The 57,671-nt window shown below is 45.5% G+C and carries 53 protein-coding genes and 1 tRNA gene (1 of these 54 running past the window's edge); 17 read left to right on the plus strand and 37 right to left on the minus strand.

What is annotated here, in order from left to right; translation table 11 throughout:
- Positions 1-51: 51 nt before the first annotated feature.
- Genes ACJB0T_RS09985 through ACJB0T_RS10005 form a run of 5 tightly spaced genes read right to left on the minus strand, consistent with a single transcriptional unit; the run spans position 52 to position 7,742 of the window.
- On the minus strand, positions 52-987 hold the full coding sequence (locus tag ACJB0T_RS09985; protein WP_479290643.1) for a DNA/RNA helicase domain-containing protein: 936 nt from the start codon (positions 985-987) through the stop codon (positions 52-54).
- A 25-nt stretch (positions 988-1,012) separates the two neighbouring features.
- Entirely contained in the window at positions 1,013-1,414 is a 402-nt protein-coding gene (locus tag ACJB0T_RS09990; protein WP_479290644.1) for a (deoxy)nucleoside triphosphate pyrophosphohydrolase, read from the minus strand.
- Entirely contained in the window at positions 1,411-2,247 is an 837-nt protein-coding gene (locus tag ACJB0T_RS09995) for an HNH endonuclease (protein ID WP_479290645.1), read from the minus strand. Before ACJB0T_RS09995 ends, ACJB0T_RS09990 begins: the two co-directional genes overlap by 4 nt.
- A 33-nt stretch (positions 2,248-2,280) precedes the next feature.
- On the minus strand, positions 2,281-4,251 hold the full coding sequence (locus ACJB0T_RS10000) for a hypothetical protein (RefSeq protein WP_479290646.1): 1,971 nt from the start codon (positions 4,249-4,251) through the stop codon (positions 2,281-2,283).
- Positions 4,252-4,256: 5 nt separating this feature from the next.
- Positions 4,257-7,742 (minus strand): hypothetical protein, encoded by a 3,486-nt coding sequence (locus ACJB0T_RS10005; protein ID WP_479290647.1) that lies wholly within the window; start codon positions 7,740-7,742, stop codon positions 4,257-4,259.
- 159 nt (positions 7,743-7,901) lie between these two features.
- Here ACJB0T_RS10005 and ACJB0T_RS10010 point away from each other — a divergent pair, with 159 nt between their 5' ends.
- The gene (locus ACJB0T_RS10010; RefSeq protein ID WP_479290648.1) at positions 7,902-8,765 is read left to right on the plus strand and encodes a BrxR family helix-turn-helix transcriptional regulator; all 864 of its coding nucleotides are present in this window, start codon (positions 7,902-7,904) and stop codon (positions 8,763-8,765) included.
- A gap of 82 nt (positions 8,766-8,847) precedes the next feature.
- Here the strand turns inward: ACJB0T_RS10010 and ACJB0T_RS10015 are convergent, their stop codons facing one another.
- The 3 genes from ACJB0T_RS10015 to ACJB0T_RS10025 form a co-directional block, all read right to left on the minus strand.
- Entirely contained in the window at positions 8,848-10,482 is a 1,635-nt protein-coding gene (locus ACJB0T_RS10015) for a hypothetical protein (RefSeq protein WP_479290649.1), read from the minus strand.
- A gap of 34 nt (positions 10,483-10,516) precedes the next feature.
- Positions 10,517-10,639, minus strand: a complete 123-nt coding sequence (locus tag ACJB0T_RS10020; RefSeq protein WP_425652993.1) for a hypothetical protein — start codon at positions 10,637-10,639, stop codon at positions 10,517-10,519.
- A gap of 133 nt (positions 10,640-10,772) precedes the next feature.
- The gene (locus ACJB0T_RS10025) at positions 10,773-10,949 is read right to left on the minus strand and encodes an AlpA family transcriptional regulator (protein WP_479290650.1); all 177 of its coding nucleotides are present in this window, start codon (positions 10,947-10,949) and stop codon (positions 10,773-10,775) included.
- A 184-nt stretch (positions 10,950-11,133) separates the two neighbouring features.
- Between ACJB0T_RS10025 and radC the strand changes: the two genes are divergently transcribed.
- From radC to ACJB0T_RS10050, 5 genes are all read left to right on the plus strand, one after another.
- Positions 11,134-11,601 (plus strand): RadC family protein, encoded by a 468-nt coding sequence (gene radC / locus ACJB0T_RS10030; protein WP_479290651.1) that lies wholly within the window; start codon positions 11,134-11,136, stop codon positions 11,599-11,601.
- Complete coding sequence (locus ACJB0T_RS10035) at positions 11,598-12,053, plus strand: DUF2787 family protein (RefSeq protein ID WP_479290652.1); 456 nt, start codon at positions 11,598-11,600, stop codon at positions 12,051-12,053. The genes radC and ACJB0T_RS10035 overlap by 4 nt, the downstream gene beginning before the upstream one ends.
- Before the next feature lie 48 nt (positions 12,054-12,101).
- A complete protein-coding gene (locus ACJB0T_RS10040) occupies positions 12,102-12,539 on the plus strand; it encodes a DUF2787 domain-containing protein (protein WP_479290653.1) in 438 nt (145 codons plus the stop codon).
- A gap of 205 nt (positions 12,540-12,744) precedes the next feature.
- On the plus strand, positions 12,745-13,305 hold the full coding sequence (locus ACJB0T_RS10045; protein WP_479290654.1) for a tyrosine-type recombinase/integrase: 561 nt from the start codon (positions 12,745-12,747) through the stop codon (positions 13,303-13,305).
- An 18-nt stretch (positions 13,306-13,323) separates the two neighbouring features.
- Positions 13,324-14,040, plus strand: a complete 717-nt coding sequence (locus ACJB0T_RS10050; protein WP_479290655.1) for a lecithin retinol acyltransferase family protein — start codon at positions 13,324-13,326, stop codon at positions 14,038-14,040.
- 36 nt (positions 14,041-14,076) lie between these two features.
- On the opposite strand, the gene ACJB0T_RS10055 is transcribed toward ACJB0T_RS10050, so the two are convergent.
- Positions 14,077-14,733 carry an inovirus Gp2 family protein gene (locus ACJB0T_RS10055; protein WP_479290656.1) on the minus strand — a complete coding sequence of 219 codons (657 nt, stop codon included), beginning with the start codon at positions 14,731-14,733 and terminating at the stop codon, positions 14,077-14,079.
- A gap of 398 nt (positions 14,734-15,131) precedes the next feature.
- On the opposite strand from ACJB0T_RS10055, the gene ACJB0T_RS10060 reads away from it, so the two are divergent.
- Positions 15,132-16,157: a hypothetical protein gene (locus tag ACJB0T_RS10060; RefSeq protein WP_479290657.1), complete on the plus strand. Its 1,026-nt coding sequence runs from the start codon at positions 15,132-15,134 to the stop codon at positions 16,155-16,157.
- A gap of 60 nt (positions 16,158-16,217) precedes the next feature.
- Here ACJB0T_RS10060 and ACJB0T_RS10065 read toward each other — a convergent pair whose 3' ends face one another.
- From ACJB0T_RS10065 to ACJB0T_RS10085, 5 genes are all read right to left on the minus strand, one after another.
- Complete coding sequence (locus ACJB0T_RS10065) at positions 16,218-16,409, minus strand: helix-turn-helix transcriptional regulator (protein ID WP_479290658.1); 192 nt, start codon at positions 16,407-16,409, stop codon at positions 16,218-16,220.
- A 115-nt stretch (positions 16,410-16,524) separates the two neighbouring features.
- Positions 16,525-17,757, minus strand: a complete 1,233-nt coding sequence (locus tag ACJB0T_RS10070) for a tyrosine-type recombinase/integrase (protein WP_479290659.1) — start codon at positions 17,755-17,757, stop codon at positions 16,525-16,527.
- A gap of 312 nt (positions 17,758-18,069) precedes the next feature.
- Positions 18,070-18,157: transfer RNA gene (locus ACJB0T_RS10075), tRNA-Ser, on the minus strand.
- Between the two features lie 145 nt (positions 18,158-18,302).
- A complete protein-coding gene (locus tag ACJB0T_RS10080; protein WP_479290660.1) occupies positions 18,303-18,752 on the minus strand; it encodes an L-alanine exporter AlaE in 450 nt (149 codons plus the stop codon).
- 396 nt (positions 18,753-19,148) lie between these two features.
- Positions 19,149-21,377: a hybrid sensor histidine kinase/response regulator gene (locus ACJB0T_RS10085; RefSeq protein WP_479290661.1), complete on the minus strand. Its 2,229-nt coding sequence runs from the start codon at positions 21,375-21,377 to the stop codon at positions 19,149-19,151.
- A gap of 144 nt (positions 21,378-21,521) precedes the next feature.
- On the opposite strand from ACJB0T_RS10085, the gene ACJB0T_RS10090 reads away from it, so the two are divergent.
- Positions 21,522-22,091 carry a UPF0149 family protein gene (locus tag ACJB0T_RS10090; protein WP_479290662.1) on the plus strand — a complete coding sequence of 190 codons (570 nt, stop codon included), beginning with the start codon at positions 21,522-21,524 and terminating at the stop codon, positions 22,089-22,091.
- A 92-nt stretch (positions 22,092-22,183) separates the two neighbouring features.
- Here ACJB0T_RS10090 and ACJB0T_RS10095 read toward each other — a convergent pair whose 3' ends face one another.
- The 19 genes from ACJB0T_RS10095 to aspS form a co-directional block, all read right to left on the minus strand.
- The gene (locus tag ACJB0T_RS10095) at positions 22,184-23,572 is read right to left on the minus strand and encodes a BamA/TamA family outer membrane protein (RefSeq protein ID WP_479290663.1); all 1,389 of its coding nucleotides are present in this window, start codon (positions 23,570-23,572) and stop codon (positions 22,184-22,186) included.
- A 128-nt stretch (positions 23,573-23,700) separates the two neighbouring features.
- On the minus strand, positions 23,701-24,690 hold the full coding sequence (locus tag ACJB0T_RS10100) for a potassium channel family protein (protein ID WP_479292280.1): 990 nt from the start codon (positions 24,688-24,690) through the stop codon (positions 23,701-23,703).
- A gap of 133 nt (positions 24,691-24,823) precedes the next feature.
- A complete protein-coding gene (nadA, locus tag ACJB0T_RS10105) occupies positions 24,824-25,885 on the minus strand; it encodes a quinolinate synthase NadA (RefSeq protein WP_479290664.1) in 1,062 nt (353 codons plus the stop codon).
- 171 nt (positions 25,886-26,056) lie between these two features.
- Complete coding sequence (gene ybgF, locus ACJB0T_RS10110) at positions 26,057-26,842, minus strand: tol-pal system protein YbgF (RefSeq protein WP_479290665.1); 786 nt, start codon at positions 26,840-26,842, stop codon at positions 26,057-26,059.
- 86 nt (positions 26,843-26,928) lie between these two features.
- Complete coding sequence (gene pal / locus ACJB0T_RS10115; protein ID WP_112460501.1) at positions 26,929-27,456, minus strand: peptidoglycan-associated lipoprotein Pal; 528 nt, start codon at positions 27,454-27,456, stop codon at positions 26,929-26,931.
- Positions 27,457-27,487: 31 nt separating this feature from the next.
- Complete coding sequence (gene tolB / locus ACJB0T_RS10120; protein WP_479292282.1) at positions 27,488-28,816, minus strand: Tol-Pal system beta propeller repeat protein TolB; 1,329 nt, start codon at positions 28,814-28,816, stop codon at positions 27,488-27,490.
- Positions 28,817-28,850: 34 nt separating this feature from the next.
- Positions 28,851-29,876, minus strand: coding sequence for a cell envelope integrity protein TolA (gene tolA / locus ACJB0T_RS10125; RefSeq protein ID WP_479290666.1), 1,026 nt, complete (start codon positions 29,874-29,876; stop codon positions 28,851-28,853).
- A gap of 13 nt (positions 29,877-29,889) precedes the next feature.
- Positions 29,890-30,333 carry a protein TolR gene (gene tolR / locus ACJB0T_RS10130; protein WP_479290667.1) on the minus strand — a complete coding sequence of 148 codons (444 nt, stop codon included), beginning with the start codon at positions 30,331-30,333 and terminating at the stop codon, positions 29,890-29,892.
- Positions 30,333-31,019 (minus strand): protein TolQ, encoded by a 687-nt coding sequence (tolQ, locus tag ACJB0T_RS10135; protein ID WP_479290668.1) that lies wholly within the window; start codon positions 31,017-31,019, stop codon positions 30,333-30,335. The genes tolR and tolQ overlap by 1 nt, the downstream gene beginning before the upstream one ends.
- Positions 31,009-31,428 (minus strand): tol-pal system-associated acyl-CoA thioesterase, encoded by a 420-nt coding sequence (ybgC, locus tag ACJB0T_RS10140; protein ID WP_479290669.1) that lies wholly within the window; start codon positions 31,426-31,428, stop codon positions 31,009-31,011. The genes tolQ and ybgC overlap by 11 nt, the downstream gene beginning before the upstream one ends.
- Before the next feature lie 184 nt (positions 31,429-31,612).
- Positions 31,613-31,915, minus strand: a complete 303-nt coding sequence (gene ybgE / locus ACJB0T_RS10145) for a cyd operon protein YbgE (RefSeq protein ID WP_112460496.1) — start codon at positions 31,913-31,915, stop codon at positions 31,613-31,615.
- Complete coding sequence (cydX, locus tag ACJB0T_RS10150) at positions 31,908-32,015, minus strand: cytochrome bd-I oxidase subunit CydX (RefSeq protein ID WP_000270284.1); 108 nt, start codon at positions 32,013-32,015, stop codon at positions 31,908-31,910. Before cydX ends, ybgE begins: the two co-directional genes overlap by 8 nt.
- Before the next feature lie 12 nt (positions 32,016-32,027).
- Complete coding sequence (gene cydB / locus ACJB0T_RS10155) at positions 32,028-33,164, minus strand: cytochrome d ubiquinol oxidase subunit II (RefSeq protein WP_479290670.1); 1,137 nt, start codon at positions 33,162-33,164, stop codon at positions 32,028-32,030.
- A 15-nt stretch (positions 33,165-33,179) separates the two neighbouring features.
- Complete coding sequence (cydA, locus tag ACJB0T_RS10160) at positions 33,180-34,766, minus strand: cytochrome ubiquinol oxidase subunit I (RefSeq protein ID WP_479290671.1); 1,587 nt, start codon at positions 34,764-34,766, stop codon at positions 33,180-33,182.
- 524 nt (positions 34,767-35,290) lie between these two features.
- On the minus strand, positions 35,291-36,298 hold the full coding sequence (gene ruvB, locus ACJB0T_RS10165) for a Holliday junction branch migration DNA helicase RuvB (protein ID WP_479290672.1): 1,008 nt from the start codon (positions 36,296-36,298) through the stop codon (positions 35,291-35,293).
- A gap of 49 nt (positions 36,299-36,347) precedes the next feature.
- Entirely contained in the window at positions 36,348-36,965 is a 618-nt protein-coding gene (gene ruvA, locus ACJB0T_RS10170) for a Holliday junction branch migration protein RuvA (protein WP_479290673.1), read from the minus strand.
- 80 nt (positions 36,966-37,045) lie between these two features.
- Positions 37,046-38,473: a methyl-accepting chemotaxis protein gene (locus ACJB0T_RS10175; protein WP_479290674.1), complete on the minus strand. Its 1,428-nt coding sequence runs from the start codon at positions 38,471-38,473 to the stop codon at positions 37,046-37,048.
- Positions 38,474-38,615: 142 nt separating this feature from the next.
- Complete coding sequence (gene ruvC / locus ACJB0T_RS10180) at positions 38,616-39,137, minus strand: crossover junction endodeoxyribonuclease RuvC (RefSeq protein ID WP_112460492.1); 522 nt, start codon at positions 39,135-39,137, stop codon at positions 38,616-38,618.
- A gap of 164 nt (positions 39,138-39,301) precedes the next feature.
- Positions 39,302-41,080, minus strand: coding sequence for an aspartate--tRNA ligase (gene aspS, locus ACJB0T_RS10185; protein WP_479290675.1), 1,779 nt, complete (start codon positions 41,078-41,080; stop codon positions 39,302-39,304).
- Between the two features lie 281 nt (positions 41,081-41,361).
- Between aspS and ACJB0T_RS10190 the strand changes: the two genes are divergently transcribed.
- The 8 genes from ACJB0T_RS10190 to ACJB0T_RS10225 all read left to right on the plus strand — a co-directional run bounded on the left by ACJB0T_RS10190 (position 41,362) and on the right by ACJB0T_RS10225 (position 52,395).
- Complete coding sequence (locus tag ACJB0T_RS10190; RefSeq protein WP_479290676.1) at positions 41,362-42,240, plus strand: DUF72 domain-containing protein; 879 nt, start codon at positions 41,362-41,364, stop codon at positions 42,238-42,240.
- A gap of 118 nt (positions 42,241-42,358) precedes the next feature.
- The gene (gene cmoA / locus ACJB0T_RS10195) at positions 42,359-43,087 is read left to right on the plus strand and encodes a carboxy-S-adenosyl-L-methionine synthase CmoA (protein ID WP_479290677.1); all 729 of its coding nucleotides are present in this window, start codon (positions 42,359-42,361) and stop codon (positions 43,085-43,087) included.
- A gap of 71 nt (positions 43,088-43,158) precedes the next feature.
- Entirely contained in the window at positions 43,159-44,136 is a 978-nt protein-coding gene (gene cmoB / locus ACJB0T_RS10200; protein ID WP_479290678.1) for a tRNA 5-methoxyuridine(34)/uridine 5-oxyacetic acid(34) synthase CmoB, read from the plus strand.
- 156 nt (positions 44,137-44,292) lie between these two features.
- Positions 44,293-45,027: an ATP-dependent zinc protease family protein gene (locus tag ACJB0T_RS10205; RefSeq protein ID WP_479290679.1), complete on the plus strand. Its 735-nt coding sequence runs from the start codon at positions 44,293-44,295 to the stop codon at positions 45,025-45,027.
- A 55-nt stretch (positions 45,028-45,082) separates the two neighbouring features.
- Complete coding sequence (locus tag ACJB0T_RS10210) at positions 45,083-46,588, plus strand: inactive transglutaminase family protein (RefSeq protein WP_479290680.1); 1,506 nt, start codon at positions 45,083-45,085, stop codon at positions 46,586-46,588.
- Positions 46,589-46,591: 3 nt separating this feature from the next.
- The gene (locus ACJB0T_RS10215; protein ID WP_479290681.1) at positions 46,592-47,566 is read left to right on the plus strand and encodes an alpha-L-glutamate ligase-like protein; all 975 of its coding nucleotides are present in this window, start codon (positions 46,592-46,594) and stop codon (positions 47,564-47,566) included.
- A gap of 539 nt (positions 47,567-48,105) precedes the next feature.
- Entirely contained in the window at positions 48,106-49,257 is a 1,152-nt protein-coding gene (locus ACJB0T_RS10220; RefSeq protein ID WP_479290682.1) for an efflux RND transporter periplasmic adaptor subunit, read from the plus strand.
- Positions 49,258-49,260: 3 nt separating this feature from the next.
- Complete coding sequence (locus ACJB0T_RS10225; protein ID WP_479290683.1) at positions 49,261-52,395, plus strand: efflux RND transporter permease subunit; 3,135 nt, start codon at positions 49,261-49,263, stop codon at positions 52,393-52,395.
- 125 nt (positions 52,396-52,520) lie between these two features.
- Here ACJB0T_RS10225 and ACJB0T_RS10230 read toward each other — a convergent pair whose 3' ends face one another.
- Complete coding sequence (locus tag ACJB0T_RS10230; protein ID WP_479290684.1) at positions 52,521-54,638, minus strand: methyl-accepting chemotaxis protein; 2,118 nt, start codon at positions 54,636-54,638, stop codon at positions 52,521-52,523.
- A gap of 201 nt (positions 54,639-54,839) precedes the next feature.
- Here ACJB0T_RS10230 and xthA point away from each other — a divergent pair, with 201 nt between their 5' ends.
- Complete coding sequence (gene xthA / locus ACJB0T_RS10235; RefSeq protein WP_479290685.1) at positions 54,840-55,646, plus strand: exodeoxyribonuclease III; 807 nt, start codon at positions 54,840-54,842, stop codon at positions 55,644-55,646.
- A 100-nt stretch (positions 55,647-55,746) separates the two neighbouring features.
- Here the strand turns inward: xthA and ACJB0T_RS10240 are convergent, their stop codons facing one another.
- From ACJB0T_RS10240 to ACJB0T_RS10250, 3 genes are all read right to left on the minus strand, one after another.
- A complete protein-coding gene (locus ACJB0T_RS10240) occupies positions 55,747-56,430 on the minus strand; it encodes an ABC transporter permease (protein WP_479290686.1) in 684 nt (227 codons plus the stop codon).
- Between the two features lie 3 nt (positions 56,431-56,433).
- The gene (locus ACJB0T_RS10245; RefSeq protein ID WP_479290687.1) at positions 56,434-57,174 is read right to left on the minus strand and encodes an ABC transporter permease; all 741 of its coding nucleotides are present in this window, start codon (positions 57,172-57,174) and stop codon (positions 56,434-56,436) included.
- Positions 57,175-57,294: 120 nt separating this feature from the next.
- Positions 57,295-57,671: the 3' portion of an ABC transporter substrate-binding protein gene (locus ACJB0T_RS10250; RefSeq protein WP_479290688.1), read on the minus strand. Its footprint extends 394 nt past the window's final position; 377 of the gene's 771 nt are visible here — the last part of the coding sequence; its start codon lies off the right edge, out of view — the gene reads right to left on this strand; the stop codon is at positions 57,295-57,297.

Here is a 57,671-nt window from a genome sequence, read left to right on the forward strand (position 1 = left end):
CACTCAGTAAATCAGAGTTAAATGATTAAGTTGAGCTATGTTGCCGTAAGCTCACACCTTATCTACAATCCGATTGCCTAGCTGTTTTCCACTGTACTCTAACGTATGTTGTAGCACTTGAACGAGAGGTCCATTGCCAGAAAGAAAAATAGGTTCACTCTGCTTTGCGCTCTCACTACGTGAAATTTCCGCAACAGAACTAATGCCCAGTAGAGTCTTACCGGCACCAGGGCGTCCATGAACGACAACAACATATCTTTGCTGCTTATCCCTAGCATGCTGATAAAGCTTTAACAGTGCCGCACGTGCCTGGTCAATATTTTCACCGGCCGAGGTTTTTAGCGTAGGTATTTTAGCGTCGAAAAAGACCTGAGCAGTGCCATGCAATATGCTTGGCTGGCGATAAAACTCACCTTTTACCCACTGGAGTACATTATAGTAACTAGGTTTACTTAATGACGTTATAAGCTGTGAAGCTAACTGGGGAGCCAGACCATCATCTGCGATGTCACACACAAGGTTTGGGTGTTGGAACGGCTTAGCACCAGGTTTGGTGAGTACCACAAAGCCGTGACCTACTAAATCAATGGATTCACTGTGAAAACGTTGCATGGTTTGTAAATCAGAGTTAGCGCGGATTATTTCGTATTCTGACGCCTCAGTCTTGTGCTTGAACTCAACGACGAAAAGATCCCCACTCGGGGTCACCAGGTTAACATCAGCAGCGCGTTTACCACCCTCGCCCACCAGCTCCTGTTCAAACGCTATCCAGCAAGTATTAGGCTCGACCTGTGTTTCAGCGATGGCGTACTCAAGCGTTGATCTCATTACATCGTATTCTGTTTCCCAGGCAGAGTGCTGAGCAGGATCAAGCTCTTCAGTCCACTGCAGGCCATCGTGAAAAGCGATGAGCGCTTTTAAAAAGCTCCCTTTATCCGTCGTTAAGAATTGTTGCCAGGTTCCATCCCAGCCTGCTTTTAAATCCATTTAATCTTAACCTCTTAGCCTTTATCTAGAGCGTTGTGATTAGCTTATCGACTGCTGGCACATCAGCTGCGGCCCAATCGACTTCCCAAAGTTGGTCTTTGGATAACCAACGAGAGTCAATATGCTCTGTAAGCTCAAGTTCGCGTGTTGGGACTTCAATGACAAAACAGTGCATAGTGATGTCAAAATCTGGATAGCTATGCTCTATAGTTAGCAAAAACTTGGGGTCATTAACGGTGATTCTTAGCTCTTCATCTAATTCTCTGGTAATTGCCGCTGCAAGCGTTTCACCACTCTCGACCTTACCGCCTGGGAACTCCCATTTTTGGCTAACATAATCCAACTTTGATGGCGCTCTTTGTACGGCTAGGAATTCGCCTTCATTTTTCAGTACAGCCGCAACGACTTCAGTGTGTTTCTTACTCATTGATTTAGCTCTTCTAACAATTTATTGCTACGAGATTTTAAAACCTCAACATCCTTTCCGTCATCTACGATGTGCATTTTCTTGTGGCAATTTGGGCACAATGCGACTGTGTTTTCAGCCGTATCGTCTCCGCCTTTGGAAAGCCAAACGATATGGTGAGTCTCGAGATAAGGCTCGCCTTTCGCATTTTTAAATGGCGCCGGCTGTAGACAAAGTTGGCACTGACCTTTAGCGAGGCGTTTAGCCAATTCTGCTACCCAAATATTTCGCTCATAGCTAGTGGATTGCTGTTGGTAACGTGTAGCGGTTTTTCCACCTTTAGCGGCTAAGGACTGAAGCTCTTCAAGAGTCAACCTCTTGGCCTTACGAACTCGGGCGCTCTCAACGTTATCTCGATCTTCTTTTCTAACCTGGCGCTCACCCGTTACAAGCTTTAGAGGGAATATATATGCCTTCCGTGGATTACCTTGTTCATCATCTTGCGTTTCCGAGTACGGTTCACCGTCGAGAGCGACTTCGCCAACATAGGTGTATTCTTGGTCCTTAAACACCTCAAATAAGTGAACAGCGACGCCATTGGTTCTCGATTCAGCTAGCGTTTTATTCTGCTGAAACGTTAGGCTTTGATCGCCTTTAGAACCCATGCCTGTATAGTGGAGAACATCACCTACCCACCGATCATCATAAATAGACTTGATGTGGTTCGATACAATGATCAATGTATTGGTTTTATGCGAGCGACGCATCCCACCTTGCGGGCTGCAACCGAATACTTCGCATAGCTCTGTGTTGTTTAACTTTGCGCCCTGGACGAGTGACGTATCATAGACCATCAACTTTCCCTCAAATTTGTTACTGAACAATACTCACTTCTGCCATTTCTTACCTTCTCGACATTCAGATAAGTACTTAAATGGGAAGGGTTTGACTGTCGCTAGTTTATTGCGCACAAAGTAGCTCTTCGTTAAATCCAAACAAAGTTGCTTTAGTTCATCAGGACCTTCTAGATACCTAATATGATTGAACTGCCCTCGGCTAAACTTAAAACCACCTTTTTCACTACCAACAAAATAAGCAGAGTGCTCGGCATCGTAGAAGTGCCCCGTTAGTGCTTCAAGGTACTCGTTATGTCCACCTTTCAACGAGTAATTAAGCATCACGCCAGTCTCTTCAAAATAGCCATCAATCAGTGCTTGTTCAGCGGTCGAGCGGTACCCAATCTTGGCTGCTTTAAGATCTTCTTTATAAAACTCTTCCTGCAGCGTATGTGTCTCCAACATGGACTTGAGCTTGTCATGTATTGGATCTTTCAAGTAGGTAGCATTTGAAAGATAATGATCGATAAACTCACGACTTATTCCTCGTTGGTTACCCCTCTTTAGATGTTCAAGTACTTCAAAGAGCTTTTCGGCATCCGGTATAGCGGCTATTTCTTCATGAACAATGGTACAGATTTGATGAGGTAACTGCGACATGTCTATTACATAGTTCAGCGTTTCGAAATAACGCTGCTTTTCAGGTAGTTCGATACCTAGCTCGTCAAAATAGTACTCATCTCGGAGTTCATAGTGGAAGCAGCCGTTCTCACACTTCAAAATATGGTAAACTGGCTCCTGGTCGCGATACTTAGGTTCTTCCTTTTCAACGAACCAGTAAGCTCCTTTTAACTCTTGAATGAGAAATTGGCCCTGTAAACACTCTTGCTTAATCGCCATTTCTTTTACAACGGTATCAATAATTGGGCTCAGCTCATTTCCTTTCGGTTTTGGGCGCACAGAAGAAATCGTTGAGTTATAGACACTCTGGGTAACTCTATCTGATGCATAAAAACCAGCTTTGGGATCTGGTAGCCCTGCCTTTTCATACTCTTCAGCACTATCTAAGACTACAAGTAATGGTTTTCTACCTTCAATATCAGAGGCCTCGATAAATTCAACCTTTACGGGCCAATCCTGGGATTGCAGCTTTTCAAAACCATTGTTTTTCAAAGAAGCATTTAAAACTTGCAGTCCACCAGCACCATCGATAACTTCATAGATTCTCTTGTATACCTTGTCTATATCGCTCTTTTTGTAATGCTGACGCCAACTGGCTTCGATAGACCTTAATTGAATAGATAAGCAGCCTGAAAAATGCTTATTCATCAGGTCTACAAATTGATATATGGCGCCAGTTTTTGTCTTATGAAGCGATACTGGCTCTTGGCCAGAAATATCAATTGCATTAGTGGTGAACTTTTTCTTTCCTGGACTATACACCATAAGGTTGCCCTTAGGGTTGCGGCGCAATAGCCCACTCTCCAAGTCAAATTCATACTTAGGCTGTTTTTCAATATAGCCATCCGGCTTGAATACCGTTTCTATTGGAGAAAAGGTGGTCCCATCCATGGATATAAATAATGAGTTAAAACGTACGCTCTCTTTAAGTTCAAACTTTAAGCATTTATAAACCGTATGTTCGAAGAATTTATCTGGTTCGACAAAAAGAAACGTGTCGCCAAGCCCAGAAAAGAACTGATTTGGCGCGACCTTACCTAAAGCTCGTACAAAAAGTCGCCCCAATAGCAACTGATCACAATTTTCAAATCTCACTTGCTCAAACGCAATGTCTGCCGATTCTGGTTTACTTTTGTCTTTCTTATCACGCAATATCCAATAATAACCAGAGTGCTTTATAAGCGCCTTAGGCATCGAAGCTCGCTCCACGATGCTAAGTTGCTTTGCGTAATCTACCTTTCCCATACTTTTGTCCAATGACACTTTGTAAATGACGTACTTTTGATTCAACGCTTCAAAATCAAAGGTTAGGTCAATAAGGGTGGTTAAACTTCGGCTCATCTTCTTCACTCCGAAAATTGGTTGAGTAGTTCTAGTAATTGGGTCATTGGCGGAACGTTGTTCGAGCCCGACACGCTGTCAATAATTCCTGGGATTTCGATAACATCAGCATCAGGCGCTATTGCATGCTCTACGAACATTTCGTTTTCTTCAGAAAATTTGCGAGTAACCACACCCGACTTATCGTCATAAATCGTATTGATGTATAGCGCCTGGATAACCTTATCTTCAAACTCTTGAGGAGGGTTACTTCTGATTTCTAATAACTTAGCCTGACACTTCTGAAGTGTATTGTCGTATATCAAGCACCCAATATTCAGATCCCAATGCTTTACATCAACCAACAGAATTCTGTTACCAACTGCTAGATAACCATCAAACCATTCAATACAGCCCTCTGGCATACCTTGTATCTCATACTCAAAATGCTTTAGTACAGCAGAGACTGCCTCCTCGCCCACAGCGCCCATGTATAAATCAAACATGGCTGGAGCCAGAACATATTTGCCATCACTGAATGAACCTGCAAAATGGTTCTCATTAAAGTGCGCTGCGACCAAAGGATTTTTTAATAAGATAGACAAACGTGCCGAGACTTCCGAAACCTCACGTAAACCAGCGACATCGGCTGGATCAACGAATATTTCCGTAATACCTTTTTCGTCTGAGTATTGGATTTGGTATTGATATCTGCCTAGGCTCTCTTTAGGTTCAATATAGTAACGAACCTCTTCACCTACTGGAGCTTGATCCATAGCAGGCTTCTTTAGCATCCAGTACCTTAATCTTTCATACTGACCTATCGCATTGGGGTTCTGATGTTCATACACACTGGTTATAAGCCTTTGAATGTGAGCATAGTTGCGAGATGCTTTAGGGTGATATGAAATACGCTGTTTTTCCTCTGCAAACACTCGATGTTTCTTTTTCACTTCCGTGATCAACTCTTGATACTCATAAGACAGATAGGAAAGATCACGGCTATCTTTGGCTAAAGCTTCGATAAAATCTGCTTCTGCGTCGTACATGATTGAGATCTCTTTCTGTTTCCACTCTGTTCGACACATTCTTCCAAGCGCCTGCTCTATGAACCGATACACAGCATATCGATAATCCTCACTCCCTTTATATGTCTTAATCATCGAACCAACCGCTCTTCCGTTTACTTTAGAAGAGATAAACCATTTCAACTGCCCCTTGACCTCGTTGGCAACAATAATTCCTTTTTCATGCAGCATTAAGGCATCATGAATATTTTTCTTAATGGCTAGTTCTCGTTCTGCTGTTGATAGGTTGTCATGTAGATGGCTTCCTATCAGGCTTTTTGGTTGCTCCAAATATATAGAATCTATGTCTGTCTTATTTTGTATTGGCTCACTGCCCTCTGGACCGATATAAACAAGATCATGCCCGTTCGGAACCTCGTAAGATGGAGATAATCCAGCACCTGTTGCCTGATAGTTTGTGATTACTGCTACTTTCTTATCCGTACCTTCCAACAATTCCAATACACCTTGAAACTGTTCATTTCTAAATGACGCAGCATTTATGTTCTCGAAAATCGTGACATCGAACTTTTCCCCGACAAAGGCCATGAACTCAAAAAACTCTCTGCTCCTGTAACTTTTGTTGAGCATGCAGAAGTGATATCGATTACTTGGATGCTCTGAGAATCGTTTGATGGAGTCAACCAGCTTATCCACCCTACTTAGCGCGAAAGATAGATCTGTAGGCTTATCAACCCCCAAGAGTTGGCACAGCTCCATCTCCAATAACTGAGGAAAATATGTTGTTCCTTTAAACTCTTGATACAGCAACCCAACACCACCCCAATCAACTCGCTGAGATATACCTGTTACATCAATGTTGATTCCATTTTCCGTATATCTGCGCTTTGCGTAGTATTCGTCCTGAATCGCTGACTTCTGTGATTCGTTGAGCCGAATTAACCTATCAGATAACACATCCTCTAAATACTTAAGGTCAAAATTATGAATGGCCGTTTCGCTAGTGGCTGTCGCACTGATACCCAAAACTTTGGCGCCAGCAAAAACCCAATGTGCTAACAGCCCTGTTGAAGTTAGCGCCAAGTCGAAAGTCGTTGCTATAGCTGTATTGTCCGTCTCGCTGAACTTAGAAATATTAGCAATTTCATAACCACTATCATGGAAACTATAAGATTTGTATTCATTTTGAACTTTGAAGCTTAAACGTGCAGATATCAAAGACATAATGCTGTTGGTCAATTCAACCAAACCAAGATTGTTCAGTATTTTCTCAACCAAATTTTCGGTTGTGTAAGATCTCGGCTCATTAGAGTCTTCCAGATTCTTTTTAAGCGTGAGGATGGCACTCAACATACCGTTGCAAAAGGTTCGAACTAACTGGGCACCATTATTGACAAATTGAATAGTACTTTCTTTTCCAGTTGGCCCAATTTCGTGACTACCCTTTAGATGATTGATGTTCGATCGTAGATCCTCATGCTTAAAGTTGATGGCATGAATCGACATTCGGTCAGACAATAGAGTAAAAATACGGTTTTGGTTTTCACTCCCTTTTTGAATAGTCGCATTTGTTATAAATGGCCTATAGTGTATTTTCCATTTTTGCTTGTGATCTTTCAGTGCTATACGAAAATGGTCAAAACACTTATCCACCCCGCCAAACTCTGGCGAACCTTGGATCTTGAAGCTGTCAAAACTCGAGTAAAACTTACGAGTCAACGCAATGATGTCGTAATCTGAAACTGCATTTATCAGATGAGTTAAAAATTCACTTTGCTGACGGTCGAATTCATCAAGTATCAATAGTGAGTTGTCAAGAAAATCGCTAATTCTGTATGTACGATGAATTGCATGCCATGGATACAGCAGTTTTGATGTCGTAAGAAAAAGTACCTGCGTTTGTTCTGGATCTATTAATCGAGCAGGAAAAATACGATTTAAAATATGGTCTGTTTTTGTATCCCAGCCATATTTGTCTCTAAGGTAGGCTCTAAGTGATGTAAAAACAGTTCCGTATCTAGTGCGAAGTTCATCATCAAATACTGAAGCACTGCTGCTACTTTTGGCCTGTTCTAGCAGCTCTATCTTATCAAGTAACTTTTTAATCTCCCGACGCTCACGAACATCTAAGATTTCAAAAACCGTGGCCCAATCATCAATGGATAGGTCTTTTATGCAAGTATCCTGAGCTTGGATCAAAATGACATTGCGTTTTAGAGATGCCTTACGGTTTTTACACAATGACTTATTATTATCAATCCGTTTAAGTAGCTCTTCATATGCTTCCTTTACATTAATTCTCAAGTTAGTTGTGTAAATCAGAGTTTTCTTGGAGTCCGCTTTCAGGTGTTCGAGTTGAAGCTCTGTAGCTTGGTAAGTCTTACCCAGACCAGTCTGCGCATCGACTAGAGCCAAAAAGCCCTCATCAGACATACATGCACCAGGACCTGCAATTTCCAAATAAGTTTTAAGCAATGCACTCATACACGAAACCCTATCAATTAGCTCTTATGCTCGTACCAAAAACACTTCACACTCAAATAACCAGCATCAAGTCTATCTAATTTTAATACTACACTAGAATCAATTGATTCGATAGAGTAAATTAATACAGGTAAATATGATAACCATAGGCAAATTGACATGGATACAATACAAAATAAACGACTCAGATTAATTGACTTCTATCTCATGTTTTACGGCAAAGTTAATCGCTCTGACCTAATGAAGCATGGTGAGATATCCATAGCCACTTCAAGTCGAGCGTTTAATCAGTACCGAGAAAAATTTCCTGAGAATATCCAATTTGATGTGGGACGTAGGTGTTACATCCGAACAATCACTTTCCAACCTAAGTTCTATCATGACGCTTTTTCCGCTCTACGCTTGTTTGCATGGGGGAAAGAAGAGACTCAAATAGAAACGGAAACTTACGGTGTCCAAAGTTCAGCTAGAATTATTGAAAATATCTCTGTAGAGACTCTTTCTCACATTACCCGAGCAATTGTGGCAGAGCTTCCTTTAATGGTTGAATACAATTCCTCTAGAGGAAAAAAGACTCGAATATTTTCCCCTCATACAGTCTTCTTCAGTTTGGAAGCTTGGCATGTCAGAGGGTGGGACTCAGAAGCAAATAACGGTCTAGGTGGAGGCCGCTCATTTAGAATCAGTCGATTTGTTTCTGCAACACATGATGGTTGTGCCCATTACATACTTCCAGAGCAAGATTTAGAATGGCAAACGCCCATAATTTTAAGCGTAGCCCCTCATAGTCAACATGAAAATGGTAAGAACCTAATCTGGGAGTTAGAGATGGATGGGAAACCAATGCGAAACATTCCTACAAATGCCGCTCTCGCTGGTTATGTTCTCAATGACCTACGAGTCGATTGCTCTGTTAATGGCATTCTTCCTCCGAACATATTTAGTCTACAGCTGATGAACCGGCATGAAGTTGAGGGTATTGAATCTATACAAACACTTGGACCAGGTTTCACGATGGAATAAAGCTAAGTAAGAGGAGGAGATACTTCCGAATTTTATACCCCGAAAGACTTTCTTCCTCTAGAGTCGGACTACATTTTTATTATCACAACTGCCAGTACCGTGCAGTATTCATTAACGCATATACTGTACGCAAACTATCTTCCGACTCAGGGTCTTCCATTCCTCGCAACCAACGAACCTTGATTCCAAGATAATTTGCCCACGCAACAGCTTTTTTGAACTCTCTGTAATTATCGGCTTTAGCACTGCTTTCAATATATTGATTAACAAGCAAGTATTGCTCCTGCCCTGCCGAATAACGTGCTGAAGAAAAGGCTCGTTTAAAATGAGGATGTGCACTTTGATAATCTTCATTTCTATAGTGGAAAATAGCTTTACACCATTCCACCAACCAGCCGAGCACTCTACCCAGCTCAGCGGTTTCGACTCTATTCCTATACTCATCAATCTCGCTTAATGACGTTGCTTTTCTCTTGAGTTTAAGCCCTTCATCCAGCAACCGAGGAAAATCACTAGACACCAAGTCGTTAGTCGGATTCTCGTGATGCTTCACTAAGCTATAAGTCATGACAGGCCCAATATGAGCTATCAACTTCCTGAACTGCGCGATGCGGCTAGTGCCTTTGCTGTCGATGTTATAGTTGATGCCTTGGGATCCCCATTTAATTTTATCAGCCCTAAGCCACCACAACTCCATTACCGCACTATACCAATAGTCTTGTCGTTCAAGCGCCAGAACGTCCATATTGTTTACACGCTCTTGCACCAACACCCTATAGTGGCATGTCTCTCTATCAAACCTACGGTACTGTTTCTTAAAACCGATAACGAGTTGATACAAATAATCATCGCCATAAGCGCTTTGAACAGACTTAAAGCAATATGTTGTAAATCGCCCCAGCAAGAGTCCTACTCGATAAGCACTAATCTGATTTGGAGTAACATCTCTACTAAATCTTTCATCATTAGTCTCGGCCAAAGCTTCGATTGAATCATTCAGCGCTTTACTGAGAGCATGCGTACTAGGTAGCTGCTGGTCTGAGGTCCACCTTTGTGCATTTTCAAGGTTCCGTTCATAACGCTTATATTTTTCTACCAATTGCTTGTTTGTCTGATATGAAATATCACCCTGCGCCGGATTGTGAAACCTTATCTGTGATAACCCCTGAGAGCTATATATCCACTGCCACACTTTTGTTATTGGAAACTGAACTGCTGCTCCCTTGGCGTCAAAGTTCACATCAGGCAACCACCAAAACTTGTCTTCAGGTAATGATAAACCTGATGCATTAACGTCGAACGCCAACGAGTTTTTAAATAATGAAGTTAATACCCTATCTATTAAGCGATGCTGAACTACCCATTTAATTGTCTCGGGAAAAGACAGATATGTTCCATCGAGGCGGACAAGGTCTCTATATTGGTCCAAAGCATCTTCGATTGACGCCATTATGGCCAATGTTACTCGAGGGTCATCCACTAACTCGAACACTATTTCACCGAAAACACTTAATAAGTCCTCTAATTGGTTATCAATCTTAGAGCTCTCTCTCGCTAACCGCGCAAGACTTTTCTGTATAGTCTTTTTGTGTTTCTCGCCTCCAACAACCGAAGTTTCATCGTTCTTCTGAGGGAGGATACCGGCAGCATTGAAAAGCTCTCGAACAACCTCTCCTATAGTTGGAAAACGGTAGTGTAGTTCTTTCATTTCAATCAAAGGGCCTGGTTCCAGGCCCTCTCCTAACTTCTAATTATCCTTTCTTGGGAGTAGCCACCCCGCGTCCACCACCTGATTTATTACCTGTTGTTGACGGCCAGTTTCCTCCTGGACCAGAGTGGCTTGATGGACCGCGACTACCTTTGCTTTTTGTCATAATGTATCTCCTTTGATTAGAACTGCACATTTGCAGTACATCTCAAAGACTATCCTCTAGGACATAATTCAAATACCTGCTTTTTAGCGACGTGTTCTTCAAGTAACAATATTATCTGGCGGTAGGTAGCCAGTTAACGCCCTATCAAGCATGCCTCCATCCACTCATCGACCTCACCTTCTACCCAAGCCACGGCCCTATCACCTAAACTGATGGATTTTGGAAACTCACCATCATTCATTTTTCGGTAAATCGCTGAACGGCTTAATGCTGTTTTTTCCATTACTTCTTTTAGTTTTAGAAATCTCATGGGTTGTTCTCCTTGCTATTCGTCATAACAGGAGTCCGCCATTAAATTTTTACTCAGAACGTTTCGTTGAAGCTCAAAGGCACCATACCGCCTCTACTCGCACACCACACCCTTCATTCAAAAGTCTTTCAGATATATGTCATCACCGTGAATCGATACCACTGTTCACTTTAGGAGGCATGCCATGCGAACAACGCACTATCCACCCCACCAGCCATCGAGCTTAAATGAGTTACTTGAAACAGCAGCAGAAGCCCTTGCGCAGAAGTACAAACGTGAAGGGACATTTACCAATCCAAACAACGTAAAGGAGTATTTGAAGCTCAAGCTAGGGTCATACGATCGAGAAGTGTTTGCTCTGATGCTGCTTGATAACCAACACCAGTTGATACGATTTGAGGAGCTGTTCTTTGGCACTATCGATGCGGCAAGTGTATATCCAAGAGAGGTGGTTAAAGCCGCGCTTAATGCCAATGCTGGTGCTGTGATATTTGCCCACAACCACCCATCGGGTGACCCAGAGCCATCGAGCGCTGATAGACGCATTACCACAAGGCTCAGCGATGCTTTGTCACTCATTGATGTTCGAGTACTCGATCATATCGTGGTCGGTGAAGATTGTGTCTCTTTTGCAGAAAGAGGCTGGATATGAAAAGCATTATTGCGAAATATGGCTGTGTATCTTTATTACCAGAGCTACAGCAGTATTTAGTCGCGTCAATAAGCCTAGCCGCCCTTCCCGAGCACACCAGGCGCATTTCGCTGAACTTCCGTCATTCTGCTTATCACGCCAAGAAGAAAGGGCCTCACCCTTTAGAGGTCCACTTAACGAGGCTAGACAACAGTCAAGTTTGGAAGATTACCACCATGACGAGCTTCGCCTTTCCTGACGACTCAAGCTCGGAATTAGAAGTCGAGCTCTACTTTAACTTCAATCACCAATGGTTCTATCAACCTGATATTGAGCGGTGTGAACTGAACCGACCAGAAGTGATAGGGCTGTTCCATTCATGGCAACGTGCATTGCTTAAGGTTTTCCGCACTGGAGGCTTTGATTCTTTCGCTATCTCAACAATCAACCAGCCAGCCCAAACCACAGCTTAAATCCATCACACCAACATAAGGCGCCGTTAAGCGGTGCTAGGAGGCCCTATGCCTGTAAAAACATCAACGATTAGTTTTGCCCCTTCATGCCTACCAGTATCAAAGGGATTTCAAAAATGTCTAGCCCAAGCGCTGAACCAGCACCATGAAGGTTTGGGTAATCACATCACCCTTAATTTTCGCGATAAAAGCTACAGCGCTGCTAATGGAGGCTTTCACCCTGTCGAGATAGCACTGCAAAAGCTCGAAGGTGGGCATTACTCAATTATGTACATTACCGACTTTAGTTATTGCGGTGGTCCCTACCCAGAGCTGGAGAGAGATGTCGATTTTGATATCGGCAATGGAATGGCATTTTCTCGCTACGGGGGATGGCAAAGTATACGTGAACCCTTAATAGCTGAACTGTACGAATTGTGGCAAAGCAACTTTGTCGCTTATGTCGACATGGACGCCTACGACGAAATCAAAGTCAGTAGCCACTAAATCCCTACTCAACCATCACGACAACAAACCAACCCAAACCACGTTCAAAAAGCATTCTTCACTGGCACACGTGAGCGCTGATATCGCTGCTTCCCATATTGGTAAAACGGGAAGCTTCAAGCCCTTGCTACATACGGGTTTGGCGGTGTCGGCCTCTCTGTGCTTCCCAAAACACCCTTCTACAGACAAAAAAAGGAAGCAGGCTATGTCTGAGGTCCAAGCAATAAAGGATGACGATACTATCCGTCTGATAGGTCATCTTCTAAGTATACGCTGCAACCCGCAAATGGCTGACGTTTGGCACATTGGATTAAATCTGGCACTGCGGATATCGGATTTACTCTCTATCCGTTTTGAAGACATCCACGATGACCGTCTTATCATCCGTGAAAGCAAAACCGGTAAGTTAGCCAATATCCCACTCAACACCAAAGCACGTGAACACATTGCCAAGGTTCGGGAAAGGCACCCTAACCATATTTATCTATTCCAATCGTATCGATGCCAACAGTTGAAGCATAGACCACCACAGCCGATTTCTCGGCGTGCGGTGTCGATGGCCTTTCATCAAGTTGGGCAAGAGCTCAATATCGCACTTGGTACTCACTCCATGCGCAAAACAAGAGGTTACTTCCTCTACCAATCCACCAAAGATCTTGGGCGAGTAATGAAGATGTTACGCCATAGCTCTGAAAGCGTGACGCTTCGTTATATCGGTATCACTCAAGATGAAGTCGACAAAGACTTCGTATCACTCGAACTGTAACTTAAGAGAGGTTCTATCATGGAACACTTACAACCTGGCGATCACCTAGTGGTCGATATCAGCAACAACACCAGCGAACAATTTACTCGTTACGGCAACGCCAAGCATCACGGTCTTTATATTGGTGATGGAGAGGTTATCCACTTTAACGCTCATCTTGACGAGATCATCTGTGAGTTACTCGATGACTTCAGTGATAGCGGACCTATCAACGTTAAACGCCACGCAAGCTGCCCTAGGCGCGCCATTGATAAAGCTAGAAGCAAACTGGGTTACAGCGGGTACAATGTACTTTCCAACAACTGTGAGCACTTCGTTAACTATTGCTTAGATGATCACTTAACATCAGCGCAAGTGGCAGATAACTATCACGTAAGCGCTCATATCGCGGCTCGTGCAGGGCTTCTTGGACGTGGAGCGGCAGATCTAGCTAAAGGGCCTATTGGCATTGTTACCATCGGCTCTACCCTTGCTAAGGCCGCAGGTGAAACTCTTGGACTGCCAGATAGAGTCAACACCGTTATTGGTACCCCTGGCGACTTGGTCTCTAAACCTCTTGAGTCTTGTATTAATGGCGCTGGTAAAACAATATCTAATACCACCGATAAAATCTGTGATGGGGATATTGTCGGTGCTGCAGGAGAATTAATTTATGGTACCACTGAGACAGTAATAGAAACAGCGTTTGCACCTGTGTATGTTGTTTTTAAGTGTTGGAATGCCATTTGGGATTAACTATGTTAAGGCTAGGTTTTCTCCTAGCCTATTTTATTATCTCAGACTACAACCAAAGTTTCTATTTCCCTCTCCATAGTGCTTGGTTTCTTTTTTTGCCAAATAGCTTACCCGATAGAATAGGTCAGAGTACTGCTTCGTGAATTCATACTTATCCCGATATAGATAATAACCACCATTTTCTGAGAAGTGTACTAGACCGATTGTATTGGTATAATCTAACCCTAATGCGCTAGCCCATGAAGAAATAATCATCCCAGATAAACCAACCCTACTATCCCAGTCACCTAATTTATGAAATCTATCTTTATTAAATAGTAGAACAACATGATAATGGTCATTTATCGAGCTATCCATTTCCCTACACCAAATATATCTCACGCTTGTCGAATACACCCTTTTGTTATTTCTACGATACCTCTGGTCTGTTGCTTGTATTTTTGCCTTAAGTGAATCTACAAATCTAGAGATAAGTCTATCTCTGAATCGACAGTGGTTAACAGGCTCGTCTCGACTCAAGCAGTCTAGCTCTTGGGGGGCTTGTGGTATCTTTAGGTCTACCCTAACTGCATACACTCGCTTGTCATCATCACAGGCACGATTAATCGTGCCCAGCATCCGGTCTAAGTATCTTACATTGTAGTCATTCACATTCCCCTGGATGGGTAGTCCCTTGAAGTGGTTCTTGTTCATTTTCGTCACCTATGGCTTTTCATTCATAGGTAATGAGCTGCATTAATTATTTAGCTGATAAAACCGTGACGTGATCATACTAGGGTATGTTCACTAAGAGCTATGTATATAACTATACCAACACTATCGAAGCGATTCCGTCTCGAGATTCCCTCATCTATTGCAATTGCGAAATTACATACGTAACACCGAGTAATTCGCTCTGGAGTTGTCGGTTCCAACAAAAGACATGACAAACCACCCACCTGCACTAGAAATCCTTGATAAAGCGAGGATTGAGAAAGAAAAGACCTTACTTAAAAATTACGTAATAATTATGTGATAATTACACGTTATTTATCGTTAATTTAGTGTAAATTCATATATTAACGATGCACTTGGGTTGAGGGAACAATCAAATGGACTTACAGCTAGGTAGTTGGAGAGAGGGTTTCTTTTATGCTCGGGAGTTAGATCTGCTTTTGGGGTTTGGCTGTGTTGAGGAACTCAACCGCATTCACAATTTGAGGGACGCTGAAGGTTACTTAGGCGGCATCTTATTCGCTATGTCCTATACCGATGCAGCGGAAGTAGTCAATAAACTAGGTAAAAAAACTAACCAGTTTGATGATAAACATCCACTGGTCACTCATCTTAAAAGCAAGTTCTCAGAAGATCATCAGTTATCAGACGACGACTACCAATGGATGGAAGACAACCCAAAATCTTGTGCATTTTGCTACCAGTTTTTGTATCTGAACTCATGCCGGTATGATGACAAAATCACGGACATTGAAGGTATTGTATTAGACCCAAAACACTCTCGCCAGCCACTCATTAAAACTAATACTTTCCCTAGATTACCCGACTTCCTGGAAAATAGAGATCGAATTAGAATCCCATCAATTATAAAACGTCAACTAACACCAAATACAATTTCTGATCTAATCAAATGTATTAAAACTGCGTTTAAAGAAAGTGAGATTGATCTAGCAGGACAAAAGTACATTTTGACACTAGTAGCAGATGCCTGGAAAGAGGCATTGAAAACAGATGAATGCTCTTCATTTAGCAAATGGTTTGATATAGATACGCCAGAACAAACATCATGGTTTAAAGAATACCACGCAAAGAAATATCCTAACATTCAACTATCATGGGACTCAGTGAATGAACAAGATTACTTTTATATTCTTTATGCGGAATATTGTTATCTTTGTTTAATAGACCTAACATTTGCAAAGCTACTTTTAAAAGAGGCTAGGAATGGTTGGAGCCAAAGAAAATTCCAGTCAAAAAATAAAGGCACGAGATCCAGAAGTATATCCATGTCTGATAGAACGAATAAACGATTAGATTTGCTCGCAAAAAAGAAAGACCAAAAAATTAACGCTCTTATCAAAGAGCTAATAGATCGCGAATATGATGAAATATTTGATCGTTAGGCTTTACACCATAAATGGATTGGAGAGCTTACCTACTCTCCAATATCTCTGAGACACGTACTATCGGCTGACAACCCTATCAATCACCCAAGCTTGAACCTCAGATTCAACCCAGGCCACAGCTCTATCACCAAGCGACACCTGCTTAGGGAACTGCTGTTTTTCTATAGAGCGATAAACACCAGATCTGGATAACCCAGTCATCGCGAGTACTTCTTTTAGGCGGATTAAACGAATCGGTTTGTTTGGCATTGTGACACCTCATCAATAAGTAGATTTCACTCTGATGACATATGTCTGAGAAAATTTAGTATCGATGTCTACTGGCCATCAACTAGAGCCGCTCCAACGCTCATACAACCAACCACTAGTTAACTTGCTGCAGGTAACTGCCACCGGTAACACTGTAACTTCCATAACTCGATTTCTCGATATGCTCACTCCACCAAGACATGAGTTGGCGCCGAGAGTCGAGGTAGTCTGTCCTGTTATAGGCTTTACGAATTTGGTTTTTATTGGTGTGAGCCAGCGCCGCTTCAATTACATCAGCATCAAAACCTTTTTCGTTAAGGGTAGTACTGGCGAGTGCCCTCATGCCGTGAGCCGTCGTTCTATCCTTAAAGCCCATTCTGCCAAGCGCTTTGTTGGCGGTCTCTGAATCAGTAGGTACCTTAGGATTGCGGCTCGATGGAAAAACGAATTCTCGATGGCCACTAATCGGTTTTATTGCCTCAAGGATAGCCAAAGTTTGGGTAGTTAAAGGAACGACATGTTCACGGTTCATCTTCATGCGCTCTTTCGGGATGATCCACAACTGATTATCCATATCAATCTCTTCCCAGCGAGCACCAGAGGCTTCATTAGGACGAACCATGGTATGGAGCTGCCATTCGATTAAAAAACGCGTGACGTGCTGGATATTGGCTGTAGCAACCGTGCGAATAAGCTCATGCATTTCATGTGGTTGTAGTGCTTTCATGTGAACGACTTTGTGTTTCTTAAACACATCACGAATGCCTGACAATGGATTGGCATGGATCACTCCGCTATTTACGGCGTAGTTCATGATCTCATTCATTAACTGGGCAGTACGTTTCACGGTTTCAAGTAGGCCCTGTGACTCAGTTGGCCGTAAAGCAGCGATAGCAATGGGCGCCGTGATCTTACTTACCGGAATAGTACCAAGCTTTGGAAAGGCATAGAGTTCGAGCTTGCGCCAGTTGCCATTCAGCGTCTTCTCCTTTATCTGGCCTTCTTTAGTCACCTTCCATTGCTCGGCGACAAACTTAAATGTCGCATTTTGCTCGGTGATCGCTTTGGCTTTCTGCTCTGCTTTGGCTAACTGGGGATCGATACCATCAGCTAATAGCTTTCTTGCTTCAAGCGCTTTCTCGCGAGCCTCAGCGAGTGACATGTCAGGATAGGTACCAAAAGAGAGATAGGTGATTTTATCCTGACCTGGACGCTTGTAGCGAAACTGCCAAGACCGAGAGTTGCTGGGACGTACACAGAAGTAGAGGTTACCACCATCAGATAGTCGATAGAGCTTATCTTTAGGTTTTGCAGTTTGGACTTGCCTTGCTGTTAGGTTGTTCGCCATTTTGATCCCTCAAGTAATACCTGCTCTAAGCTGAATAGCCGAAAAATCGGGGTATTACTTATGACTGATAACTATCTAAATTAATTGAAGTTATAGCTCATGACGATGGAGAAATTGACAACAAAGTAATACCTGAATTAGTGCTCTAAAGTAATACTAGCATCAGTTCGTGAGCGTGGGTATTACTTTAGGTATTACGAAAAACAAACGCTTTTGTGGAACATTATGGAACGCTACTGGATCGTAACTGATTGATTTTGATAATCTTCAGATAAGAAAAAAGACGTCCTGAGACGTCTTTAAACTTGAATGTGGCGGTGAGTGAGAGATTCGAACTCTCGATACGTTGCCGTATACACACTTTCCAGGCGTGCTCCTTCAGCCACTCGGACAACTCACCGTATTTTGATTTGGTTAGCACTCTTGGCTAACGGGGTGGTAATTTAATGATTCCGCCCCGCTTGGTCAACCCTAAAAGGGAAAAAAGCTGCGCTTTTTTAATTGTTTGCTTACTTTGTGATTGATTCGATCAAATGATCGGCAAATCAGACGCTTTGGTAGTAGCCCGGTACTCGGAACCAGCGGCGGCATAAGTCTAGGAAGTAGCCGTATAGGACGCCCATTCCGCAAGACACAATCGCATTACTCGATACAGCGGTAATGATTTGATCTGTTGATGCACCTACAGTAAACAAAATCGCTGCGTAAACTGGTGATTGGAACGCGACGTACGCGACCAAATCCGAGAACGCTTTCATAGGGCCAGAAGGCGATACTTTCGCGCCTTGGCGTAGTGCCCAGTCACGGAACACACCATATGGCATTGCGATGGCGATGTTAACAGGGATCGACAACAAACGTGATGCCAATGACTGTTCGAAGGTCATGCCAGAGACAAGCACTTCAATCAACATACCAGACACAAAACAGAACACGACCATTGCAAAGGTATCAGCGGCCGCGTTACGAATACAGAAAGGAGCTTTCGGTTTCACTTACAATCTCACAGGACAATAAACTAACATAAAATCGAATGTCGACTCATATGACTGGATATTTAACACCATCCAGATAACGGCGCTATTAGAACACCAATTTATTAGTTTTACCTACCGTATTTTGAACCGGAAGGTAAATTTATCACCATTTTTGTCACTCAAAGTAGTCAAACTCGCTATTTGTTGTAGTTTAATTACAAACATAACCCTAAACCCCCTTTCATCAGGGAGTTAGCGTTCTATTTTCGTAGATTAATGACAGCATGAGGGGTGATATGGGAACGGTTTACCGATCACTATCACTACTTAGCGAGTAGATAAGGTTGAGAGGTCTACTTTTCGTAATCCGGTCGCCAACTGGGCGACCGGTTAGGGAGGCTATTTGTAAGCGCCTTACTTAGAAACGCCTAGAGAAGTCACGTTGCTGCCTTTGCGGCCGCTGAACTGGAATAGTTTATTGGCGAATTGATAAAGCGCGTCATCGAGAATGCGTTCATCAATCGGCTTGCCGACAATAAAGTCTGCACCCGCTCCCATCATGCGCTCATGAGTCTCTTTGAACACATCTGCGGTGCAGCCGAAGATGAGGGTGCCTTTTTCTTTGCCTGGCATGTTGCGAATGCCGGCGATGGCTTCCACACCATCCATCACGGGCATGTGGTTATCCATTAAGATCAAATCGTAGCTTTGGGTCGCAACGGCTTTTAACGCTTCTTCACCATTGACTACAGAATAGGTAATGAAGCCCTTACGCTTCATAAAGGTTTCTATAATGATGGTGTTGGTACGGTTGTCTTCAACAATCAGTGCTTTAAGGCCGCAATAATCAAGCTTGCGCTCTATGTGTACATCCAGCGGTTTTGGTATACAGCTAGCGAGCCTCACCGTAACTTCAAACTCGGAGCCTATACCCTCTTGGCTGGTAAGTTGGATGTCACCACCCATCACGAACGCAATCTCTTTCACAATCGCGAGCCCTAGCCCGGTACCGCCAAAACGGCGAGTGGTGCTCGACTCGGCTTGTTCAAAGGGTTTAAATATGCGTGCTTGGGCTTCTGGAGCAATACCAATACCCGTATCTTTTACACGGATGGTTAGGGTGTTTTTTTCCACTCCAACTTTCTCTGACAGGTACACGTCTATATTGCCCTGTGAAGTAAATTTCACAGCATTATTAAGCAGGTTAAACAAAATTTGGCGCAAGCGCGCTTTGTCGCCTTGGTACCAACGCTCGTCCTCAATATCGGAGTATACGCTGAATTTGAGTCCTTTCTCGTTACACAAGGTATGGTAGACACTGTGCATACTGCCAATAATGGAGTTGAGTGGGAACGGGTGACTATCAAGCTCAATATGGCCTTGCTCAATTTTGGAGTAATCGAGGATCTCATTGAGTAGCGACATCATATGATCGCCGGAATCATACAGGGTTTTAAGGTGCTTTCTTTGTTCTACTGAAAGCTCGGTTTTAAGCAAGATCTGCGCGGTACCGAGTACGCCATTCATTGGGGTGCGGATCTCATGAGACAGTGTGGCAAGAAACGCGGTTTTGGCTTTGGTGGAGGCTTGCGCCTTCATACGCTCTTGGTCTAGGTAAACGGTTTTTTGGTTAAAACTGTCTATTAGGTAACGGATCTCGTCTGGGCTGCGATAATTGATATCGATGCTGCCGCCATGGCGTGATTCATCCACCTCTTTTGCTATGATAGCGATCGGCTTGATCAGATATTGGTTGATAAGGTAGTAACCAAACATCAAGCACAGCAACATAACTGGAACAATACCTAACTCTACACTCTTAACGATATCTGCCACCTCATCGGCGACCTGCCTTCTAGCGTTGACGACTTCTAGGCTCCAATTAAACTCACCAAAACTAAGCTGACTAATATAAATATCGCGCTGTACCCTAAAGTTGTGCTCAGTAATAACTTGCTGATTGGCATCGCGGACAATCACGCCGAGATCGTGCTCTCTCGCTTTACTTTTTACAAAACCAATCAAATTTTCTAGCGACAAATCCACGGTGGCAACACCGGCAAACACACCGTCAATATAATAAGGCGCGGAAGCGGTGATCATCTGAACATGGGTATAGGGATCTACATAAACCTCAGACCAACTAATGGTGTTACTCGGTGTGTCTTTTACCGACGTATACCAAGGTTCAATATGATAACCAGCGGTTTGGGGATTGTTCCACAAGTCGATTTTGTCGACTTCACCAGTACCAGTGCGGTTATAGAACAAGCTAGAGAGCTTAACATTAGGGTCAATGGAATACGGTTCGGGCCAGATACCACCGCTGACCGCAATACCGTCGTTCAGCTTGAAGACTTGGCACAGGGCTCTGTCGAGTGATTGACGATCAGTTATGGTCTCCCCCATAGCCGCAATACTTTTTAATACGCCGAGGGAGCTGTGAAGAGGAGCCGAGATCTCAGCAGCAAGGAATTCACTTCGAATATCAAGATTCTGTTCTAGCTTGGCACGAACAGGCGACTCCACCACCCAGTAGGTGATACTGCCAAAGATGGCAATAAACACGGCCAGGTAGACTGCGAGTGCAATAATGCTTTTCTTTTTTAGCGACTCTTTGATAACCGATTTTTGCAAAACCATAGCGAGAGAAGACTTCCTTTCTTCGTGTGTATGAACTGCATCTTCTTGAGATGTCTCGTTACTTCAGTATAGCTATAGGTAATTGAAGCCTAGCTTGTTACTATACTCAAGATATTCATATTTCAGCCCTAACGGTAAAGCATTTTGGAACTAAAAGACATACTTTCCCTTCCTGAGCTAGAAGGAAAACTACTCAATAAAGCGCAAACTCAAGGCTTCGTCACTTCTATGGCATCGGCTCCACACACCTTGCCACCCGAAGAATGGCTACCGTTTTTGTGGGGCGGTGAAGAAGTGGCACCTTTTACTTCGGGCGAGCAGCTAGAAGACTACGCTCAAGCGGTGATTACGCTTTGGAATCAATACCGCCCAGCGCTGTTAGATGGTGAATGGCAATGGCCAGAAGGTTGCAAGTTGGATGAGGAAGAGATCGTTACTCAAGAAACCAAAGACTTTTGTGAAGGGGTGTTACAAGGTTGGCAACTTGCTCGTGATGACTGGGAAACACTGATGCCAGAGAACAGTGAAGATAACGCACTGCTTGGCGGCGTATTGCTTTCACTGAGCATGCTGTACGATCCAGAAACCTCGATTGCGACGCTGCAAGCACAAGGCATTGAAGGTCTTGAGCAGTTCAATGAAATCTATGCTGCTATGCCAGTTATGCTATGTGGCATCACGCAAAAAGGCGCGGTTTTAGCAGAGAACCAGTAAATAGCAGACAATCAATAGTTGGTTGAACAGCTATAGTTAGCCAACCGTATTGCTAATCAAAACGCCCTCACTATTGTGAGGGCGTATTTGTATTAGAAAGCTTCCGTAAAGTTGAAGTAGAACGCTGAGCCGTGGCGCCCCATACCGAGGTCCAGTCTGATGTTCATTCGAGGTTGGAGTTCATAACGATACCCTACCCCGTATGAGATAATGGCATGCCCAGACAAATCCTCCATAGCGTTGCCTACCGAGCCAACACCCGCCCACGCTGTCATACCATGATTCGATAGCACGCCAGAATCACGTCGAAATGTATGACGATACTCTGCAGTGACTTCAGCCGTTACTTTGTCGCGATATTGTCCTTGGTAGTAACCGCGCATTGAACTCGCACCACCGATTTCCGGCATGTCGTAATACGGCACGTCTCCGAATGCTTGCTGATATTGAGCAAGCAGTGCGATCACTCTGCCTTCGGCGACGCTGTGGAAAGTACGATACTCCATATCAAGCTTTTGATATTCCGCCTGACTACCTAGTGCCTCACTGTATAGCAGCACTTCACTGCGAAACAGCGAACCACTCCATGGGTTCACGGCCACATCACGGCTATCGTATTGTAGACTCACGCCTACACCCCAAGTAAATGGCTTGTCTTTAAAGGTGTTAAAGTTTTCATCCATAAAGGCCGCTTCGGGCTCTGAGGTTGGGCTGTAGTAATTCAGTTTTACAGCAGGCCCTGCAAACCAGTTGCCAGTTAAACGATAGATGAGGTTGCCTTTGTAGTTGTTCTCGATAGCGGAGTACTTTGTTACCTCACCGAATTCAAAGTCGTTCGCTGCGTCATAGCCAATGCCCCAATAGTGCTTGCTCTGAGAACCAAAATTAAAGTTGCCTTTGAACTGAACATCGTTGTTGTTCCAATACAGTTCATGATGTCCACTTAGGCCATAGCCCACCTCAGAATCACCATAGTTACCAATCAAGAACGCCGATAAACTTGAGCGTTGCAGCGCACTTTGCGCGCGATCAGTCTTGAATGAGTACAACCCGCCTAAGGCAACCAATAGTCCTTGCTCAGGGGTATAAGCAGGCCCCCCAAGAAAGCTAAACATAGGTAGGCCATTGATTTCTTGATAGTACTTTTTAGCGTACTTCAAATCGCTCACGGCCTGTTTTTTAGTGACTTGGCTGTTGGCATCTTGTTGCGCTTGATCATCCCCATGGTCTTGGGACTTGAGATCGTCGATGACGTTTTGGTACTCATCGACTCGCGCATTGGCTTTATCGATATCGCTCTCGAACACCATATCCTCTTTAGAGGTTGGCAGAGAGTGAGGAGCATTGGAAGCTTCTAGGCTAGCCGCATTAGCCGCCGAGCTGGACACAAGTGCAGCAACCAAAGAAACCGACAACAAACGAACGCGCATGGATAAGGACACCTTAATCAACAGAATGACATTTAGTGAATGAACGTTCATTCACTAAATTCATAAAACGCGCGCATAATATACAGTATGTATGCTTGTATCAATAAATATTTTGTATGGTATCGATTACGTTACATTGTCGTAAGAAGAAGCCTGCAAACAACGCCTTTATTGGCGGGCTATACCGACTCCCAGCGGAAAGAATCAATGCGCTCATCGGCGATGTAAAAAAGTTTGGCACCAGGCTCAATCACCAAATCGAGGTCAGGATTGAGGACTATCCCTTGCCCAACGTCGACAGCAATCAACGTCGCTTGGTATTCTGCTTTCATCCATTGGAACAATGCATTGACTTTAGTCGCTTTAGCAGAGCTTGGGTAGCGGACGGAGTACTGAGTCATTCCGCGGGTTGAGCTTAGTAGCTCTTGATGAAGTGCACTCGAGCCTGGATCGACTGCGGCCTTGGCAAGCATTTCTGCGCCTACAGCAGGAATACACTCAGAATTCGGACAGTGTTGGTGTAGTAGGTCGCTCAGCGCTTCGTCTTTAAAGTAGACCAATAGATGCGCCTTAGGATTACGGTTCGCACAGTAGAGCGCTGCGGATAAGGTGATATCGTCTTCTGGGTTGTCGATAAGAATGCAGCTAGCAGATTCGATGTTAGTCTTTTCCATCTCACGACCATCGGTATAGCTATTTACTTTAACGAAGGCAATTTCACCCGGCAGCGGGTTTTCTATATCAGAACGGCTACACAACACAATGGGTCTTCTGCCCGTCTCTTCATGTTGTAGCATTCGAATAAGGTGAATCGTACGCTGACCATTCCAGCCTAACATCAAAATATGGTTATCCACTCTTACCTTCCTTTTTCCCAACTGACCTGCGCGCCAAGATTCCAAACCTAACGCTGCCATTCGGCCAAGCAGCGCTGCAAACAACATTAACCCACCAGGGATAACAAATAATATAGCGACCCATCGACCGGCCTCTGTAGTTGGCGAGAGATCGCCGTAGCCGACCGTCGATGCCGTCACGACAATAAAATAGACAAACTGTGAGATAGGCGTTGTGAGCTCTGTTTCGCCACTCAGAGACAACAGCCCCCAAGACACAACAACATAAAGCAGTAGCGCCGTCATCAAAGTTCGAAATTTAAGTTCAAACAAATGGCTGTGTAACCACTTGCGAAGCTGGATCCAGATAACCACGTGATTCCTTGTGAGCTTTTTGTAATAAGCATATACGAAAAAACCAGTCCGAAGACTGGTTTTTAGTTATTAATGTGAATGAATCAGCGAGTTACGCGTTACCTTTCACTTTAATTTGTAGCTGCTCAGCAAAATCAAGCATGCGATTTAACGGGATCAGTGATTTCACGCGAAGTGCCTCATCAACAAAGATTTCGTGCTCTTCGCCACCATCACGTAACGCTTTCTCAATCGCTTTTAGGCCGTTCATTGCCATCCAAGGACAGTGTGCACAGCTGCGACATGTCGCGCCGTTGCCTGCGGTTGGCGCTTCGATGAGCTCTTTCTCTGGCACTAACTGCTGCATCTTGAAGAAGATGCCTTTGTCAGTGGCCACGATAAGCTGCTTATTCGGTAGCTCTTTCGCCGCTTTGATAAGTTGGCTGGTTGAGCCTACTGCGTCAGCGAGGTCAACAACGCTTGCTGGCGATTCTGGGTGCACCAGAATGGCTGCATCTGGGTAAACCGACTTCATGTCTTTCAGTGCTTTTGATGAGAATTCGTCATGAACGATACACTCACCTTGCCACAGTAACATGTCGGCACCGGTTTGATTCGCAATGTACGAACCTAGGTGGCGGTCTGGACCCCAAATAATCGGTTTGTCTTCAGCATCTAGGCTTTCAACAATTTCAAGCGCGATACTTGATGTTACTACCCAATCAGCGCGTGCTTTCACCGCTGCCGATGTATTGGCATAAACCACAACTGTGTGGTCTGGATGCGCGTCACAGAACTCTGAGAACTTGTCTGCAGGGCAGCCAAGATCAAGCGAGCACTCTGCTTCCAGTGTTGGCATTAGGATGCGCTTTTCTGGCGTTAAGATCTTCGCAGATTCGCCCATGAAGCGAACGCCAGCAATGATCAACGTTGATGCGTCGTGACGGTTACCGAATTTCGCCATTTCTAGCGAGTCACCCACAAATCCACCCGTCTCTTCTGCAAGAGCTTGGATCTCTGGATCGGTGTAATAGTGTGCAATCAGAACCGCGTCTTTTTGTTTTAATAGCGACTTGATGCTTGCGATGTACTGCTGCTTCTCGTCATCAGATAACGGAACAGGCTTAGGGGGAAACGGATATACCGTATCAATTGAGTCTAAGATGTGGCTCATAGCGGTTGCTCTATGCTACTTCCAAATAGTCCGAGCATTGTACACGGATATTATTGATAGAACAAAGGCACTAGGGCAGGAATCGACCAAAGTTGAATAGAAAGTGGCCTGAACGGGCTGTGGAGGAGATAGTTTGGGAATTAAGCTGCTCACTTAATCCCCAAAATCACTTTACTGCAAATTAGACTTAGCAACCTTGGCAGAAGAACTGCCTGGGTATTCGCTGATCACTTGCTCGTAGTATTTCTTCGCTTCGTCAGCTTTTTTGCCACGCTTGGCAATGTCACCCAACTTCACTAGAGCGTCCGCTCGTTTGTTGGATTTTGCAAAACCAAGCACAGCCTTAAAACTTTTTTCTGCTTCTGCGTCTTGGCGTTTAGCGAAATACAGCTGGCCTAGCCAGTAGTGGCTGTTTGGCATGAAGGTCGATTCTGGGAAATCAGTTTGGAACTGTTTGAAGGCTGCAATCGCGCCCGTGTAGTCGCGTTTTTTCAAAATCAGGTCGACAGCGTTTTGATAGGCTGTTTGCTCATCCACATTGGTGGTGAACTTGCCGTCGGGTTTCGCCTTATCTGTCGCGACAGGAACTGCGACGGCCGCTGCGCCTTGTTGTGAGCGAAGCTTGTCAATTTCAATAAACAGTTCGCGTTGACGCTGAACCATTTGCTCCATGTCATAAGTATTACGTTCTAGCTGGCCGCGAAGGGTGGCAATTTCTTGCGTCATTTCATCGAGCTGCTGTTGCATCTGCAGTTGCACTCGGTTGCGGTTTTGCAATAGGCGCTCTAGGCGCTGAACGTCGGTTTCGTTAGCAGCGGATGCCGCTGTAATACTGGCAGCAGTTGCCGAAGAAGATGTTGCGCTCAAGTCGGTAACCGGTGCTTTCGCAGCAAGCGCTGAGCTTGCCATTCCGGCTAGTAACGTAAGCGTAACAGCGCGCTTAATGTTACTTGTCATAAAGGTAGGATCCTTAATAGCCGAGCCCTAAAACGACAATGTTGCAGCGCGAACGCTGCAACATGTTCAATCTTGGGCAGATTGGATTAGTAAACGAGTACTGCGCGACGGTTTTTCGCGTACGCGTCTTCAGATTGACCTAGTACTAGTGGCTTCTCTTCACCGTAGCTTACGATAGAGATTTGGTCTGCTTGTACACCAAGAGCTTGGATGTACTTAGCTACCGCTTGTGCACGACGCTCGCCTAGTGCGATGTTGTACTCAGGTGTACCGCGCTCATCTGCGTGACCTTCGATAGTCACTTGTAGTGATGCATCTTTGCTTAGGTATGCTGCGTGTGCTGCAAGCATATCTTCGTAGTCGCCCGCGATAGTAGAGTTATCGAATGCAAAGTAAATCGTTTGGTTTTCACGAAGTGCTTTTTCTTTTAGCTCTTGCTCAGTTAGCTGTGCATTCTCATCAATTGGTGTCGCAACCGTTGTTGTTTCTTGTTGCGTTTGGTTGTTTGTCTCTGCACCTGTTGATGACGCAGCGTCGTCGCTTGAGCTACACGCCGTCATTGCAAGAACTGGCAGTGCGATTAGCAACCCCTTAAAAACTTTGTTTAATTGCATTGTTATTTCCTTAACCTAAAAAATTTAATTGCTATAAAAACGGTGACCATGCAGGTGCTCTTACGCGCCCGTTTGTCGCCGGTAATCTAGCTTTAAATCGCCCATCAATAGATACCATTGAAAGGACGTTAGTTTTGTTATAGATGGAGCTGTATATCACCATGCCACCATTTGGTGCGATGCTTGGTGATTCATCGAGCAGTGTTTTGGTGAGGATCTGTACCGAACCGGTTTCTAGATCTTGCTTTGCAAGATTGAATCCAGAGTTGGAACGATTCACCATCACGAGGTAACGACCATCAGGGGTGATCTGCCCACCGAGGTTTTGGCTACCCTGCCACGTGATACGTTTGGTTTTGCCATCAGACAAATTTACTTCATAAATCTGAGGGTTACCACCCCTATCCGACGTAAAAATAAGGGAATTACCGTCTGGTTTCCAGAACGGTTCTGTATTATTTGATCGGCCGCGAGTAATTTGACGCAGTTTTCTGGTTTCCAGATTTAGCGTATATACATGCAGTTGCCCAGTCTTCGACAAGGTGATTGCGAGAGACTTCCCATCCGGGGAGAATCTTGGCGCACCATTGTGACGAGGGAATGACGTTACCTTCTCACGCTTACCTGTGTAGATATTCATGATGAAGATTTCTGCTTGGCCATTTTGGAAGCTAACGTAAGCCAGCTGCTTACCATCAGGTGACCAAGCTGGAGACATCAGAGGCTGCTTAGAGCGTAGAACCATCTTCTCGTTGTAGCCGTCGTAGTCCGCGATTCGCATTTGATATGGGTACGCGTCTTTATCGTTCACTACAACGTAAGCGATGCGCGTCAAGAATGCGCCGCGCTCACCAGTTAGCTCTTCATACACTAGGTCTGAAATACGGTGTGCGTATTCACGAAGACGAGGTCCCGGTACCGTCGCTTTTTTCTTAAACAGAATGTGGTCGTTCGAAAGCACCAATTGGCCATCATCGCTCAACGCTTTAGACTGACCGCCGGTTAACTGTCCACGTACCACATCGACTAACTGGTAGCTGACTTCGTAGTTGCCTTCGGCATTTTTTACAATCGTTCCGGTAAGCAGTGAATCTACGCCCATCGCAGTCCAAGCTTCAAAATTTATCGTTGATGCATCATATGGGGTTTGTGGCATCTTGCTGGTCGCCACGGGGCTGAACTTACCGCTGCGCTGCAAATCTGATGAAATCACTGCCGATACATCATGTGGCAGTTTACCCTCGCCTTCCCATTTGAAAGGCACAATGGCAATCGGTCTTGCTGAGTCGATACCATCGGTGATAACAAGTTCTAATGCGGCGTTGGCAGTTTGAGTCGCGAAACTCATGACCATGGCCATTCCTAGTAATATTCGCTTAATCACAGGTTTTTCCTTATAACTGTGGCTTATATGTCAAGTTAATGTTCTTTAGCTGAGCATTAACTTCAGGAAATTCGGAGAGGGGAAACGAACGCACCTGTGAAATGGCACTTTTCGTGGCATTGCACAAGCGAGCATCGCCCTCTATTACTTTTACAGCCCCTGCAATCGCACCGCTGCCTGCAGGGATCAGTTGCAGGTTTACACGGCATTCTTTACCGCGAAAGCTGGAGTCGGTGAGAATATGCTGCTGGATAAGCTGCTTGTAGATCTCACCCATTTTGGCAAGTTCAATATCCACCTGACTGGAACGAGCCGCGGAGTTACTCGCGGCTTCACTTTCTAGTCCTGAAAAAATATCGTTCAGTGCTGCCTCTTGCTCTTTTCGCTCGTGCTCAAGTTGCTCAAGACGCTCTTTTTCAATCCGCGCTTTTTCAGCCGCTTCCGCCGCGGCTTTTTCCTGGGCGATACGTTCTTGCTCGGCACGCTCTGCGGCCTCACGCTCACGTTGGGCTTTTTCTTGCGCTTCTTTCACTGCACGCTCTTTTTCAAGGCGCTCTTGCTCGGCTTTAGCAATCGCAGCTTCCTCAGCAATGCGTTTTTTCTCTGCTACGCGAATCGCCTCTTCTTTCGCTTTACGCTCAGCTTCGGCTTTTTCGGCACGCTCTTTTTCGACCTTACGACGTTTTTCTGATTCGCGAGCGGCTTGAGCATCTTTCGCTTGCTGCTCTTTCAGCTTACGAATTCGCTCTTCCTCAGCTTTACGATTACGTTCTAGCTGTTCACTTTCACGACGCAATTTATCGAGACGATCTTGCTCTTTTTTAGCAGCGGTTTCGCGCTGTTTGCGGATTTCTGCCGCTTGCTGGCGTACGCGCGCTGGATCGATCACCACGGCTTGCACCATTCCAGTTGGCTCCGCTTTATCCATGTTAAAGTCGGTGCCCCACAGTAATGCGACGACAAGCAATGCGTGAGCAAACAAAGAGATCGCTATTGGCTTTCCGTAGCTGTTATTAGTGTGCTTATTGCTTTTCATACGGCTGCGACAACTATTCCCTTAGATCCGTGAGTAGGCCAACCTTTGGAATACCCGCTTGGCTAAGCTCATCCAACAATAACACCACCTCAGCGTATGGTGTGGAGGCATCACCACCCACCGCAACTGGAGAGTTAGGGTTTATTGAAAGCTCAGCTTTAACTCGTACGATAATGTCTTGAAGACTCAAACCTCGTTTTACATCTTCATTGTTTACGCTTAGCCCTAAGTTCCCGTCACGGTCTACTTCAACAATGATAAAGCTTGCATCAGTGTCACCTGCAAGCTCTGAGGCAGGCTTAGCTGTTGAGGTCTTTGGCAGCTCAACATCCACTCCCTGAGTAACAAAAGGCGACGTCACCATGAAAATAATAAGTAACACCAGCATAACGTCGATATAAGGTACGACGTTAATCTCACAGGTCAGCTTGCGTTTTTTTGGTTGGTAGCCAGCCATTATTGCTCCCTAGCGGCCATCGCTTGACGGTGCAAAATACTGTGGAACTCTTCTGAGAAGGTCGCGTAGTTATGCTCAAGCTTACTTACTTTGTTGCTCAGACGGTTGTATGCCATTACTGCTGGAATCGCTGCAAATAGACCCATCGCTGTTGCAATCAACGCTTCCGCGATACCTGGCGCGACCATAGCAAGTGTGGCTTGTTTTACTTCACCTAGCGCGATAAACGCATGCATAATGCCCCAAACAGTACCAAATAGTCCGATGTAAGGACTGATAGAACCCACGGTCGCTAAGAATGGCAAGTTTGTTTCTAGATCTTCCACTTCACGGGATACAGCAACACGCATTGAACGACCCGTGCCTTCCATGATGAAAGCTGGCGAGTCGGCGTTCGACTTACGAAGGCGTAAAAACTCGGTAAAACCAGAGTAGAAAATCTCTTCTGTACCTGAAAGCTCATCTTTGCGTTTTTTCACATCTTGGTAGATGTGAGAAAGATCGGCGCCTGACCAAAAACGGTCTTCAAACGTCTCAGACTCCTTGGTGGCTTCTTTTAGCACTTTGCTGCGCTTGATGATCATAGCCCAAGATACGACTGACATGCCCATCAGAATCAGCATAACCAATTGAACAAGTAGGCTTGCCTCGAGTATGAGGTCTACAAATGAAATATCAGCCGTCACTGTGTTTTAACTCCACTAAGATAGACGAAGGAATGGCCTTCGGCTTCATTTTAACATTATCTATACATGCCACTTTAACCAGAGCTTTCGCTATTGTCACACCTTGTTGGTCAACAATTTCTTGAGCAAATGTTAGCGACGCTTTCTTGAATTCTTCAATAAAGGTTTTTACGGTGAGCTGGTCATCCAAGCGTGCACCGCGGATAAAGTCGATATCCATATGACGAACTACAAAACCGGTGTGCTCTTCTAGCAACACGCGCTGATTAACGCCTTTACTTCTAAGTAGCTCGGTACGGGCACGTTCAAAAAAATTGAGGTAGTTCGAGTGGTAAACGACACCTCCCGCGTCCGTGTCTTCGTAATAAACGGTCACAGGAAATTCGAAGTACGATGATAACTGAGACAAACTGATTACTTCCTAAATAAAACTATGCATTAATATAACGCAACTCATTGTGATTGTTATAAGTGCTGACAAGAATTTTTGATTAAAGTGCCAAAATTTACACTTTATTGATGAAGATATTAGCGATTACTCGCTTTTCATTGTTTCAAAAAGTAAAAAACCCGAGCAATAGCTCGGGCTTATTCTAAAAAACGTACATTAACGTTAAGTAACTCAATACAGTTAGCGACAAGTACGGACTAAATACCACCTGCCACAACCAAAATCTTGGTTTGAAGCCGATACCGTAGACCATACTCGAACAGAGAGACAATACAAACGCCAGTCCTAGCCATGGTGCAAAACCACCGATGGCTGCATCGTAGCCCTCTGGACTCCACATAAACAGACCTGCGTTGGCAAAACCAAGCACCAGTGATAAGGCGCGAAGTAGCACCTTATCCATAGGCTTGTGAATCTGCTCTAACTGTTGGTTAAGCTTACTCACTGTCTTTGTCCATCATCTCACTGTGTTCAAGCCAAAGTGCATTGATGATACCGAACGCACAAGCCAAAAGAACACCTAAAATCCAAGCGAAATACCACATGTTAAATGCTCCTTAGTAAAGTGAATTCTTGTTTTCTTCGATGAACTTGTCATCAAGACGACCAAACATTTTGTAGTAAGTCCAAGCTGTGTAGCTCAAGATCACTGGCACCATAACGAAAGCAACAGCCGTCATTAGGTTCAGTGTTAACTCACTTGAAGTTGCATCCCACATAGTCAGACTATGGTTAGGGTTTAGACTGCTTGGCATAACAAACGGGAACATAGCGAAGCCCGCTGTGAAGATGATACCGCCATTCGCAAGCGAAGAAGCAATAAACGACACCGCGCACTTCTCAAGGCGCGAAGCCAATACTGCTAGCAGTGGCATCACTACGCCAAGCGCAGGAGCAATCCAAAGTAATGGATACTTCTCAAAGTTTTCCATCCACGCGCCAGCTTCACGAACGACCTCTTTATTCAGTGGGTTCGATGCTGCGTTACCATCGATCGCGCTAACGATTGTGTAGCCGTCAATGTTTTGAATCCAGAAGCCAGCTGCAACGAATGCCGCAACAACAAGTAGACCCATGAGCTGCGCCGTGTTGCGAGCACGAGTATGGATGTCACCGGTTGTCTTCATTTGTAGCCACGTTGAACCTTGCAGCAAGATCATGAACAAGCTAACAAAGCCGCAAAGCAGAGCAAATGGGTTTAGCAGACCAAAGAATGAACCATGGTAGGTTGGCATCATGAAGTCGCTCAGTTGGAACGGTACGCCTTGAAGCAGGTTACCAAACGCCACACCAAAAATGATTGGTGGCACGAAACCACTGATTGAAATCGCGATATCCCAAGCGTTACGCCATTTGGTATCTTCCAGCTTTGAACGGTAGTCCAAACCGATAGGACGAAGCCATAGTGCAGCTAGCGTGACAATCATTGCAAAGTAGAAACCAGAGAACGACGTTGCATAAACCAAAGGCCATGCAGCAAATAGTGCACCACCAGCAGTGATTAACCACACTTGGTTACCGTCCCAGTGTGGGGCGATAGAGTTGATCATTACACGGCGTTGGTTATCCGTTTTACCTAGGATAGGTACTAACGCACCCACCCCCATATCAAAGCCATCTGTGATAGCGAAACCAGCAAGCAGTACGCCGATTAGGATCCACCAGATGAGTCGTAAGACTTCGTAATCAAACATTCTTTTTCTCCTTGCTTACGCTTCTACTTGACGGCTAACTTTGTTCTCTACCGTTTCGTCATTTTGTTCGAAATGGTAGCGACCTGTCTTCAAGCTACTTGGACCTTTACGTGCGAATTTCACCATCAAGTAAACTTCTGCAATTAGGAACACAGTATATAGGGCGATAATGGCAAACAGTGAAGTCCATAGCTGACCTACTGTGAGCGCTGACGCTGCTACATGGGTTGGAAGAATTTCACCAACCGCCCATGGCTGACGTCCGTATTCAGCAACAAACCAACCTGCCTCGATAGCGATCCAAGGTAGTGGGATACTGAATAGCGTTGCCTTAAGAATCCATTTTTTCTGTTCAATTTTTTGGCGACAGGTCTGGATAAATGCAGCGCCAAATACGAATAGCATGATAAAGCCACAGCCAACCATGATTCGGAACGACCAGAATAGTGGCCAAACTTTAGGGATAGAATCATCCGCAGCTGCTTGGATTTGGTCTTCAGTCGCGTCTACTACGTTTTCTGTGTAACGCTTAAGCAGTAGACCGTAACCAAGATCATTTTTCACTTCATCAAACGCAGTTAGGTTTGCATCGCTGCGGTCACCTGCACGAAGTTTTTCAAGCAGCTCATACGCGTACATACCTGTACGGATACGATCAACGTGTTCTTCACGTAGGTCATGAAGGCCAGTTACTGGTGTATCAAGAGAGCGTGTTGCAATGATACCCATGACGTATGGGATCTTAACCGCGTAATCTGTGTGCATTTCATCTTGGTTTGGTAGACCAAACAAGGTAAACGCTGCTGGTGCTGGCTCGGTGTGCCACTCTGCTTCAATCGCCGCGAGTTTCACTTTCTGAACATCACCTAGCTCATAACCAGATTCATCACCCAGTACGATAACGGAAAGAATCGACGCCATACCGAAAGACGCTGCAATAGCAAACGAACGACGAGCGAACGCGACATCACGCCCTTTTAGTAGGTAGTAAGAACTGATACCAAGGATGAACATTGCACCAGTGGTATAGCCTGATGCTACGGTGTGAACAAACTTAACCTGAGCAACTGGGTTGAGTACAACCTCTGCGAAGCTAACCATTTCCATACGCATGGTTTCGAAGTTGAACTCGGCACCAACTGGGTGTTGCATCCAACCGTTTGCAACCAGGATCCATAGTGCAGAGAAGTTCGAACCAAGTGCAACTAACCACGTCACAGCTAAGTGTTGACGTTTTGAAAGCCTATCCCATCCGAAGAAGAAGAGTCCGACAAAGGTGGATTCGAGGAAGAAGGCTACGAGGGCTTCGATAGCAAGCGGGGCACCGAATATGTCACCAACATAATGCGAATAGTAAGACCAGTTGGTACCAAACTGGAATTCCATAGTAAGACCGGTGGCAACACCTAGAGCGAAGTTAATACCAAATAGCTTACCCCAGAACTTTGTCATGTCCTTATAGATTTGCTTATTGGTCATTACGTAGAGGGACTCCATGATGGCGAGCAGGAATGCCATACCGAGAGTCAATGGAACGAATAAGAAGTGATACATTGCCGTGAGTGCAAATTGCAGTCTCGACAGATCAACAACGTCTATCATGGAAACTCCTTTTGTGTCGATAGAACGACACTTTCTACATTATGCGCGAAGGACACAATGTTTAAACGGCATTAATCTTGTTGAGCAAACCGCCAAACTTGTTGAGCTTATTGTCATCCTTGTTGCAAAAATGTACCTCAATGGTTAGTTAATTGTTAAGCTTGCGCTAATATAGCTGCGGCTAATATTACTGTTAAATTGATTCAGTTTCAAAAGGTTTATTTGAGGGGTTTGCCTTGATTTACATCAATAAACACCAAGTGACGATTGAGCAATCTTTAATCACATTGATATAGATCAAGTTAGCGTACTTTTAGCTACCAATTTGAGAAGGAGAAAATAAGTTAGGAATGAGGGGGATACCCCTTTAGGGGCAATGGATTATAGCTCTATTCATCAGCAATGTGAAAATCTATTGATATCGTGATTGTAAGAGAAAATGCAAAAGTCCAATAATACAAAGCTGCATATTTGCAATATTAGCTTACAAATATACAGCTCAAGAATGCTTCAAAACCAAACCACTACGAACGGTCTATACCAAAGTGCAAGTAAGCTCTATCCGATGCGATACGGCCGCGAGGGGTACGTTGCAAATAACCTTGTTGAATGAGGTAAGGTTCAATCACATCTTCTATCGTGTCTTTCTCTTCACCAATGGCTGCCGCTAGGTTATCAAGACCAACTGGCCCACCGGAAAACTTCTCCATTATGGCAAGAAGTAGCTTTCGATCCATATAATCAAGGCCTTGATGATCGACGTCCAACATGTTCAATGCTTTATCGGCGATATCAGCACAGATATGCCCATCCCCTTTTACTTCAGCGTAATCTCGAACGCGGCGCAAAAGACGGTTGGCAATACGTGGTGTACCGCGAGCTCGGCGGGCAATCTCCAACGCGCCCTCAGGCTCCATTGATAAGCCAAGACAACCAGCGCTGCGCTGAACGATCTTTTGAAGATCGGCAATCTTGTAGTATTCAAGACGCTGAACAATACCAAATCGGTCACGAAGCGGTGATGTCAATGAGCCAGCACGTGTCGTTGCACCAATGAGCGTAAACGGTGGCAAGTCGATTTTAATAGAACGCGCCGCAGGCCCTTCACCAATCATGATATCCAGCTGATAGTCTTCCATCGCTGGATACAGTACCTCTTCCACCATTGGACTTAAACGGTGGATCTCGTCGATAAACAAGACATCGTTTTCTTCAAGATTGGTCAACAGCGCAGCAAGGTCACCTGCTTTTTCAAGTACTGGCCCCGAAGTAGTGCGGATGTTGACTTCCATCTCGTTGGCAACAATATTCGCCAGCGTGGTTTTACCCAAGCCAGGAGGTCCGAATATCAATAAGTGATCGAGCGCTTCGTTACGTAACTGTGCAGCTTTGATGAAAATTTCCATCTGGTCGCTAACATGCTCCTGACCTTCATAGTCAGCTAGCTTCTTAGGACGAATAGCTCTATCGATGACGTCTTCATCACGGAAAACTGGGTTCTCTGGGGCGATTAAGCGATCGGCTTCAATCATCTAACTGTCTCTCTACACTCACTGTCTCTCTAAAAATAGCGCTTGGTCATTACACCATAGCACGCAGTGCTTCGCGGATCAGCGCTTCACTGGTCATGTCTGGTTTCGCTACTTGAGAAACCACTTTTGATGCTTGCGTTGGTTTGTAACCCAGAGCAAGCAGTGCGCTCACTGCTTCTTCTTCAGCACTTTCGCTAGACATCGCACCAACGCTATCCATTGGTGCAGCGTCAGTCGCTGGTGTAAACAGGTCACCTGCGCCCCAACCTTTAAGGCGGTCTTTCATTTCAACGACGAGACGCTCAGCCGTTTTTTTACCGACACCAGGCAGTTTAACAAGCGTGGAGATATCTTCGCGCTCAACGCACGAGACAAATTGACTAGCAGACATACCAGATAGGATACCCAAGCCCAATTTAGGGCCGACACCGTTGGCTTTGATGACTTCGCGGAACAGAGCTCGCTCACGCACGGTATTGAATCCGTAAAGAAGCTGTGCGTCTTCACGAACGACAAAATGGGTGTAGATAATGGCTTCTTGACCAGTTTCTGGCAGCTCGTAGAAACAGCTCATTGGCATTTGAACTTCGTACCCTACGCCACCAACTTCAATTAGTAGTTCAGGGGGTTGTTTTTCGATTAGCGTGCCACGCAGTCGTCCTATCACAGTCTATGTCTCATTGTTTGTTGCAATAGGGCTTAGGATATAGAATAACTGGATGGGTATCCAGTTATTCTATTCACATTTTAGCTCATAGCCGAACGCAATCGTTCAGAGAGCTCAGTGCCTTCAGCGATCTGTTGATTAAGTTCGTCACTGATGGTTTGAATATCCTCAGCAATCGCTTTACTCCCTGTTACCGAACGTGCCACATCGCTACTCGCTTGATCTAACTCCCCTATCGCCTGATTTTGCTGAGTAACTAAGTGACTGAGGTCGGTGATTTCAGTTGAAATGACTTGGACTTGCTCAATCATTTGGCTGAGCTCTTTTACCGTGGTCTGAATTGTCTGTTGCCCTGAGTCAATTTGTTGCTGACTGTTACTGATTAATGCTCGAATCTCCTCAACCGAATTACTGGTCTTCGAAGAAAGCTCCCTCACCTGCTCGGCTACGACCGCAAAACCACGGCCGTGGTCGCCCGCTCGAGCCGCTTCAATAGCCGCATTGAGGGCAAGCAAGTTGGTTTGCTCAGCGACTGAGGTGATGAGCTCAATCACAGACACAACTTTTTGGTTACTGTTATCAATATTGGCAATCGCTTCAGTCGAGGCATTGAGCATTTCCGAACTACTTTCCGCTTGCTGCTTGATGGCGTCGGTTTGGCCAATGACTTGTTCCATGAAGTTCACTGACTCTTGAGTAAACGAGGACAACTGTTCGAGTTGCTGGCTCATTTCTTCGGCTGCGCTTGCCTGTGATGCGCTGTTCATGCCCAACGACTGAACGTTTGAATTTAGCTGTGACGATTGCGTATTCACCTGATGGATCACCTCATCAAGCTCTTTCACACTGGCATTTACGGTCACTAACATGCCATCCATGCGCTTTTCACCTTGCGATGCTTTTTCGGCTTGCAGTTCGCTCTCTTTCATCGCTTTTTCTGCACGATGAATTGCACTCTCTTTTTGCTTAGCGGTAAAGCTCTGGGCAAAACAAATCACGCAAAGTGGCAGCAGCATACCAGACCAAATTTCTACATTTTGCTTAGAGGCCGATAGTGAAATGGTTGGAAATGAAAAACCACTGGTATGAAGGTAGGTCATGAAGCCCGCGACTATCAAAATACCGACACTCCACGCCAGAGCCATCGCTCTAGAAGCCGAGAGGTAGAAAGCGACAATGAGTAATGGAGCCCAAAATGACTGAGTAGAATCGACGATACCACCACTTTGATAAATGATGTTCACCGCGTGAACGACCATGCCAAGGAACCCGATATTGAGTGCTAGGGTGATTTGTTTAGTAAAACGAAGAACGATTAAGCCCACAAACTCAATGGCAATGAGCAATATTGATGTTAAAAACAGAAGTGCATGCCCATTGGATTGCCACTTAACAGCGCTGTATACACCAACAACCAAGGCGATAACGGAAAATACAGCGGTGATTTCAGCTTTGCGAAGGGTGTTGCGAGAGAGACTTTGAGCGTTATTGATTAAATTATGCCACATGCCTTTGTTTTCCTTATTATTGGTCCTTTGACGCACTCATCGGACCAATTCTAGGAAGTTAACAAATAATTAACAAGACGAGCTAGACAAAAAGCTCTAAAACTGTGGACTGGTTATCGTTAAAACTATCGATTTCGACTCGCTAACGGTAGCGACCTTTGCGCGCACCGCTCGCTTTTCCCGCGAGAGCGACAAGCGTTTTATTGGTGTTGGCATGACAAATGGCCACACCCAATGCGTCGGCAGCATCCGCCTGCGGCTTAGAAGGCAGCTTCAACATCGCCATTACCATGTGTTGAACCTGAGCTTTATCAGCGCCACCAGTGCCTACGACCGCTTGTTTGATAAGCCTTGCCGCGTACTCGTAAACCGGTAAGTCATGGTTAACCGCTGCCACTATTGCACTGCCCCTTGCTTGACCTAGCTTAAGTGCTGAGTCGGCATTTTTAGCCATGAATACTTGCTCGATGGCGAACACATCCGGTTGAAACTGGGTGATGATTTCGCTAACCCCCGCGTAGATCTGTTTTAATCTGCCTGGGAGTTCTTTTTCTGAAGTACGGATACAGCCGCTACCTAGATACTGCAAATGTCGACCCTGCTGGCGAATAACGCCATAACCGGTAATTCGTGAGCCTGGGTCGATTCCTAAAATTATTGACATGTATGTATCCGTTTACTTTGACCGACCATGGTTAATCCTTTGAGTTTGGTAAAGTAGGATTTATATAGGGTGGTATAACTATACCGAATTTAGAATCAAAAACTCCCGCGGGTGCGGGAGTTTTGTTGTGTGTTGTGATGTTACGTAGTAACACACGAGAAAGATTAAGCGTCTTTCTTCTCTTTCGCAGCCGTTACTGCAATCGCTAGCTCTTCAAGTGCTGCTGGGTTTGCTGCGCTTGGAGCGTCTGTCAGTAGACACGCCGCTGCGGTTGTTTTCGGGAACGCGATAACGTCACGGATGTTCTCTGTACCACATAGAAGCATCACTAGACGGTCAAGACCGAATGCTAGACCTGCGTGTGGTGGCGTGCCGAACTTCAGTGCGTCTAGTAAGAAGCCGAACTTCTCGCGCTGCTCTTCTGCATCGATACCAAGGGTCTCGAATACCGCTGCTTGCATTTCTGCGTTGTGGATACGAACGCTGCCGCCACCTACTTCATAGCCGTTAAGAACCATGTCGTATGCATTAGAGTTTGCTGCCGCTGGGTTCGCTTTTAGCTCTTCCGCAGTCATGCCTAGAGGAGACGTGAACGGGTGGTGCATTGCGTGCAGGTTACCCTCGTCGTCTTCTTCGAACATTGGGAAGTCAACAACCCAAAGTGGTGCCCACATAGACTCATCAGTAAGTTCAAGATCTTTACCAAGCTTCAAACGTAGTGCGCCCATCGCTTCTGAAACAGTGTTCGCTTTATCTGCACCAAATAGAATGATGTCGCCAGATTCTGCGTTTGTACGCTCTAGAATACCGTTGATCACGTCTTCGTTAAGGAACTTAGCGACTGGAGACTGGATACCTTCCATGCCTGCTGCACGGTCATTAACCTTCATCCATGCTAGACCTTTCGCGCCGTAGATACCTACGTACTCAGCATAGCCGTCGATTTGCTTACGAGTCAGTTTAGCGCCGCCAGGTACACGGATAACCGCAACACGACCTTTCTCGTCGTTCGCAGGACCAGAGAACACTTTGAACTCAACGTCTTTTACGAGATCAGCAACGTCCACTAGCTCTAGTGGGTTACGTAGATCTGGTTTGTCGCTACCGAAACGACGAATCGCTTCAGAGAATGGCATTACTGGGAACTGACCTAGGTCTACGTTCAGTAGCTCTTGCCACATGTCGCGAACCATCTGTTCTGTTACATCACGTACTTGGTCAGCCGACATGAATGATGTTTCGATATCGATCTGAGTGAATTCTGGTTGACGGTCAGCACGTAAGTCTTCATCACGGAAACACTTAACGATTTGGTAGTAACGGTCGAAGCCAGACATCATCAGCAGCTGTTTGAATAGCTGTGGAGATTGTGGAAGTGCGTAGAACGAACCTTTGTGCACGCGGCTTGGTACTAGGTAGTCACGCGCACCTTCTGGTGTCGCTTTCGTTAGTACTGGCGTTTCGATGTCTAGGAAGCCGTTGTCATCTAGGAAACGACGAACAAAGCTAGATGCTTTAGCACGCAGTTTAATACGGTCGCTCATCTCTGGACGACGTAGGTCGATGTAACGGTACTTTAGACGTTGCTCTTCGGTATTCGTTTGGTTGAAGTCTAGAGGTAGCACGTCGCTACGGTTGATGATTTCAAGACCTTTTGCAAGGATCTCTACTTCACCTGTCGCCATGTCTTTGTTTACTTGGCTCTCTGGACGTACACGAACTTCACCAGTTAGCTTGATGCAGAATTCGTTACGAAGTTGGTTCGCTACTTCATAAGCATCCGCCATATCTGGATCAACAACAACCTGAACGATACCTTCACGATCTCGCATATCAATAAAGATAAGACCGCCTAAATCACGACGACGGTTTACCCAGCCGCACAGTTCTACAGTTTGTCCTGCAAGGGACTTGTTCAGGTGACCACAGTAATGGCTACGCATAATGAATTTCCCAATTTCCGATTGTTTATATGAAAACGTTTATATGAAATCTATATTGTGGGTGATGGCATGAAAAGTCGCCAATACTAAATCCACCCACAAAATCAAAGGTTCATTTATACTCGGAAAATCGTCTAAAATCGACCTAATTTGATAGAATTGTTGTGTTTAATTGCCTGTTGCTAAGCAAGAACACTTGAAACGGACAAAATATCAACAAATCCTATTCCTTATCGGCTTTTGCTGACTTGCATTTATTTGTTGAATTGAAAGGATGAGAAATGAGTGAACCGACATTGCGACTTGGATTGACCATGTGGTCTCACAATGACTGGCAGCACTCTTTCTACGGAAAAGGCACCAAGCCCGGGGAGCGCTTAGCGCGATACGCCTCTGTCTTTGATACGGTCGAGGGCAACACAACCTTTTACGCCACACCCAGCGCTAAGACCGTCGCCAGTTGGAACGATTCTACCTCTGATGACTTTCGATTTACGTTTAAACTTCCGAAAGCGATTACCCATGAGCGAATGCTCAATCAATGCCAAGACGAACTCATGGCCTTCTTGCAAGTAATGGCACCTTTGCACCACAAAGTGGGCATGTGGACAATTCAGTTGCCGAGCAAGTTTTCACCTGCTGATCTCCCTGCCCTTCAAGCGTTCTGCGCCAAGTTTCCGTCTGAGATGAAACTAGGGGTTGAAGTGAGGCATTTGGGCTTTTTCAACAAGTCTGAGGAAGAGCGAATCTTCAATCAATGGCTCATGGAGCATCATATCGACCGCATTATCATGGATTCTCGCCCTGTTTTTGCCGCGGCTCCTACAACTGCCGCGGTCATTGATGCACACGACAAAAAGCCCAAAGTACCTGTGCATGCTATTGCCACCGCGGATCATCCAATGATCCGCTTTATTGGCCACCCGAATATAGAAGCCAACTTGGCGTTTTTTAAACCTTGGGAGAAGAAGCTAGCGCAGTGGATTGAACAAGGTAAGCAGCCCTATTTAATGATCCACACACCTGACAATGTGGAAGCGCCGGAGCTGGCGTTCAAGCTATATAAAGCGCTCAAAGCATCGCTGGCTGGCAACATGATTTTAAAGGACAAACCGACCTTTCCTTGTCTTCGCGATGACCATCAAATATCGATGTTTTAGCCGCTCAACTACCCAACGACATTGGCTTTGAAAGCAATAATGACATTTCGCGTGAAATGACGTAAAATGCGCGCCTTTTTTATTGCGTCCGTCCGAATCGGCAATGGGGAATCTTAACATGCAGAATAAAGACACCATTTTCTCTGCTCCTATCGACAGAATTGGTGATTTCACCTTTGATGAGCGAGTAGCAGAAGTCTTTCCAGATATGATCCAGCGTAGCGTACCTGGCTACAGCAACATTATTTCTGCAATTGGTATGCTGGCAGAGCGTTTTGCTAAGCCACACTCTACTATTTACGATTTGGGTTGTTCACTTGGCGCGGCTACGCTATCTATGCGTCGTAATATCAGCCAGGAAGGCTGTCAGATCATTGCCGTCGATAATTCATCAGCAATGGTTGAGCGCTGTAAGTTGCACGTCAACGCCTATCGCTCAGACACGCCTGTGACTGTCGTCGAGGCTGACATTCGCGATATTGAAATCAAAGATGCCTCTGTTGTGGTACTTAACTTTACCCTACAGTTTCTATCGCCAGACGATCGCCGTACGCTGCTTGAAAAGATCTACGCTGGTTTGCGCCCGGGCGGCATTTTGATTCTGTCTGAGAAGTACGTGTTTGAAGATGAGAACTCAAATGAGCTACTTATCGACCTGCATCACGACTTCAAACGCGCTAACGGCTATAGCGAGCTGGAAATTAGCCAAAAACGCAGTGCAATTGAAAATGTGATGCGTCCTGATTCAATCACATTGCACAAAGAGCGCTTTAAAGAGATTGGCTTTACTAGCTACGAAGTCTGGTTCCAATGCTTTAACTTCGGCTCTATGTTCGCCATTAAGTAATCTGCAGCCTATAAATAACCTGCACTCTATTTTTACCCTAGCTATTGTCACCCATTATTGTTGAGAGTTTCATGTTTAACTTTGCTAACTTTTATCAGCTCATTGCTCAAGATACCAAACTTCAGCCTTGGCTTAACATCCTGCCACAGCAACTCACCGACTGGCAGAATGCCGAGCATGGTGATTTTGACCGCTGGTTGCGCGCACTCGCGAAAATTACAACTGGTCAGCCTGAGAATGTTGAACTGAAATCCGAAGTGTCACTCGCGAACAATGAACCGCTCGCGATGGGTGAAATGAAGAAGCTAGAAAACCTACTGCGCACCTTCCACCCATGGCGTAAAGGCCCATATCGCGTTCACGATATTCATATCGACACCGAATGGCGCTCTGACTGGAAATGGGATCGCGTATTACCGCACATTTCTCCACTAAAAAACCGTTCAGTATTGGATGTGGGCTGCGGCAATGGCTATCACATGTGGCGCATGCTAGGTGAAGGTGCGCGTCTTTGTGTTGGTATCGACCCTTCGCATCTATTCCTAGTGCAGTTTGAAGCGATTCGTAAACTGATGGGCGGCGATCAGCGCGCACACCTTTTACCATTAGGTATCGAGCAGCTTCCGGAACTTCAAGCCTTTGATACGGTATTCAGCATGGGTGTTTTGTACCACCGCCGTTCTCCGCTTGATCATTTGATCCAATTGAAGAACCAGTTGGTAGCAGGCGGCGAGCTAGTACTAGAGACCTTGGTTATCGAGGGCGATGAAAATGCCGTGCTTGTCCCTGTAGATCGCTACGCACAAATGCGCAATGTGTACTTCTTTCCATCCGCGCGCGCGCTAAAAGTTTGGTTGGAAAAAGTTGGCTTTGTGAATGTGCGTATTGTAGATGAAAACGTGACCTCTACGGACGAGCAGCGTACTACAGGTTGGATGACACATAATTCACTGCCTGAATACTTAGATCCTAACGACCCAAGCAAAACCGTCGAAGGGTATCCAGCACCTAGACGCGCAGTGTTAGTGGCTGAAAACCCAAGCAAATAATCTCAATCGATGAGAAATTGTTGCCAAATACAGCAACTTTGACCGAGCTTTTATAAGTCTGACGCAGCTCTGACAATAGGGAGTATCGCACTCCCTATTGGTTACGATAAAATCCCAAACCTTCCAGTTCCATTTTATTGTTTTTTAGGGTTTAAGATGTATAAACGCTTGGCACCTCTTGTCGCCATCGGCCTACTTTCAGGTTGTTCTACAGTCAATCACCAAGAACTTCATCAAAACACCATCAGCGCAATTCAAGAATCTGAAGCGCGCCTCGACAACAAACTGACTAACCTTACGCTGCAGTTAAGCAACAACGCTGACTACATTGATAGCTTAGAAACCGAAGTCATCGCACTCGCTAAAGAAGTCGAAGCTTTGAAGCAAGCACAACTTGGCGAAGAGCAATCAGAAAAGCAAAACAAGCCGCTGCCAATTCTCGCTCCTAAAGCCTCCTCTGCTACTCCTGTTGTTTTAGGCTCCGTTGAACAAGTCCACCTTGATATCCTCGACCGCAGTTTTGATGCGCGTGTGGATACTGGCGCAGTGACTTCTTCACTCAGCGCATCGGATATTCAAGCATTCGAAAGGGATGGTAAGCAGTGGGTGAAATTTAAACTTCTTGATGACAAATCGAGCAAAGAAAACGATCGCTGGATAGAAGCACCAGTAATTCGGCATGTGAAAATTCGTCAGTCAACCAGTGATAAAATGGAACGTAGAGCCGTGGTTGAACTTTGGATCCGTGTTGGAAAAATCCATGAAAAAGCACAATTTACACTGGCAGATCGCTCACAAATGACCCACCCTATATTACTAGGTAGAGAATTTATTAAAGATATTGCTTTAGTTGATGTAAGTCAGCAATATATACTTTCATCTAACAAGTAGTTTTCTTTAAAATAACACCTCCTTCAGGGAAGCAATTACAATAATAAGGTTGTTTATGACTTCACGTATTCCATTTTTCCTATCTGTAGGATTACTCATTGCAGCTGGTATCGCGCTCAGTGTCATCAGACACGATACCTATGGCGTACCATGGACTCCAGGCGAAGCTCGCCAAGTTTGGGACATTGAGGCTCGTGTAGAGTTTAATGCGATTGGTAAACCGGCTAAGGTTTCACTCGCAGCACCCTACACACAAGAAGGATTCACATTGATTGGTGAATCCGCTTCTTCTCCAGGTTACGGTGTCTCTTATGTCGATTCTGATGCAGGTCGACGTGCTGAGTGGTCAATCCGCGAGGCGCAAGGTCCGCAAACCATCTACTACAAAACCCAATTTCTTGTAGACGACCAAGCGCTGGCAAGCTCTACCCCTCCAGCGGAAGACATAATTAAGCCAACCTTTGATGGTCCGGAAGAAGCGGCAGCCGTTGCCCTGATGGATCGCGCTCAATCTCGCTCGTCTGACAACATCACCTTCACACGTGAACTTATCAAAGCACTAAACGATGGTGACAGCCAAAACTCGGCACTTATTCTTAACAACATGACTAAGCTTCAGGCCGCGGCAAAACTGCTAGCGTTTGCTGAAGTACCAAGCAAGGTTGTGGGTGTTATCGAACTGGAAGATGGTCGTCGACGTCAATCCATTCAGCAAATGCTGAGTGTGTGGGACGGTGCTAAATGGCAAATCTTCTCTCCAGAATCTGCAGAAGGTAAAAAACAGGCCAATCTGCTTGTTTGGGACGAATCTAACGTATCGCTACTTGATGTAGTTGGCGGTAAAGACAGTAAAGTTCACTTCACTATGATTGCTCAAGAGGTGTCTCCACAAGAAGCGACCGACAGTAAAGTGGACGCTGACGGTCTATTGAACTTCTCGATTCACAGCCTGCCTCTTGAAGAGCAAGCGATGTTTAAGACCATCATGCTAATTCCAATTGGCGCACTGATTGTCGTATTCCTACGTATTCTTATTGGTTTAAAAACCTCTGGTACCTTCATGCCAGTACTGATTGCGGTAGCGTTCGTGCAAACTCAGCTAGTAACCGGTATTGTGGGTTTCCTATTGATTGTTGGTACGGGTCTGGTGATTCGTAGCTATCTATCCAAACTCAATCTGCTGTTGGTCGCCCGGATCTCCGCGGTAATTATCACGGTAATATTGATTATCTCAGTGTTTACGGTTGTCGCATTTAAGATCGGGCTGACAGAAGGTCTATCCATTACCTTCTTCCCTATGATTATCCTTTCTTGGACAATCGAACGTATGTCTATCCTTTGGGAAGAAGAAGGTGCGAAGGAAGTGGTACTGCAAGGTGGTGGCTCGCTATTAACGGCCGTTCTTGTCTACCTAGCAATGACAAACCCTTATGTTCAACACCTAACGTTTAACTTTATCGGTCTGCAGCTGGTTATCCTCGGCGGTATCTTGTTACTAGGTACTTACACAGGTTACCGACTCACTGAACTACGTCGCTTTAAGCCACTGACGGAGGACTAATCTATGCTTGGAAAGCTAACCAGTCCTTTTAAGCTTCGTGACCGCGGTATCATGGGTATGAACCAGCGTAACCACGGTTACATTGGTAAGTACAACGACCGCTCGAAGTATCCACTAGTGGATGACAAGTTAAAAACTAAAATCATTGCAGAGAAAGCTGGTGCGACGACGCCAGCTCTTATCGGCGTCGTTAATAACCAAGCGGAAGCGAAACGCATCCACGCTATGGTTAAAGATTGGCCAGGCTTTGTTATTAAGCCAGCGCAAGGCAGTGGCGGTAAGGGCATTTTAGTGGTTGTGAGCCACAAGGATGGCGTTTACACCAAGCCGTCTGGTGCGACAATTAACAAAGAAGATGTTGAACGTCATATCAGTAACACTCTTGCGGGTCTATTTTCACTTGGCGGTAAAAACGACGTAGCCGTCGTTGAAAACCTAATTAAGTTTGATGACTGCTTCGATGGTTTTAGTTATGAAGGCGTGCCAGACGTACGTATTATTGTATTCCAGGGCTACCCTGTGATGGCGATGATGCGCTTGTCTACTTCAGCTTCTGACGGTAAAGCGAACCTTCACCAAGGCGCTGTCGGTGTTGGTATCGACATTGCCACCGGTAAAGCAGTACGAGCGGTACAGTTTGACCGCCCTATCACCCATCACCCAGATACCGGCAAAGAGCTGGCGACACTTGCTGTTCCTCACTGGGAACGACTTCTCACACTCGCCTCTAGTGCCTATGAAATGACGGGACTGGGTTATATGGGAACGGACATGGTTCTGGATAAAGAAGAAGGCCCAATGGTCCTTGAGCTCAATGCACGTCCGGGACTTGCAATTCAAATTGCTAATGGTTGCGGTATATTGCCAAGGCTGCAACATATCGAGTCATTAGGAACGCCAAATCCATTTGAGTATCCTAGTCCAGAAGAACGTGTCGAGTACGCTGCAAAAATGTTCGGTCACGGCGAACAAGCGTAGTTTCACTCACCAATGTAAGACATGAACAAAGCGCTCGTGACAATGGGCGCTTTATTTTTTTCATAAAGCGCTCTCAAAAACCTTACACACTTCTAAAGCCAAACGATCGAGCTCACACTTTCCCTTTACCGCCTCAAAACAAATCCAAACCCTTCAAAATTCCACATAAGCTAATAAATTCAGTAAGTTAGAAAAATAAATAAAAAATACCAAACCCTATCACATTCACCACTTCAATTATGGCTTTTATAAAACCGACCCGCACCGCAACATTACCCCTTAAATTCAGTCACTTAACTTAAGGCCATCCACTTTTTGCACAGCGCATCTCTTTAACATCCGTATCGTGATGCTATTTCTATATAAATTGATATTTGCATCATTTCACTCAGCGGTTTAGGTCTTTGCGTCTAGGATGCTCGCGCCTAAATGATGCAATAAAACCATCACTGTTTCGCAAACTGTGGGAGATATGGCCGAATGCGGCGATCGTCTAACGGGCCCTTTTTACCGACCCAGTTTGCACATCGGAGATCTTTATGACCAAAACCGCAATAAGCACTGCCCTCTCGCTTTCACTTCTTTTTCTTTCTGGATGTGGTGCTGAACAAAATACCGATTTACCCCCGTCTTCTGTTGAAGTCAGCACTGTCGCAGTCACTCACAGCGAGGTGTTTCCGACGACTGAATATGTAGGCCGAACTCGTGCTCCTGAAGATGTACAAATTCGCCCTTTGGTTTCAGGTCGATTGATCACTAAAGCGGTCGCGGAAGGTGCGGACGTGGAAAAAGGTGAGCTTTTATACGAACTCGACCCACTGCCATTTCAAGTGCGCTTGAATGCCGCTAAAGCCGAGCTTGCTAAAACAAAAGCGAAAATGTTACAGGCGCAGCGCACACAGCAAAGGGCCGCCAAGCTTCACAAAGAAGGCTCCCTCTCTCCTCTTGAGTTCGAAGAGGTCGAGCTAGAAGAAACCACGTCTATTGCTGCTTATGAGATTGCTAAATCTGAGTTTGATAAAGCGGAGCTTGAGCTAAACTGGACCAAGATTTACAGCCCTATCGATGGCCGCGTCAGCAACTCAAGTTACAGCATTGGTGACATTGTGACGCCAGAGGGCCAACCACTCACGACAGTGGTCAAGCTCGATACCACCTGGGTGAATATCGCAGTGAACGAGACCTCGGGTCTTGCTGAGTTCCAAGAAGCCATGCTACTTGATGAAAAACACGCCAGCGACTTTGAAGTGCACTTGAAACTCTCGAACGGTGCGACCTATCCATACCTTGGTCAAGTTGGTTTCGTCGATAATCGCGTGGATGTAGAAACAGGCACCATCACGGTTCGCCTTAACTTCCCGAACCCTGATTTGCTGCTACTGCCAGGCCAATACGTCACTATTGAAGTCGTCGATGATTCACTCACGCCGCTGTCTGTGCCAAGCGAGTCGGTTCAGTTCGATCAAGGTGGTCACTTTGTTTATGTTGTCGATAGCAAAAACCTTATCGAAAAGCGCTATATCCAGTGGTACCAGCAACTAGACACGGTTTTCCTAGTGGAGTCTGGTATTGAAGTAGGAGAGCAGGTCGTGAGCGAAGGTTTGCAAAAAGTAAAACCTGGTTCAAGCGTATCGATCAGTTCAACGAATACTGATAGCCGTGCTGTGGCTAAAGAAAAAACTGAGGGCTAACGCATGGTTGAATATTTCATTCGTCGTCCAAAGTTTGCCATTGTGCTTAGCATCATCATGACCATCATTGGTCTAATTGCGCTGCTCAAGGCTCCGGTTGAACAATACCCGAACGTTGCACCGCCGGAGATCGAAGTCTCCACCGAATTTACTGGCGCAAACGCCGAAGTGCTGCGCGACACAGTCGCGACCGAAATTGAGAAAGAGGTAAACGGTGTAGAGGGCATGATTTACATGCGCTCTAAGTCTGCCAGCGACGGGAACTACATTCTTACGGTTGCGTTCGAAGTAGGCTTTGATGCCGACAAAGCGCAAATCTTAGTTCAAAACCGCGTTAACCGCGCTATGGCAAAGCTACCTGAAGAAGTAAAACGCTCAGGCGTTAAAGTTGAAAAGACCGCATCCAACATCATGATGGCTGTAATGGTGCACTCACCCGACCAATCCAAAGATGGTTTGTTCCTCAACAACTACGCCAACATGAACATCAAAGACGAGCTGGCGCGTGTTAATGGCGTATCTAAGGTTCGCAACATTGGTGATATGGAATACGCGATGCGTATTTGGCTTGACCCACTTAAAATGGCAAGTCTTAGCATTGTGCCAGAAGATGTCGCCAGTGCGATTGGTGAGCAAAACGTGATTCGCCCTGCCGGTAGCGTTGGCGCTGCGCCTTACGCAACGCAGACATCACCATTCCAAATGGTAGTACGTACAGAAGGCCGACTTCGTCATAAACAACAGTTTGAGGATATCGTCGTCAAAGCCGATACAGCAGGTAAGCTGGTTCGTATCTCTGACCTTGGCCGCGTTGAGCTTGGCTCACAGCAGTACATTGTTAAAGCCATGTATGACCAATCGGACGCCGCCTTACTCGCGATTTATCAAGCGCCTGGCGCCAACGCACTCGAGATATCGGAAGGTATTTACGCCAAAATGGAAGAGCTGAAATCTCGCTTCCCACAAGGCATCGACTACCAAATTCCTTACAACCAAACTGAGTTTGTTAAAGTCTCTATCGCCGAAGTCATGGAAACACTTGTGATTGCCATCATCTTGGTAACCGCCGTGACCTACATTTTCCTTCAAGACTGGCGTACGACCATCATCCCAGTCATTGCCATCCCTGTCTCGGTCATCGCAACCTTTGCGGTGATGCAGGCAATGGGCATGTCAATGAACATGCTAACACTGCTGGGTTTAGTACTTTCTATTGGTGCTGTGGTGGATGCAGCGATCATCGTCGTAGAAAACGTTGAGCGTTTGATGGCGGAAGAAGAACTTTCTGCCATGGATGCCACCATCAAAGCGATGCAAGAAGTGACGGGGCCTATTCTTGCTTCTGCCTTAGTACTGTTCGCAGTATTTGGTCCTGTGACTATGATGCCTGGACTGACAGGGCAGCTTTATCAGCAGTTTGGTATTACCCTTTCGGTCTCGATTGCTATTTCTACTGTCAACGCTCTTACATTGACGCCAGCGCTTGCCGCTATTCTAATGCGTCCCGGTGGTCCTAAACCGGGCAAATGGTTGCAAGCCTTCAACAAATATTTAGATAAGGCAACGGCTGGGCTTGGTAACAGCGTCACGCTGATGATTAAGCGACTCACGCTTAGTATGATTGGCTTTGGCGTAATGATTATTGCCATTGTGCTTATGGGTTATAAGATGCCAAGCGGCTTCTTACCTGATGAGGACTCCGGCAACTTTTTTGTCAATATTGAGCTGCCTCAAGCCGCTTCACTGGCACGTACCGAGCAAATCACCCGCAATGCCATTGATATGGTGCTTGAAGAGGAAGGCGTTTCGAGTGTGGTATCTGCACCAGGCTTTAGCTTGCTTGGCAATGCAGCGGCTTCGAACTCTGCAATGATGATCGTGAATCTCGAACACTGGTCTCAGCGTACTGATGCCAACTTGCACATGAAAGCTATCATGGGTCGAGTACAAGACAAGCTCAACCAAATCAAGAATGCCGATATCATCAGCTTCTTCGCGCCGCCGATTCCGGCACTTGGTATGAACTCTGGCTTCGAAATGCGCCTTGAAGATACGTTAGGCCGCTCCCCTGCAGAGCTCGCCGCTGTCGGCGATGAATTAATGGCGAAAGCGATGGCGCACCCAGCCATTGAGTTTACTTACACCATGTTCCGCGCTAACACGCCACAGGTTGAAGTAAAGCTTAAGCGTGACAAAATCAAATCGACCAATGTGGATTTACAATCGGTCTACATGACACTGCAAACCTATCTGGGTGGCTTGTATGTGAACGATTTCACTGAGTTTGGTCGTAACTACAAAGTGTTTTTGCAGTCTGAAGCCCAAAGCCGATCAGACCGCAGTGACATTTCGAGCTATTACGTACGCTCAAACGATGGAAAGATGGTGCCGCTCAACTCGCTTATCGAGATTAAAAATGTGCTCGGTGCAGAAGCGGTAGAGCGTTTTAACCTCTATAGCTCATTGATGATTAACGGTGTCGCAGCACCGGGATACAGCTCGGGTCAGGCGGTTGCCGCAATGGCGAGTATTGCCGATAGCTCATTACCAAGTGGTTACAAGTACGATTGGTCCGGCTTAACCTATCAAGAGCAAAAGGCGGGTAACGCTGCGCCAATTATGTTTGGTATGGCGATGCTGTTTACGTTCTTATTCTTGGTGGCGCAGTATGAGTCATGGGTGACGCCACTCGCGATTATTTTATGTGTACCAACCGCCGTATTTGGCGCTCTATTCCACACTTGGATCATGGGTGGTGATATCAATATCTACACTCAAGTTGGCTTAGTGCTCATGGTGGGTATGGCAAGTCGAAACGCGATATTGATAGTCGAATTTGCTAAAGAACTGCGTGAAACTCAGGGGCTATCGATTATCGATGCTGCCGTTTCTGCCACTAAACTGCGTTTTCGTGCGGTATTGATGACAGCCTTCTCATTCATTTTAGGTGTCGTACCTTTGGTGATTGCGACCGGTGCCGGTGACGGTGCGCGTCGTGCGGTGGGCTACAGTACTTTTGGCGGCATGCTGGCTGCAACAGTATTGGGCTGCTTGGTTGTGCCTGTTGTTTGGGTCATGCTACAGCGTATGCGTGAGCGATTTGGCAAAGTAAACATCGCAGGCGAGAAAGCGGCATAACCACAACACGCTGATTGACGACACCTCCTACCCTCAATCATGAAAAAGGCGCACTCCTAAAGAAGTGCGCCTTTTGTGTTTTGATTATTTTAGGACGAGACAGATTATCCTGTCACAGGCTGTATTTACACTTTGAACTGATTCATCAGTGATTGCTGTGTATCCGACAGCGAATTGATCTCTTGTCCAACCTTTTCGGCTTCCCCGGCGTTTTCAAGGATCTTAGCGCTCAAATCTCGAATGTTACTCACGTTCTGGTTCACCTCACTCGATACCGATTGCTGCTCTTCCGCAGCGCGAACGATTTGTGAGTTCATGTCGTTGATGGCAGAGATCGACTCGAAAATTCGGCTCAGTGCGGATACCGCTTGCTGAACATGATTCGATGTTGAGTCAGCGAGGTTGGAGCTCTCTTGCATCGCAGCAACCACATCTGCCGTGCCTTTTTGAACGCGCTCGATGACTTGCTGAATTTCGCCTACCGAGTCTTGGGTGCGGCTTGCAAGGCTACGAACCTCATCAGCAACAACTGCAAAACCACGACCCTGCTCACCAGCACGTGCAGCTTCAATAGCCGCATTCAGTGCAAGCAAGTTGGTTTGTTCAGAAATGCCTTCAATCACCGCCAAAATCTCGGTGATATTCGCATTATTTTTAGCAAGCTCTTCCACGACTGGCACAGTCACTTTCATTTGCTCAACCAAACGAACCATTTCGCTCGCTGACAGCTCCGCCACTTCTTGACCTTGGCTTGCTGACTCATTCGCCGTGGAAGCCGCTTCTACCGCCACTTCCGCATTTTGAACCACCAGCGCAGCTGTTTGCGTCATCTCTTCTGAGGCGGTTGCGACCAAGTCGACTTCGCGGAACTGAGCTTCGCTGCTCTCTCTTGTTGCGATAGCGGTTTGATTCGCTGATTCAGCAGTGCCACTGATTTTCTCTGTAGTCACCGCCACTTGCTGGATTGTGGTTTGCAGTTTGGCTAGAAACGCATTGAATTGTTTCGCTAGCTGGCCAATTTCGTCTTGTGATTTCACGTCCAAACGTTGGGTAAGATCACCTTCACCGCTGGCAATATCCTCAAGACGAGTCACCACTTCGCGAATCGGTTTCACCAGACGCGAAGACATCACACTAATAATAATTAAGCCAACGAAGACGAAGCCTGCCCCCACTATAACCTCAAATACAATGCCATCACTTAACTGCTGAGAAATAATACTGTCGAGCGTAATCGCATCTTGGAGCACACTCTCACGTGGCATATCAAAGAATACACCCCAAGTTTGGTTGGCAATACTCACCGGGCTAAACACGGTTAACCATTGATTATCTGCACTCCACAACGTCTCAGCTTGCTCACCAAACATTAGGTCAGTAATTTGATCGGCGCTTAGTACCTGACTTTGATAACGTGAGCCTACTGCGACATCCGTATTGTCACTGGCAATGACGCTTTCATCCAAGCTGATAATGTTGACATGTCCACTGCCGTTAAACAGGCTTGAATCCGAATCAAGCACCGTTTTCGCCAGCTGTGTTAGCTGTAAATCAATACCTAAAAAGCCAATCACTTGGCTATCAACTTCAATAGGTAACGACAAAGAAGAAGTCAGGTGCTGAGCTTCTCCAACTTGCGTCAGCCTTGGTGTGCTCACACACGCGGCGCCACTTGCTAGTGGGCAATAAAAACGCTCGGCATTTTCCATCGCGTTTTGAATCTGTTTGGTTAACACCGTACGAACTGCGTTTTCACCCGTTGCAGCAATTTGCCAGTACGGCGCAAATTGACCGATTTCGTTTGAACCTACGTAGTCGGCTCCCTCATAGTTGCTGTCCTCGCCGTCGAGTTGATTTGGCTTAAATACCAAGTACGCACCTTGTATGGAAGGAAACTGAATCACGGCCTGACGTACCATCTCATCCAGTGCAATTCGCAAGTCTTCACTTGGCAAGAAGTTCTCTTCAGCGTTGAACTTTTGAAACTTGGCATTGGCAATCAGCATCTCGGCACGATAAACCGCTTCATCGAAGTAGGCTTTAACCTCGCGAGCGTTAATCTCTGCTTGCGCTTCAAGCAGAGCCTGAGATTTCTCAGAAACTGACTGTGAGCTCATCGCCTGGATCGACTGCTGGCTATTGACGGCGTTATAAAGTGAAAAGCCAATTAAGGCGATGGAGGTGAACAGCAAGCATAGGCCTGCTAGTACCGTGATTTTCCACTGCACGGAAAGAGTTCGCATAGTACATCCTTTTTGCAAACGGGGAGCATGTATTGTTTTTGTATCGACCGAAGGTCTTATTTATTAAGCGTTTTATTACAGCATTTTTACATCTTTAGCTCAACCTAGATATTGCTGTCTCTAGAGTAATTCGATGGATGTGTTTGAGCCAGAATGCTAGTATTTTGCTTTCGATTTAAAAAGTCACAGGATTAGTGAGAAATGAAAGTCATCAGCTTTAATATCAATGGTCTGCGAGCAAGACTGCATCAACTGCAAGCCTTAATTGACAAGCATCAGCCAGATGTCATCGGTCTTCAGGAAATCAAAGTTCACGATGAAGCCTTCCCAGTCGAAGCCGTTGAAGAGATGGGCTACAAAGTTTACTTTCACGGTCAAAAAGCACACTACGGTGTAGCCATGCTTTGCAAGAAAGAGCCCCTTTCGGTGCAAAAAGGTTTTCCAACCGACAACGAAGACCACCAGAAACGTATGATCATGGCGACGTTTGAAGATGATAACGGCGAAAAGGTAACCGTGCTTAACGGCTATTTCCCTCAAGGCGATAACATCGCTCACGAAACGAAATACCCATACAAGCGTGAGTTCTACCAAGATCTTATGAAGTACTTGAACGAGTACCACAACAACGATGAGCAAGTCATCGTGATGGGTGATATTAACATCAGCCCAATCGACCTTGATATTGGTATCGGTGAACCTAACCGTAAGCGCTGGCTGAAAACAGGCAAGTGTTCATTCCAACCGGAAGAGCGTGAGTGGCTAAAAACACTACTTGATTGGGGCTTTGTAGATACATTCCGTCAGCTCCACCCAAATGCAGATGACAAATACTCATGGTTTGATTACCGCTCTCGTGGCTTTGATGACAATCGCGGCCTGCGCATTGACGTGGTTTTAGCAACGCCAAGTCTCGCTGCAAAGTGTGTGGAAGCAGACATCGATTACGAGCTACGCGGCATTGAGAAGCCGTCTGATCACGCACCGATTTGGTCTACCTTCTCGTAATTTGCCGTTAAGCCGAATAAAGAAAATATAAAGGGGGCGATATCCAATGATATCGCCCCCTTTCTTTTGTCTTAACGCTGACTCTTTTTTGGCTTAAGTGCTACTGAGAGCCAAGCGGTCTCATATACGCCAAGAAACGTTTTTCGGCCTTCTTAAAGCACCAAAGAATAATAAATGTCAGTGCCATATAGAACATACCAGCAGCCAAGAACGACTCAAATGGTGCATAGTAACGAGAGTTTACCAAGCGAGCAGCACCGGTCAGGTCCATGATAGTCACAATACCCGCAACGGCAGAGCCGTGAAGCATAAAGATCACTTCGTTACTGTAAGCAGGCAGTGCTCGTCTTAATGCTGATGGCAAAATGATACGGCGATATGTTTTCCACGTGCTCATACCATACGCTTTTGCCGCCTCAACTTCCCCGCGTGGCAAGCCGTTAATCGCGCCTCGGATGATTTCTGCCGTGTAAGCAGAGGTGTTGAGAACAAATGCCACTAGCGCACAGAACCAAGCATGCTCCCAAAGGGTATCTTTAACCGGGAAAAATTGGTCCATACCGTAATAAATTAGGTAGAGCTGAACCAGCAGTGGCGTGCCACGGAAAAAGTAGATAAAGCCCCATGATGGCAAGCTCAGCAAGTAGTTAGCACTGTTACGCGCTATCGCAAGCGGAATAGCAACGCACAGACCAATAACGAGTGCAGAAAGCACCAACCAAACTGTGGTCCAAAGGCCATCAAAATAGATAGGCAAGCTGTCTATAATCAGAGAAAAGTCCATAGCCTACCTCACGTGAATACTGAATTTGCGCTCAACCAACTTTAGGAACCCGGTAGAGATACTTGTGAAGATTAAGAAGATGATGGCAACGGCCATATAAAACGTAAACGGCATCTTTGTGGTACCCGCAGCAAGTGAGCTCACACGCACCATATCTTCTAGGCCAATAATCGATACCAGTGCCGTCGTTTTAAGTAGTACCAGCCAGTTGTTACCAAATCCTGGTAAGGCGTGGCGAATCATCTGCGGCAGTAGGATGCGTCGAAAGGCCAATGTTGAACTCATGCCATAGGCTTTTGCTGCTTCCATCTCACCTTTGTCCACAGCCATGATCGCGCCGCGGAAGGTTTCTGCCATGTAAGCACCGAAAATAAATCCAATGGTCAGTACACCGGCAATGAAAGGCGATACATCTATATAATCTGGAAGATACGATGTCCACTCATGGTTAGGATCGCTTGAAGCAAACCACTCATTCAACCACTCATTTGTCGCATACAAACTGTTGTTGAGAAGAATCTGTCCGCCGAAGAAAATCAGCATCATAAGTACGAGGTCTGGAATACCTCGAATGATAGTCGTGTAAAGGGTCGCAATCGCACGCGCCCATTTGTAAGGTGCCATCTTAGCAAGTGCACCTAACATACCCAGCACCATAGCGAGGATCAGTGACAATATTGCCACTTCTATGGTGAGTACGGCCCCTTTTAATATTGAGGCTTCATATCCTTGTAAATCGAGCATAGTTCCTTCCAACAGCACAGCAAAATTGTTGGTCAGTCTTACTAAAAGGCCTGTGACTCGCCGTTTAGTAAAAAGGGCTTGAGACTAGCTCAAGCCCTCGTCTTTTGTTAAACAGTCTGATTATTGACCGTAAACATCGTAGTTGAAGTACTTAGATGCAATCTCGTCGTACTTACCGCTAGCGCGTAGAGAAGTGATTGCAGCGTCAAGTTGCTTCGTTAGGTCTTTATCTTGCTTGCGTACCGCAATACCCATACCTTCACCGAACCACTTAGCGTCAGTTAGCGATGGACCAACGAATTCGTAAGCTTCGCCGCCATCTTTGTTGATCACGCCTTCTTCTAGAGCAGAGGCGTCACCCAGTACCGCTACGATACGACCGTTAGCAAGATCTAGGTAAGCTTCATCAAATGAACCGTAACGCACGATTTCAACTTGGTCGCCGTAGTTGTCTGTTAGGTACTTGTCGTGCGTAGTTGCACGCTGAACACCAATTT

This window comes from Vibrio sp. CB1-5 (assembly GCF_059412285.1).

What these genes read in the sequence shown, in the direction of transcription:
- ACJB0T_RS10050 (WP_479290655.1), top strand. Translation starts at nt 13,324, where the DNA reads ATGGAACACTTACAACCTGGCGATCACCTAGTGGTCGATATCAGCAAC.
- tolA (WP_479290666.1), bottom strand. Translation starts at nt 29,876, where the DNA reads ATGAAAAGCAATAAGCACACTAATAACAGCTACGGAAAGCCAATAGCG.
- pal (WP_112460501.1), bottom strand. Translation starts at nt 27,456, where the DNA reads ATGCAATTAAACAAAGTTTTTAAGGGGTTGCTAATCGCACTGCCAGTT.
- ybgF (WP_479290665.1), bottom strand. Translation starts at nt 26,842, where the DNA reads ATGACAAGTAACATTAAGCGCGCTGTTACGCTTACGTTACTAGCCGGA.
- ruvB (WP_479290672.1), bottom strand. Translation starts at nt 36,298, where the DNA reads ATGATTGAAGCCGATCGCTTAATCGCCCCAGAGAACCCAGTTTTCCGT.
- nadA (WP_479290664.1), bottom strand. Translation starts at nt 25,885, where the DNA reads ATGAGCCACATCTTAGACTCAATTGATACGGTATATCCGTTTCCCCCT.
- ACJB0T_RS09995 (WP_479290645.1), bottom strand. Translation starts at nt 2,247, where the DNA reads ATGGTCTATGATACGTCACTCGTCCAGGGCGCAAAGTTAAACAACACA.
- xthA (WP_479290685.1), top strand. Translation starts at nt 54,840, where the DNA reads ATGAAAGTCATCAGCTTTAATATCAATGGTCTGCGAGCAAGACTGCAT.
- ACJB0T_RS10000 (WP_479290646.1), bottom strand. Translation starts at nt 4,251, where the DNA reads ATGAGCCGAAGTTTAACCACCCTTATTGACCTAACCTTTGATTTTGAA.
- ACJB0T_RS10055 (WP_479290656.1), bottom strand. Translation starts at nt 14,733, where the DNA reads ATGAACAAGAACCACTTCAAGGGACTACCCATCCAGGGGAATGTGAAT.
- tolB (WP_479292282.1), bottom strand. Translation starts at nt 28,816, where the DNA reads ATGGCCATGGTCATGAGTTTCGCGACTCAAACTGCCAACGCCGCATTA.
- cydB (WP_479290670.1), bottom strand. Translation starts at nt 33,164, where the DNA reads ATGTTTGATTACGAAGTCTTACGACTCATCTGGTGGATCCTAATCGGC.
- ACJB0T_RS10240 (WP_479290686.1), bottom strand. Translation starts at nt 56,430, where the DNA reads ATGGACTTTTCTCTGATTATAGACAGCTTGCCTATCTATTTTGATGGC.
- ACJB0T_RS10095 (WP_479290663.1), bottom strand. Translation starts at nt 23,572, where the DNA reads ATGAACGTTCATTCACTAAATGTCATTCTGTTGATTAAGGTGTCCTTA.
- ACJB0T_RS10220 (WP_479290682.1), top strand. Translation starts at nt 48,106, where the DNA reads ATGACCAAAACCGCAATAAGCACTGCCCTCTCGCTTTCACTTCTTTTT.
- ACJB0T_RS10175 (WP_479290674.1), bottom strand. Translation starts at nt 38,473, where the DNA reads ATGTGGCATAATTTAATCAATAACGCTCAAAGTCTCTCTCGCAACACC.
- ACJB0T_RS10045 (WP_479290654.1), top strand. Translation starts at nt 12,745, where the DNA reads ATGTCTGAGGTCCAAGCAATAAAGGATGACGATACTATCCGTCTGATA.
- ACJB0T_RS10085 (WP_479290661.1), bottom strand. Translation starts at nt 21,377, where the DNA reads ATGGTTTTGCAAAAATCGGTTATCAAAGAGTCGCTAAAAAAGAAAAGC.
- tolR (WP_479290667.1), bottom strand. Translation starts at nt 30,333, where the DNA reads ATGGCTGGCTACCAACCAAAAAAACGCAAGCTGACCTGTGAGATTAAC.
- cydX (WP_000270284.1), bottom strand. Translation starts at nt 32,015, where the DNA reads ATGTGGTATTTCGCTTGGATTTTAGGTGTTCTTTTGGCTTGTGCGTTC.
- ACJB0T_RS09990 (WP_479290644.1), bottom strand. Translation starts at nt 1,414, where the DNA reads ATGAGTAAGAAACACACTGAAGTCGTTGCGGCTGTACTGAAAAATGAA.
- ACJB0T_RS10040 (WP_479290653.1), top strand. Translation starts at nt 12,102, where the DNA reads ATGCCTGTAAAAACATCAACGATTAGTTTTGCCCCTTCATGCCTACCA.
- ACJB0T_RS10205 (WP_479290679.1), top strand. Translation starts at nt 44,293, where the DNA reads ATGTATAAACGCTTGGCACCTCTTGTCGCCATCGGCCTACTTTCAGGT.
- ACJB0T_RS10060 (WP_479290657.1), top strand. Translation starts at nt 15,132, where the DNA reads ATGGACTTACAGCTAGGTAGTTGGAGAGAGGGTTTCTTTTATGCTCGG.
- aspS (WP_479290675.1), bottom strand. Translation starts at nt 41,080, where the DNA reads ATGCGTAGCCATTACTGTGGTCACCTGAACAAGTCCCTTGCAGGACAA.
- cmoA (WP_479290677.1), top strand. Translation starts at nt 42,359, where the DNA reads ATGCAGAATAAAGACACCATTTTCTCTGCTCCTATCGACAGAATTGGT.
- ACJB0T_RS10215 (WP_479290681.1), top strand. Translation starts at nt 46,592, where the DNA reads ATGCTTGGAAAGCTAACCAGTCCTTTTAAGCTTCGTGACCGCGGTATC.
- ACJB0T_RS09985 (WP_479290643.1), bottom strand. Translation starts at nt 987, where the DNA reads ATGGATTTAAAAGCAGGCTGGGATGGAACCTGGCAACAATTCTTAACG.
- ACJB0T_RS10190 (WP_479290676.1), top strand. Translation starts at nt 41,362, where the DNA reads ATGAGTGAACCGACATTGCGACTTGGATTGACCATGTGGTCTCACAAT.
- cydA (WP_479290671.1), bottom strand. Translation starts at nt 34,766, where the DNA reads ATGATAGACGTTGTTGATCTGTCGAGACTGCAATTTGCACTCACGGCA.
- ACJB0T_RS10245 (WP_479290687.1), bottom strand. Translation starts at nt 57,174, where the DNA reads ATGCTCGATTTACAAGGATATGAAGCCTCAATATTAAAAGGGGCCGTA.
- ACJB0T_RS10010 (WP_479290648.1), top strand. Translation starts at nt 7,902, where the DNA reads ATGGATACAATACAAAATAAACGACTCAGATTAATTGACTTCTATCTC.
- radC (WP_479290651.1), top strand. Translation starts at nt 11,134, where the DNA reads ATGCGAACAACGCACTATCCACCCCACCAGCCATCGAGCTTAAATGAG.
- ACJB0T_RS10065 (WP_479290658.1), bottom strand. Translation starts at nt 16,409, where the DNA reads ATGCCAAACAAACCGATTCGTTTAATCCGCCTAAAAGAAGTACTCGCG.
- ACJB0T_RS10025 (WP_479290650.1), bottom strand. Translation starts at nt 10,949, where the DNA reads ATGAGATTTCTAAAACTAAAAGAAGTAATGGAAAAAACAGCATTAAGC.
- ruvC (WP_112460492.1), bottom strand. Translation starts at nt 39,137, where the DNA reads ATGTCAATAATTTTAGGAATCGACCCAGGCTCACGAATTACCGGTTAT.
- ACJB0T_RS10005 (WP_479290647.1), bottom strand. Translation starts at nt 7,742, where the DNA reads ATGAGTGCATTGCTTAAAACTTATTTGGAAATTGCAGGTCCTGGTGCA.
- ACJB0T_RS10225 (WP_479290683.1), top strand. Translation starts at nt 49,261, where the DNA reads ATGGTTGAATATTTCATTCGTCGTCCAAAGTTTGCCATTGTGCTTAGC.
- ACJB0T_RS10020 (WP_425652993.1), bottom strand. Translation starts at nt 10,639, where the DNA reads ATGACAAAAAGCAAAGGTAGTCGCGGTCCATCAAGCCACTCTGGTCCA.
- ACJB0T_RS10210 (WP_479290680.1), top strand. Translation starts at nt 45,083, where the DNA reads ATGACTTCACGTATTCCATTTTTCCTATCTGTAGGATTACTCATTGCA.
- ACJB0T_RS10035 (WP_479290652.1), top strand. Translation starts at nt 11,598, where the DNA reads ATGAAAAGCATTATTGCGAAATATGGCTGTGTATCTTTATTACCAGAG.
- cmoB (WP_479290678.1), top strand. Translation starts at nt 43,159, where the DNA reads ATGTTTAACTTTGCTAACTTTTATCAGCTCATTGCTCAAGATACCAAA.
- ACJB0T_RS10230 (WP_479290684.1), bottom strand. Translation starts at nt 54,638, where the DNA reads ATGCGAACTCTTTCCGTGCAGTGGAAAATCACGGTACTAGCAGGCCTA.
- ACJB0T_RS10070 (WP_479290659.1), bottom strand. Translation starts at nt 17,757, where the DNA reads ATGGCGAACAACCTAACAGCAAGGCAAGTCCAAACTGCAAAACCTAAA.